At 68.5% G+C, this 55473-nt stretch carries 55 protein-coding genes and 1 pseudogene (1 of these 56 only partly in view); 21 read left to right on the top strand and 35 right to left on the bottom strand.

Going from position 1 to position 55473, the window contains the following annotated elements:
• From MF609_RS18240 to paoA, 3 genes and pseudogenes are all read right to left on the bottom strand, one after another.
• Positions 1-504: pseudogene (locus MF609_RS18240) on the bottom strand (xanthine dehydrogenase family protein molybdopterin-binding subunit); the annotation flags it as partial.
• A gap of 4 nt (positions 505-508) precedes the next feature.
• Positions 509-1459, bottom strand: a complete 951-nt coding sequence (locus tag MF609_RS18245) for an FAD binding domain-containing protein (protein ID WP_242417503.1) — start codon at positions 1457-1459, stop codon at positions 509-511.
• Entirely contained in the window at positions 1456-2097 is a 642-nt protein-coding gene (gene paoA / locus MF609_RS18250; RefSeq protein ID WP_242417504.1) for an aldehyde dehydrogenase iron-sulfur subunit PaoA, read from the bottom strand. The genes MF609_RS18245 and paoA overlap by 4 nt, the downstream gene beginning before the upstream one ends.
• Before the next feature lie 152 nt (positions 2098-2249).
• Here paoA and MF609_RS18255 point away from each other — a divergent pair, with 152 nt between their 5' ends.
• The 4 genes from MF609_RS18255 (at position 2250) to MF609_RS18270 (ending at position 7627) form a co-directional block, all read left to right on the top strand.
• A complete protein-coding gene (locus MF609_RS18255) occupies positions 2250-3587 on the top strand; it encodes a chloride channel protein (protein ID WP_242417505.1) in 1338 nt (445 codons plus the stop codon).
• Between the two features lie 242 nt (positions 3588-3829).
• A complete protein-coding gene (locus MF609_RS18260) occupies positions 3830-4261 on the top strand; it encodes a hypothetical protein (protein ID WP_242417506.1) in 432 nt (143 codons plus the stop codon).
• Positions 4262-4469: 208 nt separating this feature from the next.
• Positions 4470-6488 (top strand): TonB-dependent receptor, encoded by a 2019-nt coding sequence (locus tag MF609_RS18265; RefSeq protein ID WP_242417507.1) that lies wholly within the window; start codon positions 4470-4472, stop codon positions 6486-6488.
• Between the two features lie 2 nt (positions 6489-6490).
• Positions 6491-7627, top strand: a complete 1137-nt coding sequence (locus tag MF609_RS18270; RefSeq protein ID WP_242417508.1) for a PepSY-associated TM helix domain-containing protein — start codon at positions 6491-6493, stop codon at positions 7625-7627.
• On the opposite strand, the gene MF609_RS18275 is transcribed toward MF609_RS18270, so the two are convergent.
• From MF609_RS18275 to MF609_RS18295, 5 genes are read right to left on the bottom strand one after another with little or no spacing between them, the layout of a single operon-like run.
• Entirely contained in the window at positions 7560-8804 is a 1245-nt protein-coding gene (locus MF609_RS18275) for a copper resistance protein B (RefSeq protein ID WP_242417509.1), read from the bottom strand. The two genes, MF609_RS18270 and MF609_RS18275, sit on opposite strands and share 68 nt — an antisense overlap.
• The gene (locus MF609_RS18280) at positions 8801-10597 is read right to left on the bottom strand and encodes a copper resistance system multicopper oxidase (protein WP_242417510.1); all 1797 of its coding nucleotides are present in this window, start codon (positions 10595-10597) and stop codon (positions 8801-8803) included. The genes MF609_RS18275 and MF609_RS18280 overlap by 4 nt, the downstream gene beginning before the upstream one ends.
• 31 nt (positions 10598-10628) lie before the next feature.
• Positions 10629-11222 carry an RNA polymerase sigma factor gene (locus MF609_RS18285; protein WP_242417511.1) on the bottom strand — a complete coding sequence of 198 codons (594 nt, stop codon included), beginning with the start codon at positions 11220-11222 and terminating at the stop codon, positions 10629-10631.
• Complete coding sequence (locus MF609_RS18290; protein ID WP_242417512.1) at positions 11219-11656, bottom strand: periplasmic heavy metal sensor; 438 nt, start codon at positions 11654-11656, stop codon at positions 11219-11221. The genes MF609_RS18285 and MF609_RS18290 overlap by 4 nt, the downstream gene beginning before the upstream one ends.
• Positions 11653-11931 (bottom strand): hypothetical protein, encoded by a 279-nt coding sequence (locus MF609_RS18295; protein WP_242417513.1) that lies wholly within the window; start codon positions 11929-11931, stop codon positions 11653-11655. Before MF609_RS18295 ends, MF609_RS18290 begins: the two co-directional genes overlap by 4 nt.
• A gap of 128 nt (positions 11932-12059) precedes the next feature.
• Between MF609_RS18295 and copC the strand changes: the two genes are divergently transcribed.
• Positions 12060-12413, top strand: coding sequence for a copper homeostasis periplasmic binding protein CopC (copC, locus tag MF609_RS18300; protein WP_242417514.1), 354 nt, complete (start codon positions 12060-12062; stop codon positions 12411-12413).
• A 1-nt stretch (position 12414) separates the two neighbouring features.
• Complete coding sequence (gene copD, locus MF609_RS18305) at positions 12415-13335, top strand: copper homeostasis membrane protein CopD (protein ID WP_242417515.1); 921 nt, start codon at positions 12415-12417, stop codon at positions 13333-13335.
• 44 nt (positions 13336-13379) lie between these two features.
• Here the strand turns inward: copD and MF609_RS18310 are convergent, their stop codons facing one another.
• Both MF609_RS18310 and MF609_RS18315 read right to left on the bottom strand, forming a co-directional pair.
• Entirely contained in the window at positions 13380-13634 is a 255-nt protein-coding gene (locus MF609_RS18310; RefSeq protein ID WP_242417516.1) for a hypothetical protein, read from the bottom strand.
• Between the two features lie 3 nt (positions 13635-13637).
• Positions 13638-14342: an NAD-dependent deacylase gene (locus MF609_RS18315; RefSeq protein WP_242417517.1), complete on the bottom strand. Its 705-nt coding sequence runs from the start codon at positions 14340-14342 to the stop codon at positions 13638-13640.
• A 194-nt stretch (positions 14343-14536) separates the two neighbouring features.
• Here MF609_RS18315 and MF609_RS18320 point away from each other — a divergent pair, with 194 nt between their 5' ends.
• From MF609_RS18320 to katG, 3 genes are all read left to right on the top strand, one after another.
• Positions 14537-15280, top strand: coding sequence for a DUF4198 domain-containing protein (locus MF609_RS18320; protein WP_242417518.1), 744 nt, complete (start codon positions 14537-14539; stop codon positions 15278-15280).
• Positions 15281-15301: 21 nt separating this feature from the next.
• Positions 15302-15670 carry a hypothetical protein gene (locus MF609_RS18325; RefSeq protein ID WP_242417519.1) on the top strand — a complete coding sequence of 123 codons (369 nt, stop codon included), beginning with the start codon at positions 15302-15304 and terminating at the stop codon, positions 15668-15670.
• A 127-nt stretch (positions 15671-15797) separates the two neighbouring features.
• Positions 15798-18032, top strand: coding sequence for a catalase/peroxidase HPI (gene katG, locus MF609_RS18330; RefSeq protein ID WP_242417520.1), 2235 nt, complete (start codon positions 15798-15800; stop codon positions 18030-18032).
• A 192-nt stretch (positions 18033-18224) separates the two neighbouring features.
• Here the strand turns inward: katG and MF609_RS18335 are convergent, their stop codons facing one another.
• On the bottom strand, positions 18225-19589 hold the full coding sequence (locus tag MF609_RS18335; protein ID WP_242417521.1) for an NAD-dependent succinate-semialdehyde dehydrogenase: 1365 nt from the start codon (positions 19587-19589) through the stop codon (positions 18225-18227).
• Positions 19590-19827: 238 nt separating this feature from the next.
• On the opposite strand from MF609_RS18335, the gene MF609_RS18340 reads away from it, so the two are divergent.
• The gene (locus MF609_RS18340; RefSeq protein WP_242417522.1) at positions 19828-20145 is read left to right on the top strand and encodes a hypothetical protein; all 318 of its coding nucleotides are present in this window, start codon (positions 19828-19830) and stop codon (positions 20143-20145) included.
• Between the two features lie 69 nt (positions 20146-20214).
• On the opposite strand, the gene MF609_RS18345 is transcribed toward MF609_RS18340, so the two are convergent.
• The 3 genes from MF609_RS18345 to MF609_RS18355 all read right to left on the bottom strand — a co-directional run bounded on the left by MF609_RS18345 (position 20215) and on the right by MF609_RS18355 (position 21853).
• A complete protein-coding gene (locus MF609_RS18345) occupies positions 20215-20709 on the bottom strand; it encodes a DUF427 domain-containing protein (protein ID WP_242417523.1) in 495 nt (164 codons plus the stop codon).
• The gene (locus tag MF609_RS18350; RefSeq protein ID WP_242417524.1) at positions 20706-21053 is read right to left on the bottom strand and encodes a thiol-disulfide oxidoreductase DCC family protein; all 348 of its coding nucleotides are present in this window, start codon (positions 21051-21053) and stop codon (positions 20706-20708) included. The genes MF609_RS18345 and MF609_RS18350 overlap by 4 nt, the downstream gene beginning before the upstream one ends.
• Before the next feature lie 230 nt (positions 21054-21283).
• Complete coding sequence (locus MF609_RS18355; RefSeq protein ID WP_242417525.1) at positions 21284-21853, bottom strand: LuxR C-terminal-related transcriptional regulator; 570 nt, start codon at positions 21851-21853, stop codon at positions 21284-21286.
• A 118-nt stretch (positions 21854-21971) separates the two neighbouring features.
• Between MF609_RS18355 and MF609_RS19920 the strand changes: the two genes are divergently transcribed.
• The gene (locus MF609_RS19920; RefSeq protein WP_277991349.1) at positions 21972-22100 is read left to right on the top strand and encodes a hypothetical protein; all 129 of its coding nucleotides are present in this window, start codon (positions 21972-21974) and stop codon (positions 22098-22100) included.
• A gap of 5 nt (positions 22101-22105) precedes the next feature.
• On the opposite strand, the gene MF609_RS18360 is transcribed toward MF609_RS19920, so the two are convergent.
• The 9 genes from MF609_RS18360 to MF609_RS18400 all read right to left on the bottom strand — a co-directional run bounded on the left by MF609_RS18360 (position 22106) and on the right by MF609_RS18400 (position 29694).
• Complete coding sequence (locus MF609_RS18360; RefSeq protein ID WP_084401825.1) at positions 22106-22246, bottom strand: entericidin A/B family lipoprotein; 141 nt, start codon at positions 22244-22246, stop codon at positions 22106-22108.
• Positions 22247-22311: 65 nt separating this feature from the next.
• A complete protein-coding gene (locus MF609_RS18365) occupies positions 22312-23223 on the bottom strand; it encodes a hypothetical protein (RefSeq protein ID WP_242417526.1) in 912 nt (303 codons plus the stop codon).
• 39 nt (positions 23224-23262) lie between these two features.
• Positions 23263-23445, bottom strand: coding sequence for a hypothetical protein (locus tag MF609_RS18370; protein WP_242417527.1), 183 nt, complete (start codon positions 23443-23445; stop codon positions 23263-23265).
• Positions 23442-24959 carry a PAS domain S-box protein gene (locus MF609_RS18375; RefSeq protein ID WP_242417528.1) on the bottom strand — a complete coding sequence of 506 codons (1518 nt, stop codon included), beginning with the start codon at positions 24957-24959 and terminating at the stop codon, positions 23442-23444. Before MF609_RS18375 ends, MF609_RS18370 begins: the two co-directional genes overlap by 4 nt.
• 7 nt (positions 24960-24966) lie before the next feature.
• Positions 24967-25332, bottom strand: coding sequence for a CsbD family protein (locus MF609_RS18380; RefSeq protein ID WP_242417529.1), 366 nt, complete (start codon positions 25330-25332; stop codon positions 24967-24969).
• 29 nt (positions 25333-25361) lie between these two features.
• The gene (locus tag MF609_RS18385) at positions 25362-25682 is read right to left on the bottom strand and encodes a hypothetical protein (RefSeq protein WP_242417530.1); all 321 of its coding nucleotides are present in this window, start codon (positions 25680-25682) and stop codon (positions 25362-25364) included.
• 97 nt (positions 25683-25779) lie between these two features.
• Complete coding sequence (locus MF609_RS18390; RefSeq protein ID WP_242417531.1) at positions 25780-25974, bottom strand: hypothetical protein; 195 nt, start codon at positions 25972-25974, stop codon at positions 25780-25782.
• A gap of 271 nt (positions 25975-26245) precedes the next feature.
• The gene (locus MF609_RS18395) at positions 26246-28561 is read right to left on the bottom strand and encodes a 3-hydroxyacyl-CoA dehydrogenase/enoyl-CoA hydratase family protein (RefSeq protein ID WP_242417565.1); all 2316 of its coding nucleotides are present in this window, start codon (positions 28559-28561) and stop codon (positions 26246-26248) included.
• Positions 28561-29694 carry a thiolase family protein gene (locus tag MF609_RS18400; RefSeq protein ID WP_242417532.1) on the bottom strand — a complete coding sequence of 378 codons (1134 nt, stop codon included), beginning with the start codon at positions 29692-29694 and terminating at the stop codon, positions 28561-28563. Before MF609_RS18400 ends, MF609_RS18395 begins: the two co-directional genes overlap by 1 nt.
• Positions 29695-29789: 95 nt before the next feature.
• Between MF609_RS18400 and MF609_RS18405 the strand changes: the two genes are divergently transcribed.
• The gene (locus MF609_RS18405; RefSeq protein ID WP_242417533.1) at positions 29790-30194 is read left to right on the top strand and encodes a MerR family transcriptional regulator; all 405 of its coding nucleotides are present in this window, start codon (positions 29790-29792) and stop codon (positions 30192-30194) included.
• Positions 30195-30394: 200 nt separating this feature from the next.
• On the opposite strand, the gene MF609_RS18410 is transcribed toward MF609_RS18405, so the two are convergent.
• From MF609_RS18410 to MF609_RS18430, 5 genes are all read right to left on the bottom strand, one after another.
• Positions 30395-33094, bottom strand: coding sequence for a TonB-dependent receptor (locus MF609_RS18410; RefSeq protein ID WP_242417534.1), 2700 nt, complete (start codon positions 33092-33094; stop codon positions 30395-30397).
• 176 nt (positions 33095-33270) lie between these two features.
• Positions 33271-33690, bottom strand: a complete 420-nt coding sequence (locus tag MF609_RS18415; RefSeq protein ID WP_242417535.1) for an ASCH domain-containing protein — start codon at positions 33688-33690, stop codon at positions 33271-33273.
• A 56-nt stretch (positions 33691-33746) separates the two neighbouring features.
• Positions 33747-33932, bottom strand: a complete 186-nt coding sequence (locus tag MF609_RS18420; RefSeq protein ID WP_242417536.1) for a hypothetical protein — start codon at positions 33930-33932, stop codon at positions 33747-33749.
• A gap of 552 nt (positions 33933-34484) precedes the next feature.
• Entirely contained in the window at positions 34485-35561 is a 1077-nt protein-coding gene (locus tag MF609_RS18425; protein WP_242417537.1) for an ABC transporter ATP-binding protein, read from the bottom strand.
• Positions 35558-36634: a LacI family DNA-binding transcriptional regulator gene (locus MF609_RS18430; protein WP_242417538.1), complete on the bottom strand. Its 1077-nt coding sequence runs from the start codon at positions 36632-36634 to the stop codon at positions 35558-35560. The genes MF609_RS18425 and MF609_RS18430 overlap by 4 nt, the downstream gene beginning before the upstream one ends.
• Positions 36635-36762: 128 nt before the next feature.
• On the opposite strand from MF609_RS18430, the gene MF609_RS18435 reads away from it, so the two are divergent.
• From MF609_RS18435 to MF609_RS18460, 6 genes are all read left to right on the top strand, one after another.
• Entirely contained in the window at positions 36763-38049 is a 1287-nt protein-coding gene (locus MF609_RS18435) for a hypothetical protein (RefSeq protein WP_242417539.1), read from the top strand.
• A complete protein-coding gene (locus tag MF609_RS18440; RefSeq protein ID WP_242417540.1) occupies positions 38046-39329 on the top strand; it encodes an ABC transporter substrate-binding protein in 1284 nt (427 codons plus the stop codon). The genes MF609_RS18435 and MF609_RS18440 overlap by 4 nt, the downstream gene beginning before the upstream one ends.
• A gap of 208 nt (positions 39330-39537) precedes the next feature.
• Positions 39538-40422: a carbohydrate ABC transporter permease gene (locus MF609_RS18445; protein ID WP_242417541.1), complete on the top strand. Its 885-nt coding sequence runs from the start codon at positions 39538-39540 to the stop codon at positions 40420-40422.
• Positions 40419-41258, top strand: coding sequence for a carbohydrate ABC transporter permease (locus tag MF609_RS18450; RefSeq protein WP_242417542.1), 840 nt, complete (start codon positions 40419-40421; stop codon positions 41256-41258). Before MF609_RS18445 ends, MF609_RS18450 begins: the two co-directional genes overlap by 4 nt.
• Positions 41259-41269: 11 nt before the next feature.
• Positions 41270-42328, top strand: a complete 1059-nt coding sequence (locus MF609_RS18455) for a glycoside hydrolase family 130 protein (RefSeq protein WP_242417543.1) — start codon at positions 41270-41272, stop codon at positions 42326-42328.
• 14 nt (positions 42329-42342) lie between these two features.
• A complete protein-coding gene (locus tag MF609_RS18460) occupies positions 42343-43302 on the top strand; it encodes a DUF1861 family protein (RefSeq protein WP_242417544.1) in 960 nt (319 codons plus the stop codon).
• A 110-nt stretch (positions 43303-43412) separates the two neighbouring features.
• On the opposite strand, the gene MF609_RS18465 is transcribed toward MF609_RS18460, so the two are convergent.
• Genes MF609_RS18465 through MF609_RS18475 form a run of 3 tightly spaced genes read right to left on the bottom strand, consistent with a single transcriptional unit; the run spans position 43413 to position 47591 of the window.
• Complete coding sequence (locus MF609_RS18465) at positions 43413-44840, bottom strand: TolC family protein (RefSeq protein WP_242417545.1); 1428 nt, start codon at positions 44838-44840, stop codon at positions 43413-43415.
• Complete coding sequence (locus MF609_RS18470; protein ID WP_242417546.1) at positions 44837-45913, bottom strand: efflux RND transporter periplasmic adaptor subunit; 1077 nt, start codon at positions 45911-45913, stop codon at positions 44837-44839. Before MF609_RS18470 ends, MF609_RS18465 begins: the two co-directional genes overlap by 4 nt.
• Positions 45897-47591 carry an ATP-binding cassette domain-containing protein gene (locus MF609_RS18475; protein ID WP_242417547.1) on the bottom strand — a complete coding sequence of 565 codons (1695 nt, stop codon included), beginning with the start codon at positions 47589-47591 and terminating at the stop codon, positions 45897-45899. The genes MF609_RS18470 and MF609_RS18475 overlap by 17 nt, the downstream gene beginning before the upstream one ends.
• A gap of 173 nt (positions 47592-47764) precedes the next feature.
• Here MF609_RS18475 and MF609_RS18480 point away from each other — a divergent pair, with 173 nt between their 5' ends.
• Both MF609_RS18480 and MF609_RS18485 read left to right on the top strand, forming a co-directional pair.
• Positions 47765-48679, top strand: a complete 915-nt coding sequence (locus MF609_RS18480) for a LysR family transcriptional regulator (RefSeq protein WP_242417548.1) — start codon at positions 47765-47767, stop codon at positions 48677-48679.
• A gap of 71 nt (positions 48680-48750) precedes the next feature.
• Positions 48751-50133, top strand: a complete 1383-nt coding sequence (locus tag MF609_RS18485) for a M20/M25/M40 family metallo-hydrolase (protein ID WP_242417549.1) — start codon at positions 48751-48753, stop codon at positions 50131-50133.
• 98 nt (positions 50134-50231) lie between these two features.
• Here the strand turns inward: MF609_RS18485 and MF609_RS18490 are convergent, their stop codons facing one another.
• A complete protein-coding gene (locus MF609_RS18490; protein ID WP_242417550.1) occupies positions 50232-50879 on the bottom strand; it encodes a YjbE family putative metal transport protein in 648 nt (215 codons plus the stop codon).
• Between the two features lie 133 nt (positions 50880-51012).
• Here MF609_RS18490 and MF609_RS18495 point away from each other — a divergent pair, with 133 nt between their 5' ends.
• Positions 51013-51711: a hypothetical protein gene (locus MF609_RS18495; RefSeq protein ID WP_242417551.1), complete on the top strand. Its 699-nt coding sequence runs from the start codon at positions 51013-51015 to the stop codon at positions 51709-51711.
• A gap of 231 nt (positions 51712-51942) precedes the next feature.
• Here the strand turns inward: MF609_RS18495 and MF609_RS18500 are convergent, their stop codons facing one another.
• The 3 genes from MF609_RS18500 to MF609_RS18510 all read right to left on the bottom strand — a co-directional run.
• Positions 51943-53580, bottom strand: coding sequence for a M28 family metallopeptidase (locus tag MF609_RS18500; RefSeq protein WP_242417552.1), 1638 nt, complete (start codon positions 53578-53580; stop codon positions 51943-51945).
• A gap of 181 nt (positions 53581-53761) precedes the next feature.
• Positions 53762-55249, bottom strand: a complete 1488-nt coding sequence (locus MF609_RS18505) for an ABC transporter permease (RefSeq protein WP_242417553.1) — start codon at positions 55247-55249, stop codon at positions 53762-53764.
• A protein-coding gene (locus tag MF609_RS18510; RefSeq protein ID WP_242417554.1) for an ABC transporter ATP-binding protein crosses the window boundary here: on the bottom strand, positions 55246-55473 show its final stretch. The gene runs 693 nt beyond the window's last position; the window shows 228 of its 921 coding nt (coding positions 694-921); its start codon lies off the right edge, out of view — the gene reads right to left on this strand; the stop codon is at positions 55246-55248. The genes MF609_RS18505 and MF609_RS18510 overlap by 4 nt, the downstream gene beginning before the upstream one ends.

Genomic DNA, 55473 nt, shown 5'->3' on the forward strand with positions numbered 1-55473 from the left:
TTCGAAATCGCCGACGCGCGCTTCGGGCTTGCCGTCGTCGCCGGGGGCGGGCTTGGCGGATTGCAGACCTTCCTCCAGGTCGAACCGCCCCTTGGCCCGCGCATAATCCACGCGGACGAGGTTGGCGGCGGCGCGCGCCTGTTCGAACGTGTCGGCGACGACCAGCGCCACCGCCTGGTGATAATGGTCGACCGAGGGGCCGGCGAGCAGCTTGACGGTGTTCATCCGCCCCTTGCCCAGCGGCCCCGCGCTGTCGGCGGTGACGACCGCCAGCACGCCCGGCGCGGCGCGCGCGGCGGCGAGGTCGATCGAGCGGATACTGCCCTTGCCGACGCCCGCGCCGACGATCACGCCGTACGCGGCGTCCGGCACGTCGCGGGCATGTTCGAAGGCATAGGGGGCGAGGCCGGCGACCTTTTTCGGGCCGTCGATGCGGGTGCGGGCGCGGCCGACGACCTGTTGCCGGTCGATCGGGTTGGTGCCGGCGGGGGTTTCGAACTTCATGGGGTTACCCCTTCGCCTGCGCGATGACGGAGGCCAGCGCGCGGGTCGCGAGCGGCAGCTTGAATGCATTGTCCTTGGTCGGCGTCGCGCCCTGGAACGCGCGCGCGGTGACGGCGGCGGCCCCCTGCGGCAACAGGGCGTCGGCCGCCTCGACCCGCCACGGGCGGGGGGCGACGCCGCCGAACGCGACGCGGCCGGTGCCGTCGCGCTGGATCACCGCCGCGACCGATACCAGCGCATAGGCATAGGAGGCGCGGTCGCGCACCTTTTCATAGAAATGCTTGCCGCCCAGGGGGCGGGGCAGGGTGACGGCGGTAATCAGCTCGCCGGGCTTCAGCACCGTATCCTGATCGGGGCGGTTGCCCCATAGCCGGTGGAATTCGGCGATCGGGATGCGCCGCGTGGCGCCGCTGCCGTCGACCGTCTCGATGACCGCGTCGAGGACGCGCATCGCAACCGCCATGTCGCCGGGAAAGGTCGCGATACAGTCGCTCGATACGCCGATCACGCCCAGTTGCCGCGAATAGCCGCCGATCGCGGCACAGCCGGTGCCCGGCTTGCGCTTGTTGCACGCCATGTTGGTGTCGTAGAAATAGGGGCAGCGGGTGCGTTGCAGCAGGTTGCCGGCGGTCGTCGCCTTGTTGCGCAGCTGGCCCGAAGCACCGGCGACGATCGCGCGGGTCAGCACGGCATAGTCGCGGCGCACCCGGTCGTCGGCCGCCAGATCGGTGTTGCTGACCAGCGCACCGATGCGCAGGCCCCCGTCCGACGTCTTTTCGATCCGGTCGAGCTTCAGCTCCTGCACGTCGATCAGATGCGCCGGCGTCTCGATCTCCAGCTTCATCAGGTCGAGCAGGTTGGTGCCGCCGGCGATGAACTTGGCCCCCGGCCGGGTGGCGACGATCCGCGCGGCCTCGGCCGGGTCCTTCGCGCGTTGGTAGGTGAAAGCTCTCATGCGCCCGCGACCTCCGCCATGGCATCGGCAATGTTGGAATAGGCACCGCAGCGACAGATATTGCCGCTCATCCGCTCGCGCAGTTCCATGTTGCTGGCCTGCGGCTTCTTGGTCAGGTCGCCCTGCACATGGCTGGGGATGCCGCGCCTGATCTCGTCCAGCACGGCGACCGCCGAACAAATCTGGCCCGGCGTGCAATAGCCGCACTGATAGCCGTCATGCTTGACGAACGCCGCCTGCATCGGGTGCAGCTTGTCGGGCGTGCCCAGCCCCTCGATGGTGGTGATCGCATCGCCTTCGTGCATCACCGCCAGCGTCAGGCAGCTGTTGATCCGCTTGCCGTCGACCATCACCGTGCAGGCCCCGCACTGGCCATGGTCGCAGCCCTTCTTGGTGCCGGTCAGCTTCAGATGTTCGCGCAGCGCGTCGAGCAGGGTGGTGCGCGTGTCGAGCGTCAGCTCGGCCGGGCGGCCATTGACCTGCATCCGCACCGTCATCGTCGGCGGGGCAGGGGCGGGGGTCGCGCCCGCCGTCCCGGCCTGCGCCGCCGCCATCGGGCTGGCCGCCAGCGCCGCGCCCGCCGCCCCGGCGGTCAGCACGCCCCGGCGCGATAGTTCGAAATCGGACGTGTCGCCCATGATATGAATTCCCGTTGGCCCCGAATGCTGCGCAGGATACGTCGCAGCGAAGATCATAACGCGCGCGAACCGGAATTGGATGCGCGGGCGATGGCGTTCGTACGGTAGCGCGCCGGGGTGACGTACCGGGTGAATGCGCCTAGGGACGACGGATGGCAGCCCCTTCCCCCCGGTACGGCGTGGCGCGGCGCTGGACCCCCGCACGGTTCCGCGCGCTGTTGCGCACCAGCGGCCCGCAATCGGTCCAGTTCCGCACTCGCAGCGCGATCCTGGCCGGGGCGATCCTGATCGGCATCGTCGCGACGTTGTTCGCCGAGGCATCCGACCGGGCGGGCGAGCTGTTCCACGATTATGCGTCGGCCAACCGGTGGTGGCCGCTGCTGACGACGCCGCTTGCCTTCATGGCGCTGGTCGTGCTGACGCGGCGATACGCGCCGTTCGCGCGCGGGTCGGGCATTCCGCAGGTGATCGCGGCGCAGGCCGATCCGAACCGCGCGACCGCGACGCTGATCTCGGTCCGCACCGTCGTCGCCAAGGCGGCGCTGACCATCGGCGCGGTGCTGGGCGGGGCTTCGGTCGGGCGCGAGGGGCCGACGGTGCAGCTGGCCGCGGCGGTGATGGGGCTGACCCACCGCTTCCTGCGCGTGCCGCTGCGTGGCGGGGTGCTGATCGCCGGGGGCGCGGCGGGGGTGGCGGCGGCGTTCAACACGCCGCTGGCCGGGTTGTTGTTCGCGATCGAGGAACTGGCCTCGGCCTATGAACAGCGCGTCACGCTGCTGGTACTGGCCGCGATCGTCATCGCCGGCATGGTCGCGCAGTCGGTGCAGGGCGACTATATCTATTTCGGCGCGATCGGCGCGCATATGTCGCTCGGCTCCGCGCTGGTGGTGGTGCCGGTCGCGGGCGTGCTGGGCGGCATGTCGGGCGGGCTGTTCTCGCGCATCCTGCTGGCCATGGCGACCGGGCGGAACCGGGTGACGATGTGGGCGCGGCGATATCCGGTGTGGTTCGCCGGGATCTGCGGCGGGATCGTCGCCGGGCTGGGCGTCGCCACCCAGCTGACCTGGGGCACCGGCTATTCGGCGGCGCGGGCGATGATCGTCGGGGTCGATGCGCCGCTATGGTTCGGGCCGGCCAAGCTTGTCGCGACCGCCGCGACGGCGGTGGCCGGGCTGCCCGGCGGCATCTTCGCCCCGTCGCTGGCGGTGGGGGCGGGGGTGGGCAACCTGCTGCGCGAAGTATTTCCGGGCGAACCGGCCAGCGCGGTCGTGATCCTCGGCATGGTCGCCTATTTCGTCGGCGTGGTCCGCGCGCCGCTGACTGCGGTCATCATCCTGACCGAGACCACCGCGAGCCGGGGGTTGATGCTGCCGATGTTCGCCACCGCCTTCATCGCCGATTTCGCCAGCCAGTGGGTGTGCCGCGAAAAGCTGTACCACGGCCTTGCGCAGGGCTTCGCGCTGCCGCCGGTGGAGAAGGGCGCGGCATAGGGTCAATCGATCTGCAGCGACAGCCGTCGATTTTCGTCATTCCCGCGCAGGCGGGAATCCATAACCGCCGATGTTTCTGCTGGATTCGCAACGCTGGCGCCTATGGACTGCCGCCTGCGCGGGAGTGACGATGGGCGAGAGCATGGTCGTCCAGCGTCCACCGGATTGAATGTCGATCGGTTCTGGCCGGCGGGACAGAATGTCCCAGTGACAGCGCGCGCCCGTATCGCTAGCGACGGGGCGTGCAGCCTTTCCGGCACCTCCTGGCGCAACGCCATCTCGCCGCATTGCTGCTGGCGGCGGCGCTGCTGCTCAAGCTGCTGGTGCCGACCGGTTACATGATCGCGGTCGACCACGGCCGGCTGTCGATCATCGTCTGTCCGGGCATGACGCCGCAGCCCGCGCCGATGGCGATGGCCGGCATGGACCATGGCATGGCCCAGGACATGGCGATGCGGCACGATCCGGGCAAGCCGGCCGACCATGGCAAGGCGGAGATGCCCTGCGCCTTTGCCGGGCTGTCGGCGCAGGTGCTGGGGGCGGTCGATATCGTCCTGCTCGCCATCGCGCTCGCCGTCGTGGCGGCGATGGCGTTGCGGGGGCGGCCGGTCGTCGCGCCGCGCGATGCGCCCCGGCTGCGCCCGCCGTCGCGCGGACCGCCGCTCGCCGCCTGATCCGCCGACCGGGCAACCGGGGGCACGCGTTCGCTTTGCAGGGGCGGTCGATCCGCCCGCGTGCGCTCGTGCCCGTGATTCCGCGCGGCGGCTGATCCTTCCGATCCTTTAGCGTCGCCCCGGCACGAACCGGGGCTTCGTGCGGCTGCCGTTTCGCGCCCGAACCGTGGGGGCGGGCCGCCGCGCACCCTTCTCCACCGGAGATTGCATGACCAACACCTGTTCGATGGTGGCGCTTTCCGCCGCCTGCCTGTTCGCCGCGCCGCCATCGGCCGCGCAGTCCGACCCCGCCCGCGCCGATACCCAGGTCACGATCGGCGGCGACGAGATCGTCGTGACCGCGAAATCAATGGCGCGCGCCACCGCCAATGTCCTGACCTCGGTCGATATCCTGTCGGGCGACGTCGCGCAGCGGCAGAATGTCGACAATGCGTGGGAGCTGTTCGCACGGCTGCCCGGCGTCGTCCTGACCGATTTCAACCAGGGGACGACCTCCGGCCGCTTCTCGATCCGGGGGTTCAACGGCGAGGGGGAGATCAACGCGGTCAAGCTGCTGATCGACGGCGTGCCGGCCAACGACAATGCCGGACGGATGGACTTCATCGACCTCGTCGCGCCGATCGACATCGCCTCGGTCGAGCTGGTGCGCGGCACGTCCGACCCGCGCTGGGGTCTGCACGCGATCGCCGGCAGCGCGGACATCAGGACGCGGATCGGCGGCACCTACCTCGATGCGCGCGCCATCGCCGGTGCGTTCGGCACCTATGACGCCCAGGCGTCGGGCGGCGTCGAGACCGGGCGGCTCAGCCAGAACTACCTGCTCGCCTATCGCCGCACCGGCGGGTTTCGCGACCATGCCGATCTCGACCGGCTGAGCTTCGCGGGCAAATGGTTCTACGACTTCGGCCCCGCCAAACTGGGCCTGATCGCGCGCCACGGCCGAAGCGAAGCGGACGAGCCGGGCTATCTGACCGATGCCGATATCGGCACGAACCGGCGACGGTCCTATGCGGTATCGGCGACCGATGGCGGCCGGCGGGAACTGAGCCAGTACAGCCTGCACCTCGACGCCGATCTGGCGCGCGACCTGTCGCTGACCGCGACCGGCTATGCGACGGCCAATCGCGACAATCGCTATGTCCGCTTCTCCGCCAATGTCGCGCAGCAGCAGCGGCTGACCGGCGAGGACCATCATGGCGTCGTCGCGGGCCTGCACTGGCACGCCGCCGACTGGCTGATGGCGGAGGCGGGCGGCGACATGCAGTGGCAGCATAACCGCAGCCAGCGCTGGACCACCGACCGCCGGATCGCCGTCGCCGCGACCCGCGACCAGGATTTCGACCTGCGCGTCGGCGGGGCCTATGTGCAGGCGATCGTGACGCCGCTGCGCTGGCTGACGGTCACCCCGGCGTGGCGCGTCGACCGGGTGGGGGGCAGCTTCACCAACCGGCTGAACGGGCGCGCCTATCCGGTCAACGACTATGGCACGATCCACCAGCCCAAGCTGTCGGTGGCGGTGACGCCGGTCGCGGGGCTGACCGCCTATGGCAATTTCGGGCGGACGTTTCAGATCGGCGCGGGGTCGGGCGCCTATGTCGTGCCGCCGCGCGTGCGCGACGTCGCGCCGTCGATCAACGAAGGCTATGAGGCCGGGGTGAAGCTGGCGCAGGGCCGCTGGCTGACCGCGCGCGCCGCGCTGTGGCAGCAGACCGCGACCGGCGAGCTGAAGCGGCGGCTGAACGATCCGTCGGGCGAGTTCGACAATCTGGGCGCGACGCGGCGGCGCGGCATCGACCTGGAGGCGAGCGTGCAGCCGCTGCCCGGCCTGTCGCTCTGGGGCAGCTGGTCGCACCAGCGGGCGGTGATCCGCGTGGCCGATCCCGCCGCGCCGACGACGCAGGGGAACGAGATCGACCATGTGCCCCGCAACGTCACCACCGCCGGGATCGAATGGGCACCCAAAAGCCTGCCATGGCGTGCCTCGCTCTGGGGCAATGGCCAGTCGTCCTACGAACTGACCACCGCCAACGATCGGGGGCGCTATGGCGCCTATTTCCAGCTTACCGCCGAGCTGGCATGGGCGGTGACGCCCGCCGTCGAGCTGTCGGCACAGCTGCGCAACCTGACCGACGATCGCTATGCATATGTCTGGTATGACGGGACGCAGCGGCTGCACGCGCCGGCCGATCCGCGCAGCGTGTTCGGTGCGGTCCGGGCGCGGTTCTGACCATGCGGGTCGCGCTGCGGCGGGTGCATCTGTGGCTGGGGCTGACGCTCGGGCTGTTGTTCGCCGTCATCGGGCTGACCGGATCGGCGCTGGTCTTCTATGTCGGTATCGACGAAGGCCTGCATCCGCCGAGCCGCAGCGATGCGGCGGCCCCCGCGCCGGGATGGGGGGCGCCTGTATGGGACCGGGCGCTGGCGACCGGCCGCGCGGCCGGCTTCGACCCGGCGGGCAAATGGTCGTTCGAGGCGACGGGGGAGGGCGGGGCGATCCCGGCGCGCTATTATCCGCCGTCCGCCCCCGGCATCCGCCACCCGCCGCGCCTGATGGTGTGGTTCGCGCCCGATGGCCGCCGCATCGTCCGCGTGACGCCATGGGGCGGCTATCTGATGAGCTGGCTGTACGAACTGCATATGCAGCTGCTGGCCGGGGAGGTCGGCGGGCAGGTCGTCGGTTGGTCGGGGGTCGCGATGCTGGTGCTGCTCGCCACCGGCATGGTCGCGTGGTGGCCGCGCGGTAGCTGGGGCAAGGCGCTGGCCTATAAGCGGAGCGCCGTGCCGATCCGGCGGCTGCACGACCTGCACAAGCTGACCGGGGTGGGGGCGGGGCTGTTGCTGGCGATCGTGACCGCGACCGGGGTGATCCTCGCGCTGCCGGTGGTGAAGGAGGCGCTGTTCGGCCCGGCCCCGGCGCCGCCGGCGCGGGGGCAGGGGGGCAGCGGCCCGCCGGTCCCGCTGGTCCGCGCGCTCGCCGTCGCGCGGGCGGCCGTGCCCGATGCGCGGCTCGTGTTCGTCGATGCGCCGGGGAATGCCAATCAGCCCTATCGCGTCCGGGTGCAGGTGCCGGGCGACCCGCATCGCCGCTTTCCCGGCAGCTATGTCTTCGTCGACCAGCGCAGCGCGCGGGTGGTCGCGGTGCAGGATATGCGCAGCGGCGGCATCAGCAGCGCGATCAACGCCTGGGTCCGCCCGCTGCACGACGGATCGGTCGGCGGAATGCCGGTCCGCATCCTCGCGGTGCTGGTCGGGATCGCCCCGGCGATGCTGTTCGTGACCGGGCTGCTGCGCTGGCGGATCAGAACCAGGCCCGCACGCCCAGCACGACGCTTACGCCGCCGGTCTCGTCGCCCCGCGCCCGGCTGAACCGCGCGGTCTCGCCGAACTGCCGTTCCCACGACACGCCGATATAGGGGGCGAATTCGCGGCGTCCCTCATAGCGCAGGCGCAGTCCCGCCTCCATGTCGGACAGCCCTGCGCCGGTGCCGGTCGCGCGGACGTCCTGTGCCGACAGGTTCGCCTCGATCCGGGGTTGCAGCACGACATAGTTGGTGATGCGCTGGTCGTAATAGCCCTCGACCCGGCCGAGCAGCTCGCCTTTGGTCGACAGGAACAGCGCGCCGCCGACCTCGAAGAACCCTGGTGCCAGCCCCTCGATCCCCAGCGTCGCATAGGTGCGCGTGGGGGTGGGGCGGATATCGTGGCGGATGCCGGCCTGCAGGTTCCAATAGGGGTCGAGCGCGCGCGAATAGAGCGCCTGCGCCTCCGCCTTGCCCAGCGCGCCGCCGAACGCCCCTTCGCCCTCGGACTTCAGCCACAGCCGGTGGATATCGCCGCCGACCCAGCCCTGCCCTTCCCAGCGATAGCCGTCGCGGCCCGCGCGCAGCTGCACCTCGGCAATGTCGGCGAGGAGCATGGCGAAGGTCATGCCGCCATGTTCGCGGCGCAGCACGTCGTCGCGGACGGCGGCCATCGCCCCGGCCCCCCAGAAACGGTCGGCGAGATGGTCGCCGAACGGGGCGGGGGCGGGCTTGTCGCCGGGCGGCAGGTCGGTGCCGACCGGATCGCCGCCCATGCCCGCCATCGCCGCCATGTCGTGCCCCGCATGTGGGTCGGGGGCGGTCATGCCCGCCATGTCGTGGCCGGCATGGGGGTCCGCAGCGGCATCGGGCTGCATCTGCGACATGTCGTGGCCAGCGTGGGGGTCGGCAGCGGCGTCAGGCTGCTGCATCGTGGACATGTCATGGCCGGCGTGCGGATCGGCGGCGGCCGGCTCCGGCGCGGGCATCGCCATGCCCGGCATCGCCGACATGTCGTGGCCCGCATGGGGATCGGGTACCGTCGCCGCCTTCGCGGGGCGCGCCGTCGCGCGCCTGGCGGGGGCGGCGGGTTTCGGCTTCGCGGCGGGCTTGCGCACCGGCTTCGCTACCGGGCGGGCGGGCATCGTCATGCCCGGCATGTGCATATGGGGGTCCATCGCCTGGGCGAGCGCCGGGGCGGGGGCGAGCGCGGCGACGCCGGCGAGCAGCGCGACGCGGATCATGCCGCCGCCTCCACCCGGCGGACCTGCACGACGCGCATCATGCCCGCGTGCATGTGATAGAGCATGTGGCAGTGGAACGCCCAGTCGCCTTCCTCGCCGGTCACGTCCCAGCTGACCGTGCCGCCGGGCTGGACCAGCACGGTATGCTTGCGCGGGGCATGATCGCCCTTGCCGGTCACCAGTTCGAAGAAATGGCCGTGGATATGGATCGGATGGCCCATCATCGTGTCGTTGACGAGCGTCACGCGCACCCGTTCGCCGTGCAGCAGCGTGATCGGATCGGGTCCCTCCGACAGCTTTTCGCCGTCGAAGCCCCACATATAACGTTCCATATTGCCGGTCAGGTGCAGCCGGATCTCGCGTTCCGGCGCGCGAACGTCGGGGTTGCGCTCCAGCGCGACCAGGTCGCGATAGGTCAGCACGCGGTGGCCGACATCGGCAAGGCCCTGTCCCGGCTCCCCGGTACGATCGACCGGCATGGGGGAAATGGTCTGCACGCCGGGACCCTTGCGTACCTCCGGCGCATTGGAAAAGTCGCGCATGTTCATGTCGCCCATCGCCATGCCGGTCATGGGCGAAGCGGTGGGTGCCGCCGGGGCCGCCGCGCCATGGTTCATCGTCGAATGGTCCATGCCGGCCATGTCGCCGCCGCCATGGTCCATCCCCGCCATGCCGCCATGGTCCATCCCCATGTCCTTCATCGTGGCGAGGGGGCGGGGGCGCAGCGGCGGCACGACCGCCGCCATGCCGACGCGCGGGGCGAGGGTCGCGCGGGCCATGCCCGATCGGTCGATGCTCTCGCCGACCACGCTATAGGCACGCAGGTCGTTCGGCACGACGATCGCGTCATAGGTTTCGGCCGGGCCGAACTGGAACTCGTCGATCTCGACCGGGCGCACGTTCAGCCCGTCGGCGGCGACGATCGTCATCGGCAGTCCCGGTATCCGCACGTTGAACGTGGTCATCGCCGAGGCGTTGATGAAGCGCAGCCGCACCCGTTCGCCCGGCGTGAACAGCGCGGTCCAGTTGTCCTGTGGCCCATGGCCGTTGACCAGATAGGTATAGGTGGAGCCGGTCACGTCGGCGACGTCGGCCGGGTCCATCCGCATCGCGCCCCACATCGCGCGTTCCTTCGCCGACTGGTCGCGCCCGGCGAGCAGCCCGGCCAGCGTCTGGCGCTGGCGGTTGAAATAGCCCGGCTCCTTCTTCAGCCGGTCGAACAGCATGTGCGGATGGCGGAAACTGTGGTCGGACAGGACGATCACATGCTCGCGGTCGAACGCCACCGGATCGGCGTCCTTCGGATCGATCACGATCGGGCCGTACAGCCCCTCCTGCTCCTGCAACCCCGAATGGCTGTGATACCAATAGGTGCCGCTCTGGATCACCGGGAATTCATAGGTGAAGCGACCGCGCGCCGGGATGCCGGGAAAGGACACGCCCGGCACGCCGTCCATCTGGAACGGCAGCAACAGCCCGTGCCAGTGGATCGAGGTCGGCTCGTCCAGCGTGTTGACGACCGTGATCCGCGCCTTCTGCCCCTCGCGCAGGCGGACCAGCGGGGCGGGGGAGGTGCCGTCGATGCCGATCGCATGGGCCATGCGCCCGTCGATATGGCGCATATGGTGGCCGACGGTCAGGGTGATGTCGTCGCCCGACACGGTCGGCAGCGGCGCGGCGAGGCCCCCCGATCCGCTCCGCGCCCAGGCCGGCCATGCCCCGGCCAGCGCGACCGCGCCGCCGCCCAGCGTGGCACCGCGCAACAACTGGCGGCGATCGAGAACAGGCGACATGCACACTCCTGAAACGTGACGATATCCTGCCTTACGCGCCCGGTCCGCCGCCCCCTTGGCCGCCGCGCAGTTTTTCGGTCAGCGCGACGCGGGCGCGGTAGATGCGGGTCTCGACCGCCTTGGCCGAAATGCCGAGCGTCGCGGCGACCTCCGCCTGCGGCAGGCCGTCGATGGTGTGGAGGATCAACGGGGTCTTGAGCGTGTCGGGCAGCGTCGCGATCGCACGCGTCACCTGGTCCAGTTCCTGCCGGTCGGCGGCTTCGTCGTCGATCGCCACCGCGTCGTGCGCGACCGTCTCCGCCTGCGTCGCATGGTCGAACCCGAACGACAGGAACCGCCGCACCGCCCGCCGCCGTGCCCAGTCGCGGCATTTGTTGAGCGCGATGGTCGACAGCCATGCCTGCATCGCGCGCGTGCCGTCATAGCGCCCGAGCGCCCGGTGCGCGGCGACGAAGGTTTCCTGCACGATGTCCAGCGCCTCGTCCGCCTCGCCGGTCCACGCCCGCGCCACGCGGAACACCGGCGCGCGATAGCGGCGCAATATCTCGGCAAAGGCCGGCTGCCGCCCGGCGAGGCTCAGCGCCGCCAGATCGCCGTCGGACAGGGTGGACCAGTCGACGCTCACTCCCGACCGTCGGTCAGCGCCTTGACCACCGCCGCGTCGAACCGGGCCGCCTGGTCGGGGCGCAGCAGCCGGCGCATGGCGAACAGATGTTCCAGCGTCGCCTTTTGCAGCGCGCCCATCGCCATGTGGCTCCGGTCGACGGCGGCGGTCACGCGCGGGCCGGCGGCATGTTCGGCGGCGATCGCTTCGGCGAGCCGCGCATTGGCGGCGCGCAGGTCGAGGTCCAGCGCGCGACGGCGCGCGGCGAACTGCGTCTCCAGCGCCTCGATCCGGCGTTCCTGTTCGGCGTCGAGCGACAATTGATGGTGCAGCACATCGTGCAGCGCCGCGCCCCCGGCATCGTGTTTCGGCAACAGCGCCCGCCCGACGAACACCCCGCCGACCGCCGCGACGAACGACAGCACGATGCACAGCGCCAGGCGCAGGTTCCTCATTCGCCGACCAGCAGCGTGGAGGGGGCGAGCGGCGATCCGCCCGACAGCGGCGCCAGCAACGCCGCCGGCTGCGCGGTCGCGGGCAGCTCGCCGCCGACCATGCCGAGCGTCAGTGCGGCGGCGGCCACCGCGACGAACGCCACGCCGCCGCGCGCGGCGACCGGGCGCGTGCCGATCCGCGCCAGCACCTGCGCATCGATCGCGTCCAGCGCATCGGGGGGGGCGGCCCCGGCCAGCCTTGCCAGCGTCCTGTCCAGATCGTCCATGCCGTTCATCCAATAGCTCCTGCCACGCGATACGCGCCGCGACCCCATTCCCCTCATGCCGAAAAAGCGGCGCCGGGGTGAGGGGTGGCCACGCGCCCCGCGTACCCGTCAGCGAACCATATCAGGGAGCGACCGACATGAAACGCATTCTGGCCCCGGCCTTCGTCCTGTTCGCGCTGGCCGGCACGGCACAGGCCCATCCGAAGCTGGTCGCCGCCAGCCCCGCCGCCAATGCGGTCGTCGCCACGCCGCAGCGGATCGAGCTGCAGTTCAGCGAGGCGCTGGTCGCGCAGTTTTCGGGCGCGGACCTCGTCATGCCCGAACATGGCGGGATGAAGGTGCCGGTGACCGCCAGCGTCGCGAAGGACGGCCGCACGCTCGTCCTGACCCCGCGCACGCCGCTGACCGCCGGGCGCTACAGCGTCGCATGGCATGTCGTATCGGCCGACACCCATCGCATCGCCGGCACCACCGCCTTCACGGTCAAATAAGGTGGAGGCCGACGGGTCGCTGATCGCCGTCCGCTTCGCGCTCTATGCGACGCTCAGCGGCCTGTTCGGCCTGTCGGCGTTCGGCCTCCACGCGCTGCGCGGTGTCGCGCGGGGCCGGGCGTTGGCGTGGCGGTGGTGGCTGACCGGCCTTGCGCTGGCCGCGCTGGCGCTGTCGGCGGTGGCGATCGCGCTGCTGGCGGCGGCGATGGCCGGCACCGCGCCATGGCCGGTCGATCTCGCGACGATCGCTATGCTGCTGACCGGATCGGCGACCGGGACGGCGTGGATCGTGCGGATGGCCGCGCTCGGCATCGCCCTGGCGGCGGCGCTCACGTCGCGCGGCGGCGGGCGATCGCTGGCTAGGGTCGCCGCCGCCGGGGCGGTCGCGCTGGCGACGCTGGCATGGACCGGGCACGGCGCGATGGACGAAGGGGCCGCCGGGTGGGTCCATCTGGTCGCCGATATCCTGCACATGCTCGCAGGGGGGGCATGGATCGGCGCGCTGCTCGGCCTGATCCTGATGGTCGTGCGCCCGGGCGATGCGGCGCATCTGCGCGCGACGCATGGCGCGCTGCACGGCTTTGCGGCGACCGGCACGATATTGGTCGCGTGCGTCGTGGCGACGGGGCTGGTCAACGGCGCGCTGCTGGTCGGGGTCGCGGGCCTGCCGCGGCTGTTCACCACGCTCTACGGGCAGCTGCTGCTGGCGAAGGTCGCGCTGTTCGGCGTGATGCTGCTGCTGGCGGCGCTCAACCGCTTCCGCCTGACCCCGGCGTTCGACCGCGCGATCATGCGGGGCTATACGGCGCGCGCGCGGGGCGCGTTGCGGCGCAGCCTGGTGCTGGAGACCGGCTGCGCCGTCGCGATCCTCGCGCTGGTGGCATGGCTCGGCACGCTGGAGCCGCCCGCATCGCTCGCCTGAGCCGCGGCGGCTCGACACCGATAACAAAGATTATGTAAAACCGGTCAGCTCTCGACCAGCTCCACCACCTCGAAATCATAACGCTGCCATCCCCGCTGCCGGGCGGCGTCGCGGGTCGCGGCCTGTTTGCCGGTCGCTTCCTTCAGCGACGCGGCATGGCCCCAGAATACTTCGGTCTTCCCGTTTTCCAGCACCGCGACGATCCGCCAGAAATGGGTGAAGGGCGCGTTGGTCGGGCCGATCGTCTTGACCCAGCCATCGGCCATGGTCGCGGTCAGCAGGCGCTTGCGGCGGGCCATGGGTCAGCGCGCGGCCAGCAGCGCATCGACCCAGGCCGGCACCAGCTCGCCCGCCGGCCCCAGGCGGCTTTCGTCGAACATCGCCGATCCGGCCGAGCGTTCGAGGTTCAGTTCCAGCGTCGCCGCCCCCCGCTCGCGCGCCCATTGGACGAAGCCGGCGGCGGGATAGACCGCGCCCGACGTGCCGATCGACACGAACAGGTCGCACGCGCCGATCGCGTCGACGATCCGGTCCATCCGGTACGGGATTTCGCCGAAGAACACGATGTCGGGCCGCAGCGCCGCCGCGCCGCAAGCCGCGCACGCGCTGCCCGGCGGCAAGGCCCCCCGGTGCGGGGTCCGCGTACCGCATGCCGCGCACAGCGCCGAACACAGCTCGCCATGCATGTGCAGCAGCCGCGTCGCCCCGGCGCGTTCGTGCAGGTCGTCGACATTCTGCGTCACGATCAGCAGCTCGCCGGTCCATGCCCGGTCGAGCCGCGCCAGCGCGTGGTGCGCCGCATTGGGTTCCACCCCGCCGAGCGCCGCACGGCGCAGGTCGTAGAAGCGGTGGACCAGCGCGGGATCGCTCCGCAGCGCCTCGGGCGTGCAGACATCCTCGACCCGGTGCCCTTCCCACAGCCCGCCGGGGCCGCGAAAGGTGGCGATGCCCGATTCGGCGGAAACGCCGGCACCGGTCAGGACGACGATGTTGCGGATCGCGTGCATGGCCGCTGCTGTAGGGCAGCGCCGACGCGGCGGAAAGGGTCGCGCGCGATACGACAGATTCTCCCGCCATAACCAATATGCACGGCATGGTGCGCCTGCCGGCCGAGCGAAATCGGGAATTAACGCCGGTCGCGCGCCATCATGCTGCTGCGCATACCGGGTCGCCCGCCGGCGATCCGCGAAGGGGGAACGACATGACGAGGATCAGGCTGTTCTGGACCGCCGCCGCCGTGACGGCCGGCATCATCGCACCCACGCTGGCCGGGGCGCACGGCATCTGGTTCGCGCAGCGCGCCAAGCAGATCGCGATCATCTACGGCATCGGCGCCGACGACCTCGAAGCGGTCAAGCGCCAGCCCGCGATGGAACAGGTACAGGCATGGGATGCCGACCTGAACCCGATCGGAGCGACGCTGCGCACCAACGGCGCGCTGGTGGTGGTCGATACCGACGCCCCGCCGGCCCTGGTCAGCGCGGTGCTGCAGAACGGCACCTGGTCGAAGCTACCCGACGGCGAATTCGTCAAGAAGCCGAAGGACGAGGTGCCGAACGCGGTCAAGAGCGAGACGACGATCAAATACGCCACCTCGATCCAGGGGCCGCTGGCGAAGCCCGTGCCGCTGATCCCGGCACAGCTGCTGCAGATCGTGCCGGTCGGCGCATTGCCGACGAAGCTCGGCACGCCGATGACCTATCGCGTCTATTTCAAGGGGCAGCCGGTGGCGGGCGCGACCGTCATCAACGACATGGTCAACGACCCCGACGCCGCCGAAGTCGCGACCAAGGCCGACGGCACGGTGACCCTGCCCGTTCGCAACCAGGGGCTAAACGTCCTGCGCGCCGTCTATGTCTCGCCCAGCGACCGGCCGACCAAGATCGACCATTACGAACATACCGCGACGCTGGCGTTCACCCTGCCCCACGCCCCCGAACAATGACCCCCTAGCCGGAGAATTGCCATGAAGCACATGCTGTTCGCGCTCGCCCTCACGCTGGTCGCCACCCCCGCCCTCGCCCATGGCGACGACAAGCCGCGCCATGGCGGGCAGGTCGTCGAAGTCGGCGAAACCGTCTTCGAACTGGTCCGGGCCAAGGCCGGCGTCTCGCTCTATGTCATGGAGGATGGCGACGAGGTGGCCGCCGCCGGGCAGATGGCCAAGCTGATCGTGACGACCGGCGCGAAGCGGCAGGAGCTCGCGCTGACGCCCGCCGCCGGCAACCAGTTCGTGGCGAAGGGGGCGAGCATCCCCGCCGGGTCGAAGGTCGGCGTATTGCTGATCGACCGCGCGACGCAGGCGCGGCAGACCGCGACCTTCACCGTCGAATGAGGGCGGCGCCCGTTCGGGACGAACCGTGCGGCAATCGAGTTTTCCGCCAAGTGTGAACGAGACAATCGCTTATCGTCCCCGCGCTTAAGGGGTTAGGCTGCGCGCCATTCTGATGGAGAGCCAAGACATGGACGCGAAGACCGGAGAGATGAGTGGCTGCCCGATCCACAAGCCGAACACGGTTCGGTCGCTGCTGGGCCGGACCAACCGCGACTGGTGGCCCGATGCGCTGCCGCTGGAAGTGCTCAACCAGGGCGGCACCTCGCCCGACCCGATGGGCCACGAATTCGACTATGCCGAGGCGTTCAAGCAGCTCGACTATCACGGGCTGAAGGCCGACCTGACCGCGCTGATGACCGACAGCCAGCCTTGGTGGCCGGCCGATTACGGCAATTATGGCGGCCTGTTCATCCGCATGGCGTGGCACGCCGCCGGCACCTATCGCACCGCCGACGGGCGCGGCGGCGCGAATAGCGGGCAGCAGCGCTTCGCCCCGCTCAACAGCTGGCCGGACAATGGCAATCTCGACAAGGCGCGTCGCCTGTTGTGGCCGATCAAGCAGAAATACGGCAAGAATATCAGCTGGGCCGACCTGTTCATCCTGGCCGGCAACGTCGCGATCGAGAATATGGGCGGGCCGGTGTTCGGCTTCGGCGGCGGTCGTGCCGATGTGTTCGAACCGGAAAAGGACATCTACTGGGGGTCGGAAGAGCAGTTCGTCGGTCACCCCGACAACAAGACCCGCATCCTGCCCGAGGAAGAGCTGGAACTGGAACAGCCGCTCGCCGCGATCCAGATGGGCCTGATCTACGTCAATCCGGAAGGTCCGGGCGGCGTGCCCGATGCGATGCAGTCGGCGCGCGACATCAAGGAAACCTTCGCCCGGATGGCGATGAACGTCGAGGAAACGGTCGCGCTGACCGCCGGCGGGCATACCTTCGGCAAGGCGCATGGCGCCGGCGATCCGACCTTGGTCGGGGAATCGCCCGAGGGTGCCGATATCTCGCTGATGGGCCTGGGCTGGACCAACAGCTTCGAAAGCGGGATGGGCGAGCATACCACCACCAGCGGCATCGAAGGCGCATGGGTGAACACCCCCACCGAATGGTCGGGCAATTATTTCCGCCTGCTGCTCGATTACGAATATGAACTGGTGCGCAGCCCGGCCGGTGCCAAGCAGTGGCAGCCGATCAACCAGAAAGAAGAGGACATGGCCCCGGCGGCGCATGATCCGAACCTGCGCGTGCCGACGATGATGACCACCGCCGACATGGCGCTGAAGGTCGACCCCGAGATGCGCGCCATTTCGGAGAAGTTCCGGAACGACCATGAAGCGTTCAAGGACGCCTTTGCCCGCGCCTGGTTCAAGCTGACCCACCGCGACATGGGGCCGAAGGTCCGTTACCTCGGGCCGGAAGTGCCGGAAGAGACGCTGATCTGGCAGGACCCGGTTCCCGCCGGCACCACCCCGTCCGATGCGGATGTGGCGGCGTTCAAGGCGAAGATCCTCGATGCCGGCTTCTCGGTCGGGCAGCTGGTCAAGACCGCCTGGGCATCGGCATCGACCTATCGCCGGTCGGACCATCGCGGCGGTGCCAATGGCGCGCGCATTGCCCTCGAGCCGCAGCGCGGGTGGAAGGTGAACGAGCCGGAGGAACTGGCCGCGATCCTCGCGAAGATCGGCGAGCTGAAGGGCAGCCTGTCGCTGGCCGACGCGATCGTGCTGGCGGGCAATGCGGCGGTCGAGAAGGCGGCGAGCGATGCCGGCTTCGCGGTCGACGTGCCCTTCACCGGCGGGCGCGGCGATGCGACGCAGGAATGGACCGATGCCGACAGCTTCGCGGTGATGGAGCCGGTCGCCGATGGCTTCCGCAACTTCCTGAAGACCAAGCACACGGTGAAGACCGAGGAACTGCTGCTCGACCGCGCGTCGCTGCTCGGCCTGTCGGTGCCCGAACTGACCGTGCTGGTCGGCGGGCTGCGCGTGCTGGGTGCGAACTATCAGGACGCACCGGAGGGCGTGTTCACCGACCGCAAGGGGCAGCTGACCAACGATTTCTTCGTCAACCTGCTGAACAACGACACCTTCTGGAAGGTGGTCGACACCAGCGCCGACGAAGAGTTCATCGGCTATGACCGCGCCGGGCAGCACGAGCGCTGGCGCGCGACGCGCACCGACCTGATCTTCGGGTCGAACAGCCAGCTGCGCGCGGTGGCCGAAGTCTATGCCGAAAACGGCCATGAAGAGAAGTTCGTCCGCGATTTCGTCGCGGCCTGGACCAAGGTGATGAACGCCGACCGCTTCGACGTCGTGCAGAAGTCCGACAGCGTACAGCCGATCGGGGTCGCCGAACCGGCCTGATCCTTCGCGCGTATCGGTAATGGCGGCGGCGCGGGAGCGATCCCGCGCCGTCTGCTTTTGGGGGTAAGGTTTCCTAGCAAAACCCGTCACCCCGGACTTGATCCGGGGTCCCGCTTCTTGTCCACCGTGGGCAGTAGAAGCGGGACCCCGGGTCAAGCCCGGGGTGACGATAGTGTAGGCCAGGTGCCCGCTCTACCCCCGGAACACCGTCTTCAGGTTCATGAACTCGTGCAGCCCGAACGGCCCCAGCTCGCGGCCATGGCCCGATCGCTTGATGCCGCCGAACGGTGCTTCGGGCGAGGAGGCCAGCATCTGGTTGATGGCGGTCATCCCCGCCGCGATATCGCGGACGAAGCGGTCCTGTTCGCCGGCATCCTGCGTCCATACCGCCGATCCCAGCCCGAACGGGATGGCATTGGCGATGCGGATCGCGTCGTCGATATCGGCGGCGCGGAAGACCATCGCGATGGGGCCGAAGATTTCTTCCGCCATCAGCGGGCTGTCGAGCGGCACGTCGGTCAGGATGCCGGCGGTCAGATAGGCACCGGGCAGGTCGGGTTTTTCCCCACCGAACAACAGGGTCGCGCCCTGCCGCTGTGCCTCGGCCAGCTGTGCCACCACCGTGTCGCGCTGTTCGAAACTCGACAGCGGCCCCATGTCGCTCGCCGGATCGGTCGGGTCGCCCGCCTTCACCGCGCGCATCGCCGCCGAGAAACGGTCGAGGAACGCGTCGTAGATGTCGGCATGGACGATCATCCGCTTGGCGCAGATGCACGACTGGCCGCTATTCTGGATACGCCCGGTCACCGCCGCCTTTACCGCCGCGTCGAGATCGGCCGAGGGCATCACGACGAACGGGTCCGACCCGCCCAGTTCCAGCACGACCTTTTTCAGATTCCGCCCGGCCTGTTCGGCGACGGCGATCCCCGCCCCCTCGCTGCCGGTCAGCGTCACCGCGACGATGCGGTCGTCGGCGATCAGGTCGGGGATGGCCGACGACTTGATCGCGAGGTTCTGGAACAGTCCGTCGGGCGCGCCGGCGTCGCGCGTCATCTCCTCCATCAGCGCCGCGACGCCCTGCACGATGCTGGCGTGTTTCAGCAGCGCGACATTGCCGGCGAGGATGGTCGGAGCGAGGAAGCGGACCGCCTGCCAATAGGGGAAGTTCCATGGCATGATCGCCAGCACCGGCCCCTGCGGCAGCCACGTCACCTCGGCCGTGCCGCCGCTGCTCAACGGGGTGCGTTGCGGCGCCAGCATCGCCGGGCCGTGATCGGCATAATGGCGGAAGGCGGCGGCGCATTTGTCGACCTCCGCCAGCGCGGATTTCAGCGTCTTGCCCATTTCGTCGGTCGCCATGCGGGCGAGCCGGTCGCGGTTCGCGTCATAGGCGTCGGCGATACGGCGCAAAAGGGCCACACGCTCGTCGATCGGGGTCACGCGCCAGCGGTCGAACGCGGTGGCGGCCAGCGCGACCTTCTGCTCGATCTGCTCGGCGGTCAGTTCGGCATGGGTCGCGATCTGCTCCCCGGTGGCGGGGTTGGTGCTGTGGAACAAGGGGCCTCCGGGGGGCGGACAAGGGGGAATGGGGGCTAAACGTCGCTTGGCGGGACCGGTTGCGACGCGCGGTCGCCAAGACTTGGGGAAATTCGCTGTCGATTGGCGGGGAATCCCACAGCTACAATTGTAGTCATGTGCTAGGTTATTGATATTGCTATATTCTAAAAACTGGCACGGCGGGTGCAATGTAGTCGGCATCACCGGAAACCAACCGGAAAATCAGGGAGCCACCATCATGACCGTCATCCGCACCATCGCTTCGATCGTCCTCGGCCTGGCCGCGACCACCTCGGCCTTCGCCGCCGAACCGAACGCCGCCCCGGCCCCTGCCCCGTCGCCCGTCGCGGTCGCCGCCGGCGCTTCGGTCGGGACCAGCATCACGCTCGCCGCCGGTGCCGCCGCCGTCGCCGCCGCGAAGAAGGCCTCGCCCAACGCCCGCTATTGCTTCCGCACCGAAACGACCGGCAGCCGCATCCTGGTCCCGGTGTGCAAGACCCGCGGCGAATGGGAAGCCCGCGGCGTCGATCTCGACCGGGCGCTCGCCGGCCGCTGATAGCGCCGCTACCCCCTGCCCCGCGCCTCGGCCGCCCCTGCTGCACCCGCAGCGGGGGCGGTGTCGCGTCTACCAGCCCATGGTACCCGGCGGTCCCTTGAATGGACCGGCAAGGTCGGGGGTGATCCATCCGCCATAGAAACCGCCCGGCTGCGGCGTGACCGGGACGCCGTCGACGGTGCAGCGGTCGAACGGCCCGGCATAGAAGGCGATGTGGTCGCGCAACGATCGGAACGCCGGGGTCGGATCGGCATAGCTCCACCCGACCCGCGGCAGGACGATGCCGTCGACCACCACGTCCCAATAGCGCGCCTGCCCCTTCCACTCGCACAGCGACCGGCCGGGCGCGGGACGCAGCAGGTCCATCGCGATATCGTCCGGGGGAAGATAATAGCTGGGCGGGTGGCTGGTCTCCAGCGTGCGGACCGCGCGGGTCGTATCGGCGATCATGACGCCGCGATGCTCGATCCGAATGCGCCGGTCGCACGGTTCGGCGATGGCGGGGCGCGGGAAATCCCACACGCTGACCTGCCCCGGCGCGACCGGATCGGGCCGCACCCTCATCGCACCCAGCGTTGCAGCATCGGGCGGACGTGAAGGAAACGCAGGTACAACGCCTCCAGCCAGCGCAGCACCACCCGGTTGCGCGCGGCAAGGCCGAACGGACGCAACAGCGGGATCGCCCGCCACATCGCCGCGAACGCCGCCGCGCCCGACAGCAGCTGGCCGTCCTCGCGCGCATGGAACCGCGCCAGCAACAGCCTGCGGTCGATGGGGCATGCCGCTTCGGACGAACCGACATCGATGAAGACGATCCGCCCCCGCCGGTCGAGCCGACGCATCACCGCGATCTCGCGCGCGCACAACGGGCAGCTGCCGTCGAACCAGACGGTCAGCGGCTCAGCCATGGTTGAGCCGATAGAACAGGAGCAAGGCAAGGATCGCCATCAGCAGTACGACGCCCAGATAGGTCATCAGCATCTTGGCAGGGCGGGGCATGTTAGCGCAACCTTTTCCGATATCGGGGTTGCAAGATGGGGGCGGTCGCCGCCGATGCATCTGTACCTTGGGACAGGTGGCGCCGGGATATGGTCCGGCATCGCGTTCGCCCGACGCGTCGCCTGCGTGACCCGACCCCCTACAGCCCCTGTTCCACCGCCATGCGGATCGCTTCGGCCACGGTGCGGCATCCCAGCGCCTGCAGCATTTCCGACCGGTGCAGCTTCACCGTCCGTTCGCTGATGCCCAGTTCCCACGCGATCTGCTTGTTGAGCAGCCCGCGCATCACCCGGTCGAGCACGTCGCGCTGGCGCGGGGTCAGCGCCGCGATGCGCGCGGCGGCGTCGCGGTTCGATGGCGTCCCCACCTCGATCTGCGACCCCAGCATATAGCGCAGCGCGCCGTCCTCGCCGAACAGCGGGGCGAGCATCACCGCGTTGCGGAACGGGGTGCCGTCCTTTTTGTAGTTCAGTACCTCGACCAACGTCGCGCGGCGTTCGCGCACGGCGGCGCGCAGTTCCTCGGTCGCGGCTTCCTCGGTATCGGCGCCGCGCAGGAAACGGCAGTTGCGGCCGAGGATTTCCGCCTCGCTATAGCCGGTCAGGTCGATGAACGCCTGGTTGCACGCGATGATCGGCGTGTCGGGCAGGTTGGGGTCGCTGATCACCGCGGCGATCGCGCTTCCGGTAATCATCTCGCTCGGTACCATGGCCCTGCCGCCTGCGGTTGCCGACCCGGGCGGGCGGCTTCGTCATCGCCTTTGCACCGCTAAACGCCGGTCGGCAATATCGTGTCCCTGCCGCGCGTTACGACAGCGTTACGACATCATGACGCCGGTCATCGTCGTCACCGCGACCACGTCGGCCGGCTCCGACGGCAACGGCGCGACGGTTGCCCGCCGCGCCGTCCGTACCTGCAACGCTCCCGCTCCGCCCGGCAAGGGGCGGCGCGGGTAGTCACTTTACTTCTTGTCCTGGCCCGAGGCGCCCGACACGGCCGATCCGGCCGAACGCAGGTCCTTGCCCGCGCCGTTGACGGTGTTGCACGCGCCAAGCGTGACCGATGCGGCCAGTACCAGCCCGAGGGCGATCTTCTTCGTCATCTCGCTATCTCCCATGCGATGGATTGGATGCGGCGGGCCAGATACGCCGGCCCGCCGCGACACACTCAGCGCAGCCGGCGGCGGGTGGCCGCCGTTGCACCGAACCCGGCCGCCGCCGCGCCGACCAGCAGCGCGAGGACGAGGATGAACGAGGTGCCGGCAGCGGCCCCGGCCGCCTTGTCGGTCGCCGACTTGGCGGTGGCGACGGCCTCGTTCTTGGTCTGGACGAACTGCGCCTTGGCGCGCGTCACCTGCGCCTGCGCCTCGCCGCGGCTGATCTTGCGCTGCGCGGCGACCACGTCGACGATGCGGCTTTCGGCCTGCTGGCCTTCGGCACCGCCACGCGCCAGCGCGGGCAGCTGCTTCGCGATCTCGGCCTGCGCCTGTTCCGGGGTCATCTGCGCCGGATCATTGGGCGCGTCCGACAGATAGGCGGCGGCTTCGCTGCGCACGTCGCGCGCGGCATCCTTCACGTCGCCGGCATCGACCCCGGCCGCCGATGCGGCGACGGGGGCGACCGATGCGGCGGCACCGACCGCGCTGCCCGCCGTGCCCGCGACCGCACCGACCGTGCGGAATGCGCCGCCGATGATGCCGCCGACCGCCGAGGTCAGCAGGTACAGCGTCAGGATCAGCGTGACGCCCCACACGACCAGGCCATGGACCAGTGCGTCGAAACGCTCATGCACGCCCGCAACCCGCGCCGCCGCATAGCCACCCGCACCCAGCGCGATGACGGTGGTGATGAGCCAGTAGAGGCCCGCACCGATGCCGAACCCGGCCGCCCCCGGCGTGGTACCCTCGACCGGATCGACCATCGTCAGCCCGATGCCGGCACCCAGAATGCCCAGCACCAGCTGGATTGCGATGGCCAGCACGACGCCGGCAAAGATCGCCCCCCATGACAGCCGGGTCGCGGTCTTGCCCAGACGCGTCTCATCGATCGGCGCAAGGCCGTTGGTAACATTGGTAGCCATGATGTCTCCTGTTGAACTCCTGCGGTTCGGGGCGCCGGATCAGCGCTCGCCCGTCCCGTCCTCTGCTGCGTCCGGCTTCGTGGCGTCCGGCGCTTGTTTCTGTCTGGCTCCGTCGCGGCGGGCGGTGTCGTCGCCGATCAGCGTGCCGATCGCCTCCAGCACCGATGCCTTCGCTTTCGCCTTGGCCCGTTCGTCGGACGAACCGTTTTTCCCGTCCGTCATGGTGCGGCCTCCTGTTCGCATGGCCGGTCGCGCGCGTCGCCGTCGAAGCCGCGCGCCCGTGCCCAAGCGACGGCCGCGATCCGGCGGTTGACGCCAATCTTGGCATAGATGCGCGCGACATGGTTGCGGACGGTGTTGCCCGCGACATCCAGCGTCCGCGCGATGGTCTTGTCGTCACATCCCCGGCAGATCAGCGCCAGCACCTCTCGTTCGCGCGGGGTCAGGTCGTCGAGTCCGGGGCCGTCATTCGCCGCCTGCGGCGTGCGCAGCCGCGCCAGCTTTTCCATGATCGACCGGCTGAACCAGCTGGTGTCCTTCATCACCGCCTCGATCGCCTCGACCAGTTCCAGCTCGGTGGCCTTGCGCTGGGTGATGTCCTGGAACGCCCACAGCACGCACGCATCGTCGCCGATGCGGATCGCCTCGGTCGAGATCAGGCAGTCGATGACCGCCCCGTCGCGCGCATGGATGCGTACCTCGTGCCCGCGCAGGTCGTGGCCGGCATCGATCGCCCGTTCAATCGTGCGGCGAACCTCGCTGCTCTCCCACAGCTCGACCTCGCCCAGCGGACGGCCGATGATTTCGTCCGCGCCATAGCCGGTCATCGCGGTGAAGCTCGCATTCACCTCGCACAGCAGATGCCCGTCGCGCGCACCGATCGCCAGCGGCACCGGGGCCAGCTGGAACATCCGGGTGAAGCGATCCTCGCTGTGGCGCAGCGCAGCCTGCGCGGTGCGCCGCGGTTCGAGGTCGGCGAAGGTGAACAACATGCATGGCTGTTCGCCCATGTCGATCGGCTGTCCGGCGACGATGACCAGCTTGGTCACGCCGCCGGGCAGTTCCAGTTCCGCCTCCATCTGCGGAATGGTGCGCCCCTCGCCCAGACGTTCCTTCGCAAGGTCGCGCCGCTCGGCCAAGCGCAGCACGTCGATGTCGTACACCGTCCGGGCCAGCACCTGGTCGCGGTCGAACCCGGTCATGTCGAGGAACCCCTGATTGACCTTCACGAACTTCAGGTCGCTCAGGCGGCAGATGACGGCGGGCGCGGGGTTGGCGTTGAACGATTGTTCGAACCGGTCCTCCGCCTCGTACCGCGCCGACACGTCCTGGATGATGAGCACCAGACAGGCAGGTTCGCCGTCGTCGCTGTCGTTCAGCACGAGGCTGCGCACCTGATGGACCCAGCGCGGCTCGTCCTCGCCCGCGACGGTCACCTCGACCACCACTTCGGAAAAACGGTCGCCCGCCACCACCCGCTCCAGCGGATAATCGTCCGCTTCGAGCCGGTGGTTGTTGCGATAGCGCAGCTGGAAGCGCGAGCGATATTCCTCGACCGTCGCGCCCAGCTCGGCGATGTCGCCGACCCCGTGCATCGCCAGCGCGGCATCGTTCGCCCAGAGCAGGCTCTGGTCGGGATCGATCAGGATCACCCCCTCGTCGAGGCCCGCGACGATCTGGCGCAGATGGCGCAGGTCGGCGGTCTCGCGCAGGGACTTGAACGCAGCCTCGTCCATGGCTGGATCAGCCGCGACGCCCGTGCAGCAGCCAGGCGAGGCCGTAGCCGATGATCGCGGCACCCGCGGCCCACAGCAGCGGGCGGTCCTCGACGGTGCGCGCGGCGACCTGTCCGCCCTGCTGCGCGCGGTCGGCGACCTGGCGGCCGGCGGTCTTCAGCTTCGCGCGGGCTTCGTCGGCGAGTGCGGGGGCGCTGTCGATCGCATCCTCGACGATCGCGCGGACGCGGCCATAGCTGTGCTGCACGCCGCCCGCGACCTGGTCGACGATGCCGTCGGTCTGCAGGCCGCGATGGTCGACGACATCGCCGACGGTCTTTTCGACCTTGCCGGTGGCGTAGCGGACGCCGCCTTCGAATTCATCCTTGTTCATGATGCTGGTCCTTTTCCAATGGGTTGGGGTCAGGGCAGGACGTTGCAGCCCGCGGCCGCCTTGCCGACCGCCAGCGCGATCGCCGGGTCCCTGATCTCGCCCGCCACGCGAACGAGGTCGCCAACGGTCAACGTACCGGGGTTGGGATCGTCCTTCTTATAGGCGGCGGCGGCACGGCCGAGCTGTTGCAGCTGGCCGAGCGACAGGTCGCCCTGCAGCCGGGTGCCGACGCAATCGGCGCGCTGGGCGTCCAGCCCGTAACGCTGAAGCCCGGTCGAGATACGGGTCGCGGGCGCGGCACAGGCACCGAGCGCCAGCGTGCCGAGCAGGGTAAACGCAACTGCCTTCATGGACCGGTCTCCCACGACACGACCGCAGGAGCGCGGCCGGTCAGGGCGCATCAACCGACCGGCAGGACCGGTGTTCCTGGTATCTTTGCGGGATCCGTTAGTCGGGAAGTACCAAGACGATCAGCGCCGCCTGTTCCGCGTACAGCCGCGACATGCGCAAATGAATCGCGCGTATTTCTATTTCGGCGGTATTTTCAGCTAGTTGCCGATGTACTTCCGCCCGGCCGAGCAGATAGGCCCGCTCTTCGGTAGCGGACAGGATCGGGCTTGCGGGTTGGGCGATCTGCGACATGGCGCGATGCTATCGGTACGGTACCGTTCCGGCCATGATGCAGAACTACCGGCCGATATGGTTGTTCGATACCTGATCGAGCCAATTCGTCACTCCCGCGAAGGCGGGAGTCCATACACGCTGTCGTCGCGCTTCTATCCGAACCGTCAGCGGCAATGGATTCCCGCCTTCGCGGGAATGACGATGGTTCGGCGGGAGGCGCGCCGCCCACCCCAAACACCACGTCACCCCGGGTCAAGCCCGGGGTGACGAGAAGGGTCGCGGAACTACGTCAATTCCGCAGCGGCTTCCCCGTCTGCAGCACATGCGTCACCCGGTCCTGCGTCCGCGTGTCGCGCATCGCGTCGAGGAACACGCGGCGCTCTAGCGTCAGCAGCTGGTCCTCGGTCACGACGTCGATGATATCGGTATCGCCGCCGGTCAGCACCTCGGCTACGCGGCCCGACACGACCTCGTCATAGGGCGTCGCCAGCCCCTTCGCCCGGAAGCCGCGCACGACGTCCGCAATCGCGATCCGGCCGCTTTCGCCGGGCAGGCGATAGACCGGCGGCTCGGGCGGCGCATAGCCGTCGACCAGCGCCAGCGCCCTGGCCTTGGCATCGGCCAGCAACCGGTCGCGGTTCATGGTGATGCCGTCCGACGCCCGCAGGAAGTGCAGCTCGCGCGCCTCCGCCGCCGACTTGGACACCTTGGCGGTCGAGATCGTCTCAAACGCGACGCCGACCGCCGGCATCGGCCCGCGCGGCGTGCCCTTGGCCTTGGCGATCCGGTCGAGCAGTTCGCCATGCCCGCCCCATCCGGGGACGAGGCCCGCGCCGGCTTCGACCAGCCCCATATAGGTTTCGGCATGGGCCTGGATCGCGTCGGCGTGCAGCGAAATCTCACACCCGCCGCCCAGCGCCATGCCCGCCGGCGCGGCGACCACCGGGAAGGGGGCGTATTTCAGCGCCTTGAACGTCGCCTGCCCGCCGCCGATCATCTGTTCGATCTGCTCCCACGCGCCCGACTTCACCGCCCACAGCGCAAGGAACAGATTCGCCCCGACCGAGAAATTCGCCGCGTCGGTGTAGATCACCAGCGCCTTGAACCGGTCGCGCACGACCGCGATCGTCTCGTTCAGCAGCGCGACCACCTTGTCGTCGAGCGCGTTGCTCTTGCCGGTGAATTCGAAGCAGACGACTCCGTCGCCGACATCCCACAAGGCAGCCGATTCGTTGCGCAGCACCGGTTCCGACCGAAGCTTGACATCTTCGAGCAGCAGCACGCCCTCGCCGCGCACCACATCGGCGTAAGCGCCGTCGAGCGTCAGATATTGCCGCTGGCCGCCCTCGACCCGATAGAAACTCCGGTCGCCCACGGTGTCGAGGATCGCCGGAACGTCGCGCCCCTCGGCCCGCAACCGCGCCGCGAGCGTCGCCGCGCCGATCCGGTCGATCAGCTCGAACGGACCATATTTCCAGTTATAGCCGAGCTTCATCGCGTCATCGATCGCGACGATATCGTCGGCCGCCTCGCCCACCAGCATCGCGGCATAGGGCAGCACGCGCCCGAGGATCGCCCAGGCATAATCGCCCGCCGGCCCCTCCAGCGCGATCAGCTTGCCCACATCCTTCGCCGCATCGGCGGGCAGGTCGGCGGGCGTCTGCTGTTCGCGATAGTCGCCGGTCTTCAGGTCGAGCGCGAACTTGGTCCGCGTCGCCTTGTCGAAGCGATAGAAGCCGCCCTTGCCCTTGCGGCCGGTGAACCCCTCGGCAATCATCCGGTCGACCAAAGGCATCGGCCGCACCGTGTCGAAATAGGGATCGCCCTCGGGCAGCGTCGCGGTCAGGCTCTTGGACAGCAGCGGCATCAGGTCGATACCCACCAGATCGACCAGCCCGAAGATGCCGGTCTTGGGCACGCCCATCGGCCGCCCGCCGATCTGGTCGGCCTGTTCGACGGTCAGGCCCAAATCCATCGCCGCATTGATCGCGACCGCCAGCCAATAGGTGCCGATGCGGTTGGCGATGAAGCCCGGCGTATCCTTCGCCCGGACGATCCGCTTGCCGAGATTACGGTCGACGAAATCCTCGACCTTGCCCGCCACCGCCGGGTCGGTGTCGCGACCCCGCACGATCTCGATCAGCCGCATATAGCGCGGCGGATTGAAGAAATGGGTGATGAGGAAATCGCGCCGGAACCCCTCGCTGCGCCCGGCGACCAGATGGTCGAGCGGGATGGTCGAGGTGTTGGACGAAACGGCGGTGCCGGGACGCTTCAGCGCCTCGATCCGGGCATAGAGCGATTGCTTGATGTCCAACCGCTCGACAATCGCCTCGACGATCCAGTCGCATTCGGCGATGCGGTCGAGATGGTCGTCGATATTGCCGGTTTCGACCAGCTTCGCCGCCGATTTCGACATGAACGGCGCGGGATCGGTCTTCAGCATCCGCGCCACCGCGCCCTTGGCGACGGCGTCACGGTCGGGGCCGTCCTTGGCGATGTCGAGCAGCAGCACCGGCACCCCGGCATTGGCGACATGCGCGGCGATGCCCGCCCCCATCACCCCTGCGCCGATGACGCAGACCTTGCGGATCGCCATGTCCATCATGCGCGCTCCAGCACGGTGGCGATGCCCTGCCCGCCGCCGATGCACTGCGTCGCCAGCGCATAGCGCTTGCCCTCGCGCGCCAGCAAAGCCGCCGCCTTGCCGACGATCCGCGCGCCGGTCGCGCCCAGTGGATGGCCGATCGCGATCGCCCCGCCATCGAGGTTGATCGCCTCGTCCTTGATGCCGAGGTCGCGGATGCAGGCGATCGCCTGCGCCGCGAACGCCTCGTTGATCTCGACCACATCGATATCGTCGATGGTGAGACCGGCGCGCTCCAGCGCCTTTTTCGACGCGCCGATCGGACCCAGACCCATCGTTTCCGGCGCGCAGCCCGAAATGCCGATCGACTTGATCCGGGCGAGGATCGTCAGGCCATGCTTGGTCGCGAATTCCTCCGACGTCACCAGCACCGCGCTCGCCCCATCGGTCAGCGGCGACGAGGTGCCGGCGGTGACCGATCCGTCCTGGCGGAAGGCGGGCTTCAGGCCGGACAAGCCTTCCGTCGTCGTGTCGGGGCGGATCGTGCCGTCCTCGCTCACCACGCCGCCTTTGGTCTGGATCGGCACGATTTCTTGCGCCAGCTTGCCCGCGCTGCGCGCGTCGGCCGCCTTGCGCTGGCTGGCGACGGCGAAGGCGTCCTGTTCGTCGCGGGTGATCTGGTATTTCGTCGCGACATTCTCGGCGGTGTCGCCCATGCCCATATAGGCCCCGGCGCTCTTGGCGGCCAATGCGGGGTTGGGCAGCGGGTTGTAGCCGCCCATCGGCACCCGGCTCATCGATTCGAGGCCGGCGCAGATGAACGCCTCGCCCGCGCCGACCTCGATCTGGCCGGCGGCGATGTGGATCGCGCTCATCGACGACCCGCAGAAGCGGTTGACCGTCATGCCGCCCACCGACAGCGGCAGATCGCCCAGCAAAGCCACCATCCGCGCGACGTTGAAGCCCTGCTCCCCTTCCGGAAACGCGCAACCCATCACCACATCCTCGATCTCGGCCGCATCGACGCCGGTCCGCTCGATCAGCGCGCGCACGACCTGCGCCGCCAGATCCTCCGGCCGGACCCGCGCCAGCGCGCCCTTGCCCGCCAGATGAAAGGGAGAACGAACATAGCCTGCGATTACGGCCTTCATCGACGCGATCCTTCCCAAATGTCCGTCCATGTCTGCCATGGACATATGCCCTATACGATAGCTATGTTACCTATAGGGTAGATGGACGCGATGCAATGGCCGGCGAGGACAGGGTGATGGATCAGGAACTGCACGGCATCCACGCCGTCGCCGACACGCTGGGCATCACTCCGCGCACGCTCCGCCTGTACGAGGACAAGGGGCTGATCCACCCGGTCCGCGTCGGCAACAACCGCGCCTACAGCCACCGCGACATCGTGCGGATGCGCTTGATCCTGCGGGGAAAACGCCTGGGGTTCACCCTGCGCGAGATTCAGGAATTCCTCGACCTGTACAGCAGCGACGCCGGCAACGACGAACAGATGCACGCGCTGGCGACACGCTGCCGCACCCGCATCGACGCGCTGAACCTGCAACGCCAGGCGCTGGAACAGACGGTCGCCGAACTGGAGGAACTGGAACAAACCGCGCGGGCGAATCTGTGCCGGACGGGGCGGTAGGGCGCCCTCCCCCCGCCAACCGTATCCCCGCGCAGGCGGGGACCCAGGGTAACGAACGATACCGCCTGTAACCCTGGACCCCCGCCTGCGCGGGGGTACGGTCGGGGCAGCGGACGACATACGCCAAACCTACCAACGTCACCCCGGGCCTGACCCGGGGTCCCGCTTCTTCTTCGACAGCTCCCCCCTTCGGCCACCCGTCAGAAATTCAACCGGACGCCCAGCGCATAACGCGGTCCATAGGTTTCGAACGAGATCACCCGTTCCTTATACACCGAATAGAGAAACGTCTTTTCGTTGAACAGGTTGAGCCCCTGCGCGAACAGGGTCACCTTGTCGTTCAGCGCATAGTTGATGCTCGCGTCCCAGATGCCATAGGCGTCGACATTCACCGGCTGCCCGCGATTGCCCTGCTGCGTCTGTTCATAGGCATTGCGCCAGTTATAGGCGATCCGCGCCTGCAACGGCCCCTTTTCGTAAAAGGCCACCGCATTGTACGTCGTCGCATCGGGATCGACGAGGCTGATATTGGCCTGCACGCCCAGCCCGTCGAGCGGCTCCGGCAGCCCGGTAAAGGTGTACTGCCCCGAAAACTCGATGCCCTTGTAACTGCGGCTGCCGACATTTTCCGGCCGCGTCCGCCGGAAATCCAGTCCCTGCACCTGGATCGTCGTCGTCACCGATTCGGAGATGTTGCTCAAATCCTTGGCGAACAGCGCGACGCTCAGGAAGCTCGACCGGTCGAGATACCAGGTCAGCGCGGCGTCGTAGTTCCACCCGATCATCGGTTCGAGGCCGGGATTGCCGTCGGTGATCGCCCGTTCGCGCGGGCGCGGGTTGATGTTGCGGATGAGCAGCAGGTCACTGAGCGTCGCGCGGGTCAGCGTCTTGGCCACCGCCGCCTGGAACACGACGTCCTGGAACACGTCGAGCTTGAAGTTCGCGCTCGGCAGCAGCTGGCTGTACGATCCCGTCGCGGTGATCGGCTGCGGGTTCGACAGGTTGACGGTCGGATCGCCGCCGCCCGCCGGCGTGGTGAAGCCGAGGATTTCCTGCCCGAAGCCGCGCGAAATGACGTTGGTGCGGGTATAGCGCAGCCCGATATTGCCGCTCCACGGCCGCGACCCGAAATCGCCGCCGAACGACGCCTCGACATAGCCGCCGATGGTGCGCTCCTGCGCCGAACCGCTATTGCCCGGCACCGGGATCACCGCAAAGCCGCCGCCATTGGCCGCCAGTGCCGCGCGCGCCGCCGCCGGGTTCGCCAGTTGGTTGATCGCCGCATCGCTCAGCAGATATCTGGCGAGATCGGCGGCCGAATAGGTCGGGTAAGCGCTCTCGAACATGCCGGTGCCGAGGAAGTTGGTCGCATCCGCCGTGCCGGTGAACACGCTCGACGGGATCGACACCCCCGCCCCGCAATACAGGCATTGCAGCGCATCGGGCGTCTTGAACGAGAAGCGCGACTTCTTTCGGTCCGAAAAGTTGAAGCCTCCCGAAATCCGCCGGAGGATGCCGCTGTCGACATTCCATTTCAGGCTCGTATTGCCCTGATAGATTTCGTCCTCGACGCTGACGCCCTCATAGGTCAGGAACCCGGCCCTGGCGTTCGACGTGTCGAGGATGTTGCCCAGACCGGTATAGACCGGCATCCCCGTCGGCCCGATCGCGAACTTCACGGCGGCCGGCGAATAGCTGGGCGTGGCGAGGTTGCTTTCGAACCACGCCTGGTTGCCGCCGGTATCGTCGGTCGCCTTCGACCAGGAGAAATCGACCGTGCCGGTCAACCGGTCGGACGGAGTCCACGCCAGGTTCGCGCCCGCCTGCCAGGTCGTGGCGAGGCGCGGGCGGATCTGGTTGGTGAACATCGGCCCCGACGCGATGCCGGTATAGCTGGTGACGGTATTGTTCTGGTCGACCGTCGCGGCGGTCACGTCGCCCGGACCGCCATAGACGAAGAACACCTTGTTATCGTCGTTCACGTCCAGCTTCGAATAGAGGCCGTCCAGCGTGAACAGCAGCGTGTCGCTCGCCCGCCACTGCGCGGTCAGCAGGCCCGACATCCGCTTGCGACTGGTGCGGTTGGTGCCCCATTCGACATAGGTCGGGATCGACACGCCGCGGAATTCGGGCGTGCCGTCCTTGTTCAGGTCGAGATTCTGGTTCGCTTCCCACCCATCGGTGAAGATGCGCTTCCCCTCGATCTTGCGGTCGATATACGAAAAGGCGCCGAGAATGCCGAAGTCGCCGTCGCCGAACGTCTTGCTGAGCAGGCCGGAGAATTGCGGCGAGAATTGCCCGCGCAATTTGTCGTAATTGGCCTGTGCCGACAGCGCGACCTTGCCCTCTTTGAAATCGAACGGGCGCGCGGTGTACATGTCGACCGTCGCGGCGATCCCGCCCTCGATCTGCGACGCGGTCGGCGTCTTCGACACATCGACCCGGTTGATGAGTTCGGCGGGCAGGATGTCGAAACTGAACTCGCGCCCCTGATTCTCGGTCGCGAGGATTCGGCCATTGTACAGCGCGGTGCTGAACGCCGGGCCGAGGCCGCGCACGGTGATGAACTGCCCCTCGCCATTGTCGCGGGAGATGGTGACGCCGGGAATGCGCTGGATCGCCTCGGCGATATTCTGGTCGGGCAGCTTGCCGATATCGTCGGCGACGATCGAATCGACGATATTGTCGGCGTTGCGCTTGATATCGGTCGCCCGCCGCAAACTTTCGCGCAGGCCGGTGACGATGATCTCGCCATCCTCGGCCGCGACCGACGCATCCTGCACCGCGCCATCCGGGGCGGTCGGTGGCGGTGGCGGCGTCTGCGCCAATGCCGGGGTGACGGTCAGAAACATGGCCGAGCCGGCCAGGCTGAGCAAGCGGAACCGCTTCACGGGGGTCATGCCGTATCCTCTCCCTATCGCTCCCGCTTCGCAGCCGTTCGTGCGGCCATCATCCGGAAGTATGGGATAGGTTTAACGATCAACCTTCCGCACGGCAAGCGGTCTTGTGCGGTGGCGTACCGTAAAGGTCGGACAGGTAGAAAGCCGAACCGAACCGGATCGACGCGCCGGGGAGGCTATCCGCCTGCGGGAAACACGTGGACGACCTCGAACTCCTCGCACCAGAGGTCCATCGTGTCGGAATAGAGGCCAAGCCCCTCGAAAAAGCGCCGATGCGCCTGTCGCCAATAGCACAGGCTCAGGTCCCCTTCGCCCTCCTTGCGGGCGAAATCCTCGGAAACGGCGTTGAACGGGATTCTACGAAGGCTGACCGTTTCGACGATGGCCCGCGGCCGTCCGCTCCCGTCGCAGACGACGGACCGGCGTCCGGGTTCGGTCTGCTGCCCATCGGCGGCGGCCCAGCACGTCGCCGTCTTCCTGCCGCACAGTACGAGCGCCAGCAGGGCATCGGCAAGCGCGGGCGTATCGCCGAAGGAAAATCGCTCGAAGCTCTGCCAGTCGTCGGGAGGGAAGTCCTGCAACGTGATGTCGGGCACTCCCTCGACCGCACCGGCGCGTGGAACGGCACCCGTGATGCCGATCCGCTATATCCTCAGGCCAGTTGCCACACCGCATAACCGGTCAGCAGCACCGCCGCCGCCACCGACATGCCGAACAGTACATAGCCGATATAGTTCATGATCGCGGGGTTCGGGCGCTGGGCGCGCTGGTTGTGCGAGGCGGCCGACAGCACGAAGCTTGCCAGCAACCCGTAAGTGAACACCGCCGTCTCGACCATCGCGCGCCAGATCCTTGTGCCTGCATCGTGCGGCTGCCCCCCGGCTCGCCGCCTGCGTGGCTAAATCATAGCCGGTCGCAACTATCAATTGGTTAAGACGGAACCGATCGCCCGGCAAAGGCGTTTCAGCTTGTTTTTCCTGTACCCGCCCTTCGGGCGCGGCCTGCAACGGGCGATGCCCTGTCTCGGCACCGCCTGCGCCTGACCGAAGGTGCCGGGGGCGTTCGCGTACGTGCGGGGTGTAACGAGCGGGTCGGACAGCCGCTTCGGTTGCCGGGTTCACGCGAAGGCGCGGAGACGCGAAGAAGAAGATAGATTTCGCGCAGAGGCGCAGAGGGGGTTGCGCTTGATGCCCCGGCGCACTCGATCGGCAGACGACTGCACCCGCTTTCGGCAAGGACGAGGCCGCTGGCGCGGGTAAGGTGGCCCCGGACGCACCCTCTCCGCGCCTCTGCGCCTCTGCGCGAAATCTAACCTTCTTCTACCCTCATGCCGACGAAGATGCGAAAGGCCGCGCGCCTTCGCGTGAATCAACCCCGACCGACCACCGCCTCAATCGACCGCGATGCCGTCCGCGCCGAACACCAGCATCCGCGCCGGATCGACATGGAGCGTGATCGCGTGCGCAACCGCATGATGCCCGTCCAGCTTCGCACGGAACGCATCGCCCGAGGGCAGCGCGCCATAGAGATAGGTCGAATGGCCCAGCGCCTCGACCGCCTCGATCGCCATCGGTAGCGCGATGCTGTCACCGCCGCCCACCAGCGTCACATGTTCGGGCCGCAGCCCCAGCGTCGCGCGCCCGCCGACCGCCAGCGCCGCGCCGCGCGTCGAGGCGACCCGCACTCCGCCCGCCATGTCGAACAGGGTCACACCCCCATCGCGCCCGGCGACCGTCGCGTCGAACAGATTGATCCGCGGGCTGCCGATGAAGCCGGCGGTAAAGACATTGGCCGGCCGGTCATACACCTCCAGCGGGGTGCCGACCTGCGCGATCCGGCCCTGATCGAGGATAACCAGACGGTCGGCCAGCGTCATCGCCTCGACCTGATCGTGCGTCACATAGATCATCGTCGCGCCCAGACGCCGATGCAGCGCGGCCAGTTCGTGCCGCATCCGCACGCGCAGATCGGCGTCGAGGTTCGACAGCGGCTCGTCGAACAGGAAGATGTCGGGGTTGCGCACGATCGCGCGGCCGATCGCCACCCGCTGCCGCTGTCCGCCCGACAGCTGGCTGGGCATCCGGTCGAGCAGCGCGTCCAGTTCCAGCACCTGCGCGGCATGGGCGACCTGTTCGGCGATCGCCGCCTTGGGCGTCCGCAGGTTCTTCAAACCGAAGCTCAAATTCTCGCGCACGGTCATGTGCGGATAGAGGGCATAGGACTGGAACACCATCGCCACGCCCCGGTCCGACGCCGGCACCCGCGTCACGTCGCGCCCGCCGATGCGGATATGACCGCCGCTCACCGTTTCCAGTCCCGCGATCATCCGCAGCACGGTCGACTTGCCACACCCCGACGACCCGACCAGCACGACGAACTCCCCGGCGGCGACGTTCAGGTCGATGCCGCGGATCGTGTCGACCCCGTCATAGGATTTGGTCAGCGCTTCCAGTTGCAAGCCACTCATTCGGTTTCCAGCTCCCATGCCGCCGCGCTGCTGTCGCCGGCCACGAATTCGGCAGCGATGCGGATCGGCGATCCCGCCTTGCCCGGTTCGCACAGCAGCGCTTCGGCGGCGCGGCGGCCCTTTTCGAACGCGTTCTGGCGAACGGTGGTCAGCCGCACCCCGTCGCGCGGACGGCCCGGCGGGTCGATCCCGTCATAGCCGGTCACCGACATGCGGCGCGGCACCGACAGGCCCAGCGCATCGCACCGCGCCATCACGCCATACGCCAACCGGTCGGAGAAACAGACCATCGCGGTCAGGTCATGCTGTCGCCGCAGCAGCCGGTCGACCGCGCGCGCGCCGCCCTCCTCGTCATTGGGCGTTTCGCAGACGAGGATGCCGTCGGCGGCCACGCCCGCCGCATCGAACGCGTCGCGACATCCCAGCACGCGCTCATGCACCACGTGATTTTCGTCCGACACGTCGCGGTCGAGCGCGAACAACTCGCCATGGTCCTGCGACCAGGGGAAGGTGACGATGGCGATGTTGCGATGGCCGAGCGCCAGCAGGTGCGCGACGACGCTGCGCATCATCTCGCGGTCGTTGGTCAGCACGCTCGGCAATTGCGGCGCGTCGAAGTCCACGACCACGGTCGGCAGCCCGCGCGCCAGCGCCTTGCGGATCGTCGGATGGCTCTTGTACGGCGCGTTCAATATATATCCGTCGACGATCGCGGTCAGGCTGTCCAACCGCTCCGGATGCTTGTTGTTGAGCGGAATCAGGACGATGTTCGCCCCTTCCTCCTCGCACACCGACGATATGCCGCGCAGGAACGCGATGTCGTGCGCATCGGTGAAGGCATAGCTGAGCTGGTCGTTGAAGATCACGCCGATCGCGCCGCACCGCCCGGTGCGCAGCGATCGTGCGGCGGGGTTGGGACCTTCATAGTGAACTTTCGCGGCATGGGCGAGGATGCGGTCGCGCAGTTCCTTCGACACCTTCGCCGGGTTGTTATAGGCGTTGGACACGGAGGTATGCGTCACGCCCAGATCGGCCGCGATCGATTTCAGCGTGGCGCGTTTCGCGCGGGCCATGGCATCCTCTCCGGGTGGTTGCTCCACCGTCCTGCCCCCTGACTACCCCGCCGCCTTGACAGCCGCAACAGCGAATGTTTAACGATAAACATGCCACCCGGCAAACGGGGGCAGACGGAGAGGAGCGAGTGGCACCGATGGCCGCCAAGCCGAATATCCCGCGCATCCGCTCCGCCGCGCTGCTGGCGCTGGCGCTGCTCGCCGCGCCGACCCCCATGCTTGCCCGCGCGCAGACCCGGCCGGCGGCCGAACAGGTCGCGCCGCGCGTCAACCTCGCTCATTTCGACCATCTCTATGCCGAACGCGACCTGGGCGGCGAACGGGTGGGCATCCTGCATATCTATAGCGAGGCGCCCGACTATCGCTTCGCCATCGAACCGCGCGAGGGATACACCTGCGTCGACGATGTGGCGCGCGGGATCGTCCTGCTCTCGGCCGGCCATCCCGATGCGAAGCGGCGGCATCAGATCGAGATGCTGACCCGCTTCGTCCTGCAGATGCAGGCGGACAATGGCTATTTCCACAATTTCCTGTGGGGCGACGGGCGGATCAACCGCGAATACCGCACGTCGCTCGCCGAACTGAACTGGTGGTCGCTGCGGGCCTTGTGGGGGCTGGAGGCGGCGCTGCCCCACCTTTCCCCCGACACTGCCAGGCGCACCCGCGCCGCCGCCGACCGGTTGGTGGCGAAGCTGAAACGCGACCTGCCGACCGCCGCCGCCGGCACGACGATGGTCGAGGGGCTGGCGATCCCGACCTGGCTGCCGCTCGAATCCGGGGCCGATGCCGGGTCGACCGCGCTGCTGGGGCTGCTGCCGCATTGGCAGCGCACCGGCGATCCGGCGACGCGCGCGCTGATCGGGCGGATCGGCGACGGGCTGGTCGCGATGCAGGCCGGCGACGCGCGCCGCTTTCCCCATGGCGCGCATCTCAGCTGGCGCAACAGCTGGCACGCCTGGGGCAATGCGCAGGCCTATGTGCTGCTGCGCGCGGGCAAGGCGCTGAACCGGCGCGACTTCATCGACAGCGCCCTGCGCGAGGTCGATCATTTCTACCCTTATCTCTTGCGCACCGGCATGCGCGCGTCCTTCACCCTGTCGCGGACGGACAAGGGATATGTTGCGCTCGACCAGCAGCGTTTTTCGCAGATCGCCTATGGCCTCGCCCCGATGATCCTTGCCGCGACCGAAGCCTATCGCCAGACCGGCAACCCGCGCTATCGCACCACCGCGCAAGGGCTGGGCCGCTGGTTCACCGGCAGCAACGATGCGCGCCGGGCGGTCTACGACCCCGCGACCGGGCGGACCTATGACGGCATCGTCGCCCCCGGACGGGTCAACCCGAATTCGGGGGCGGAATCGACGATCGAGGGGCTGTTCGCCCTCACCGCGCTGGCCGGCACAAGGCTGCCATGACGACACGGCGCGACGCGCTCCTGATGACGCTGGGCGGCGCGGCGCTGCTGGCCGGTTGCGGGCGGCAGGCGGCGGAGCGACGCACCGACCGCATCCTGCTGTGGATCGCGCCCAATGCGGCGGAGGAGAGCTTCTGGAAGGTTGCCGTCGCCCGGTGGAACGCGCAGCGGATCGGCCTGCCGGTCGACTTCACCACCATTCCCACCGCCGGCAATTCGGAGGATACCGTGCTGTCCGCGCTGGTCGCCGGTACCGAGCCCGATCTGTGCACCAACGTCTTTTCCGGCTTTGCGGTGCAGCTGGCCGCGCTGGGGCAGGTCGCCGATCTCGCCGCGATGCCGGGCTATGACACGCTAGTCGAGCGCCGCCACATGCGCACGATCATGGCCGGGTGGACGCAGGGGAAACAGGTCGCGGCGCTGCCGATCTATTCCAGCCCGACGCTATTGTGGTGGCGCGCCGACCTGCTCGAACGACATGGGCTGGGCGAGCCGCCCGCGACCTATGCCGATGTCTATCGCTTCTGCGAACGCTATGCCGTGCGCCAGTCGCGCTACGGTATGCAGATGATTGCCGGGCGCGCGTGGCAGGATCGCTGGTTCGACTATATCTCCTATTATTACGCCGCCAGCGGGGGTCAGCCCTATCTGGCGGGTACCCATGCGCTGTACGACAATGCGGCGGGGCTGCAGGCTGCCGGCTTCGTCGACCGCATGTATCGGCAAGGCTGGACCGCGCTCGACTTCGATGCCGAGGAGCCGCTGGTGTCGGGCCTTGCCGCCGGTGCGGTGCGGGGGCCGTGGGATGTCGAACGCTTCGCCAATATCTATCCCGACACCCTCGCGCGGATCGCGGTGGGACCGATGATCGCCCCCACGGTCGGCCCCCTGCCCGCCTCGACCTTTTCCGACAGCAAGGGCGCGGTGATCTTTCGCAGCAGCCGGGTCCAGCGCGACGCCTTCGCCTTCCTGTCCTGGGCGCTGGGCGAAGAAGCGCTGAACCTGTTGTGGTTGCAGCGCACCGGCCTGTCCCCGGCGCGCGACGACCTGCTGACCAACCCTGCCTTCGCCGATTATTATCGCGGCAACGCCATCGCTCGCGCCTATGCCGCCAATGTCGCGACCGCGCGGCCCCCGGCGCTGTCCGAACATACCATCGATATCCAGAAGATCATGAGCGCGCGCCTCGTCGAACCGCTGATGCTGGGCAGCGCCAAGCCCGCCGCCGCATTAGCCGATGCGGTGGCGCGGACGGACCGGATGCTGGAGGTACAGGCATGAGGACCCGCGAACCGCTTTTGTGCGAGACCTTTGCGAAAGTCGCGCGCATTGCTGCAAACCAGACGTACCCCGGCGAAGGCCGGGGTCCAGTTGGGAAGGCTTTTCCGTACCATACCGACGTCCCCCAACTGGGCCCCGGCCTTCGCCGGGGTACGCGAGGAGCGTTTCACAGAGGTCTCGCGAAGGCCGGGGTAGGAGACGCTTCTTGTTGAGGAAGCAACCATCGTCATGGTCGCGTGAGGCCGTCATCGGCCTGTCGCTCGCCGGGGCCTATCTGCTCTTCACCGCGATCTTCTGGGCCTATCCCTTCTTCTGGTTGGCGAAGCTGTCGGTCACCCAGTGGCGCTTCTTCGACGACCCCGTCTTCACCGGCGCGCGGAACCTGCTGATGACGGTGCAGGACCCGCAATTCCTGCAATCGCTGTGGAATGTGGTGCGGTTCCTCGGCTTCTATCTGCCGATCGCGTTCGGCGGCGCGCTGGTCGTCGCGTTCGGGTTGCAACATGTCGGGCGGGGCAAGGGCTTCGTGGCCTTGTGCTTCCTGCTGTCGAACGTGTCGTCGGGGGTCGCGCTGTCTTTGGTGTTCGCCAAGGTATTCAGCTCGACCGGGCCGTTCAATACGATGCTGTTCGACAGCTTCGGCGTGCGGGTGCCGTGGACCAACGATCCGACGCTGGCGATGCTGGCGATCGCGCTGGTCGTCGCGTGGAAGTTCGTCGGCTATTACGGGCTGATCCTCTATTCGGGGCTGCTGGCGATCCCGAAGGAAATCTACGACGCCGCGCGCCTCGACCATGCCGGGCCGCTGACCCGCCTGCTGCGCATCACCCTGCCGATGATGAACCCGCAGCTGATGATGGTGCTGACCTTCGCCATCCTGGTGTCGTTCGGGCTGTTCACCGAACCGTTCATCATCACCGGCGGCGGGCCGAGCGACAGCACGGCGACGCCGCAGATGATGATCTACGAAACCGCGTTCCGCCGCCTGCAACCCAGCCACGCCGCGATGATGAGCATCCTCGTCGCGCTCGTCACTTACGCACTGGTGCAGCTCGCCCGGCGGCTGTTCGAACGAAAGGTCGTGCTGGCATGAAGGCGTTGCTGGCCAAACGCAGCGTCGGCGGGTGGATCGCGACCATCGCCATCTATGCGCTGGCGCTGACCTGGCTCTATCCCTTTGCCTGGATGGTCGCCGCGTCGCTGAAACCCGCCGCGCAAATCTATAACACCGGCCTGTTCGAAGGGGACTTCACCTTCGACAATTTCGCGTTCCTGCTGGAAACGGCGGACAAGCTCGACCGGCCGTTCGTGGGGGCGCTCGGCATTTCGGCGCTGGTGACGCTGACCGTCACGGCGTCGGTGCTGCTGACCTCGGGCTTCATCGCCTTTGCGCTGGCGCGGATGCGGTTTCCGGGGCGCAAGCTGTTCGGCGATTTCCTGCTGCTGCAGATGGTCATCCCGACCAGCATGTTCATCCTGCCGCTGTTCGTGCTCGTCAAGGAAATGGGGCTGCTCAACAGCCTGTGGGCGCTGATCCTGCCGTCGATGATGTCGGGCTGGGGCATCTGGATGATGGCGCAGTCGTTCCGCACGATGCCGGAGGAATATTTCGACGCCGCCCGGCTCGACCGCGCCAGCCTGTGGCAGACGGTGACGAAGATCGTCGTGCCGCTCAACAAATCGATCATCGCCATCGTCGCGCTGTTCACCTTCACCGGCACCTGGGACAATTTCCTGTGGCCGCTGATCGCGATTTCGGACACCGACCGGATGCCGCTGTCGGTGCTGCTGGCGACGTTCAGCAAGCAATATGGCGGCTATGCCGGACCGGTGATGGCCGGCGCGGTGTTGCAGACCTTGCCGCTCGTCCTCCTCTTCCTCCTGTTCCGGCGGCATTTCCTGCAGGGCATGTCGCTGTCGCTCAAATAAGAAGGCCCCCCATGCTGAAGCGCCATCCGCGCAATCCCATCGTCGCCCCCGAAAGCGTCACCCCAAGCCGTCCGGGCTGGCGGATCGACGGCACGTTCAACGCCGGCGTCACCCGGTTCGGTGCCGAAACCATCCTGCTGGTCCGCATCGCCGAAAGCGTGGTGGCCGACGATCCCGACACGGTGATCGTGCCGCTGCTGGAGGAAGTCGGCGGCCAATGGCACTGCACCACGCGCAGTTTCCGCCGCGACGATCCGGCCTATGATTTCAGCGACCCGCGCATGGTGCGATCGCGCGCCGACCCGCGCGAGGTGTTCCTGACCTCGCTGTCGCACCTCCGCCTCGCGCGTAGCAGCGACGGGGCGGCGTTCGCGGTCGACGAGAAGCCCTTTCTGTTCCCCGCGAACCGGACCGAGCGGTTCGGGTGCGAGGATGCGCGGATCACGCAGATCGAGGGGCGCTGGTACATCAACTATACCGCCGTGTCCGACCTCGGCATCGCGACGGCGCTGGCGGTGACCGACGATTTCGTGACCGCCGAGCGTCTGGGCATCATCCATGCCCCCGACAATCGCGACGTTTGCCTGTTTCCGCGCCGGATCGGCGGCCATTACTGGTGCCTGCACCGGCCCGCCCCGCTGCACCTCGGCACGCCGGAAATCTGGATCGCCAAGTCGCCCGACCTGCTCCATTGGGGCGATCACCACCATCTGGCCGGGCGCAGCGGCGACGGGTGGGAGGCGATGAAGATCGGCGGCGGCGCGCAGATGATCGAGACCGATCGCGGATGGCTGCAAATCTATCACGGCGTCGATGCGGACCAGCGCTACAGCCTCGGCGCGCTGCTGCTCGACCGCGACGACCCGCGCGTGATCGTCGCCCGCCTGGCGCAGCCGCTGGCCGAGCCGGTCGAACCCTATGAGGTTTCCGGCTTCTTCGATCGGGTCGTGTTCAGCTGCGGAGCCTTGGTCGAGGGCGACGAACTGCGCGTCTATTATGGCGGGGCCGACCGGGTGATGGCGCTCGGCACGGTTTCCCTGGGGAAACTCTGGCAGGCGATGGGCCTGTAATGCACGGAGGAACGATGCACGAAACCGACATTCCGCGCGTCCGCACCCGCCATGATGCGTTTGCGAGCGGCGCGGCCCCGGCACGAACCGAACGGCTGATCTTCGCCGGGTTCGACGGGCAGGACGTCTACAACATCTCCGCGCCGTTCGTGTCGGCCGGGCGGCGGGTGATCGCCGGGCGGGTCGAACCGCGCGACAGCGAACATTCGACGGCGATCTTCTTCGAGGAAGTGGACGGGGTGTGGCACCCGATCCCCGACGCCCCGCGCTTCGCCTTGCAGGACCCGTTCGTCACCTTCATCGGCGGCGAGCTGGTGTTCGGCGGCGTCGCGGTGCAGTTCGGCGAAGGGCTGCCCGTCTGGTGGACCGAATTCTATCGCGGGGCGGATATCTTCTCGCTGGAACGCTGTTTCGCCGGACCGATCGGCATGAAGGATATCCGCCTGTGCGAGCTGGCCGACGGGCGCGTCGCGGTGTTTACCCGCCCGCGGGGGGCCAGGGGCGGACGCGGCACGATCGGTTATACCGAGGTGCCCGCGCTCGATGCGCTGACCGTCGAGGCGATCGACGCCGCGCCGATGCTGACGGGCATGTTCCACCCGCTCGACTGGGGCGGGGTCAACGAGGCGCATCTGCTGGCGAACGGCGAAATCGGCCTGATCGCGCACGCCGCCTATTTCGAGGACGATACGATGTATAGCGCGCGGCATTATTATGCCGTGGCCTTCACGTTCGATCCGGCCGAGCGTCGCTGGCGCGACCTCAAGGTCATTGCCGGGCGGGCGCAGTTCGGCCTGGGTGCGGCGAAGCGGCCCGATCTGGTCGATGTGGTGTTCTCGTCGGGGATCGAACAGGTCGGGGGCGTGACGCGGCTCTATGCCGGGACGTCGGATGCCGAGGCGCATTGGGTGGAGATACCCTATCCGTTCGACGTGCCGTTGGCGGCGCGGGGTGAGGCGGCGCTGACCCCCTGATCGTCACCCCCGCGCGGGCGGGGGTCCATAGCCGCTGACGTCAAGGATCGAGCCGCAACGTCGGCGTCCATGGATTCCCGCCTTCGCGGGAATGACGAAAGAAGCGTCCCCTACTCCAGCCCCAGCGCCGCCCGGTCCGCCGTCGCCGCCGCAAGTTCGGCGCGCGCCGCCGCGATCCGCGCCTGTGCGTCGATCAGCCGGACGCGGGCGTCGTTCGCCGTTTCCTCGCGCTGGTTGACGAGGAAGAAGTCGCTCGACCCCAGTTCGAACCGCCGCCGTTCGGCCGCCGCGAGCCGTTCGGCCAGGGCGCGCTCCTGTTCGGCGATGATGACGAGCCGTTCGGCGGCGCCGACGCCGATCATGATCCCCTCCACCTCGACCGTGATCTGGTCGCGCAGGAAGCGGCTGCGCGCGTTCAGCGCGTCGATCTCCGCCTGCGCCTCGCCCACCTTGCCGCGCGCGGCACGGTTCTGCAGCGGGACCGAGAAGCGAAAGCCGACCGCCGCCTCCAGCGGGGTGCGCGAACTGCCGCCCAGGCCCACCGGACCGACGTCCTTGCCCATCTCGCCGCGCAGGTCGAGCCGGGGGCGCAGCTCGTTCTCGGCCAGCGCCAGTCGGGCCAGCCCCTGATCGATCCGCGCCAGCACCATCTGCAGATCGGGGCGATTGTCGACCAGGTTCGCACGCGGCCCCGCCACCTGCGGCCCGGCCAGCGCCGTGGCGTCGGCGGGCAGCCGGTCCGCGCCGACCAGCAGCGGATTGCCCGCCGCGTCGCGATAATAGAGCGACAGCGCATTGGCCGCCGCCGCGAAATCCCCCTCGGCCCGGACCACAAGTCCGCGCCGGCGGACGAGGTTCTGGTCGTTCTCGGTCAGGAGGATATCGGGCCGCGCGCCCAGTTCGATCTGCCGCGACAGGCCGCCGCGCCGCCGTTCCGACAGGTCGAGCAGGTCGCGATAGGCGCGCAGCCGCTGCCCGGCGGCGACCCAGTTCTGATAGGCATCGACCGCACGGCGCTGCACGCCGATCGCCACGGCCTGCCGTTCGAACCGGGCGATATCGATGTCGCCGCCGGCCAAGGTCCGACGGGTGCGGCGTTCGTCGACCAGGCGGTCGCGCATCAGCGAATAGAGCGCGCCGACCTTCACCTCGCCCAAGCGGTTGGTGTAATTCTCGTCCTCGTACACCGGGAAATCGCCGCGCGTGACGCGGTAATTGCCATAGAGATAGCCGCCATTGTCGGTCAGCGGCCGCGTCGCCCGCCCGCTGACGACGGTGCCGTCATAATAGCCAAGCGCGCGCGATTTCCCCTCCGCCTCGAACACCGTGTCGAACGCGCCCTCGGCGGTGAGCGCGCGCCCTTCGGCGGAGCGGATCTTCGCCAGCGCCTCGATAATCTGCGGCGCGGCGACGGCCGAGGAACGCAACACCTCGTCCAGCGTCAGCGGCGCGGGCGCGGGCGCGGGGCTTGCCGGCCCGACCTGCGCCAGCGCGGGTGGAGCGGCGAGCAGCGACAGGAGCAATGCGGCGCGGATCATTTCGGCTTCCCCGCCTTGGCTGCGATCTTGGCGCTGTCCTCTTCCTTCGCGCCGCCGCCCGGCGTGACGGTGTTGCCGAATTCCAGCGGGAAGTCGTTCAGCTGCCGCCACAATTCATAGCCGACCGTGACCGTCTCCCCCTGTACCCAGCCCTGGACCTTGCCGCCCAGACGGACATAACGGCCGTCGGGCCAGGCGGGCTTGCCGGGTGCCGGTTCGACGATGATGCGGAACAGCCCCTGCAGATTGGCATTGGGGTCGATCGTCCGCACCCGCCCGTCGAAATAGCCATAGGCGATCGAGGGCCATCCGCTGAACTGGATCGCGGGCCAGCCTTCGAACTCGAGGCGCACCGGGCGGCCGGGTTTGAGCAGCGGCACGTCGCGCCCGTCGATCAGCAGCTCGACCGCGCGCTCGACCCGTTCGGGGGCGATGGTGGCGAGCGCGGTGCCCGCCGACACCAGCGCGCCGCTGGCCGCCGCGTTCAGATTCTGGATGCGGCCGTCGCGCGGGGCACGGACCAGCTGCGCCGACTGGCGATTGAGCTGTACGTTGATGCGGTTGAGCTTCGCGCGCGATTCGGCGAGCTTGGCGGTCGATTCCGCGACCTTGATCTGCGCCAGTTCGAAATCGCGCCGCGACCCCAGCCCCTCGGCCAGCAGCTGCCGGGTGCGACCGACATCGAGGCCGGCGACGGCGCGCGCCTGTTCGACCGCGGCGATTTCCGCCTCGACCTGCGCACGTTCGGCGGACAGGCGCGATAGCAGGTCGGGGTCGAGGTCGACGACCCGCGCGATCGGCGCGCCGCGGTCGACATGCTGCCCGTCCTGCACATACCATTGCACGACCCGGCCCGGCACCAGCGCGGTCACGTCCTGCGCCCGGTCCTGCGGGTCGAGCGCGACGACGGTGCCCCGCCCCTGCGCGGTCTGCAGCCAGGGGACGAGGAACATCACCGCGACCGTGACGGCGATGCCGATGGTGACCATCCAGGCGACGACGACGCCGACCCGCGGCGGGCGCAGCGTGGCGAGGGTGCGGAAATGGCTGAGACGATCAGGCCGATGCGACATCGCCACCCTCCTGTTCGAAAACGCCGCGCAGATCGGCGAGCGCGGCGAAGCGCCGCTGTTGCGTCATTCCCAGATACAGATAGCCGTCGAGCGCCAGATCCTCCGGCCGGCCGCTGAACAGCAGCACCGTCGTCCCGTGGCGCTTGAGTTCGGCGAGCGCGGCGCGCAGCCGTTCGGGCGGCAACAGGTCGAACAACTGCCCGAGCAGCAGCAATTTGGGCCGCACCAGCAGCGCGTTGGCAAGCTTCAGCGCCATCGTCTCGCCGATGGTCAGCGGATAGCCCGACGCGCCGAGCAGCGTGTCCAGCCCCTGCGGCAGACTGGCGAGGCGACGTTCCAGCCCGACCGTCGCCAGCGCCTCCCCCGCTTCCAGCGCGCGTTCGCCCTGCCCCCCGGCGGCGAGCGCCAGATATTCGCGGATCGTCACGTCGACGATGGTCGCGCGGTCAAGCACCGTCACGTCGGAGCGCAGCTGATACATGTCGAGCGCGCCCAGATCGGCCCCGCCGACCCGGATCAGCCCGCGTTCGGGATGGGCGTGGCGCTTGAGCAGCAGCGCGAGCCGCCGCTCGCCCCCCGGATCGGCGACCACCACCAGCTGCTCGCCCGCCGCGAGGCTCAGGTCATATTGCGCGCCGTCGAGGACGAGGCCGGTCATCTTCACCGCGCCGTCGCGCGGCCCCCCCTGCCCCTGCGCGTCGCTTTCCTGCGGGATGGCGAACAGCAGCGACAATTCCTCCGAACTGGCGGCCAGGTCGTAGAAGGTGTCGAGATACCAGCCCAGCTGCGATATGCCGTAGAACACGCCCGACAGGATCAGCTCGGCCGCGACCAGCTGTCCCAGCGACAATTGCCCGCGCAGGATCAGCGTACCGCCGAGCAGCAGCAGCGCGGCACTGGCAAAGGCATAGACCAGCAGGAAGGCGATGGTCTGGGTGAACTGGTAGCGGAAATATTTGCGGTGCGCGCCGACATAGGTCGCGGTCACCGCCTCCGACCGGTCCATCGCGAAGTCGAGGTGGCGCGACGATTTGTAGAAGCCGTTCGACCCGCCGACGCTTTCCAGCCAGCGCGCGGTATTGTGCTTGGCGTGGCTCAGCGCCACCGCGCCGGTGATCGCCCCCCCCTGCCACAACAGCCAGATCAGCACGACCGTGCCGACCAGCACCACGTTGAAGGCGAGGAAGAAGGGGTGGTAGAAGCTGGTGATGGTCAGCCCGACCGCCCCCTGTAACACGATGGTGAACGCGCCGATCACCAGGCTGGGGATCGCCTTCTGCACCACCACCAGGTCGAAGAAGCGGTTGAACAGGTCGCCGCGATTGGCATCGTTGAAGAACGGATCCTGCGCATGGACCGCGCGCAGCGTCACCTCCGCCACGACACGCGCGAACACGCGCCGTTCGAACGCGGCCATGATCCAGACGCGGAGCGCGCTCAGCATCGCGACGATCAGCAGCAGCAGCAGCAGCACGCCCGACAAGGCCCAGAGCGGCGCGGGCATCGCGGTGTTGGCGACGCTGTTGATGAGCAGCTGGACCGAGATCGGCGTGGCCAGCGCCAGCAGGCTGATCGCGACGGTATAGACCAGTCCTAATCGCACATAGGCCGAATCCGGGCCGATAATCTGGACGAGCCACCCCGCCGCGTCCCTGAAACCCAGTCGCTTCGCTGCCACCCTGTGGTCCTTTTCGTTCCCCGCTCCCCACTTACGGTATACGAACGCGTCGGCCAAGCGCCACCCAATCGCCTGGCCGGACGATGATAGGGTGATAGTGTTACAGGAATTGCTGCACTGCGGCCAATCGGAAACCTTGCCTCGGGGCGATAGTCTGCGACTATAGGGCGGCCATGCCCACGCTGCGTCAGCTCGAATATCTGGTGACGATCGCGGATACCGGTTCGTTCGCGCTTGCCGCGCGCGCCGCGCATGTGTCGCAACCGACGATGAGCCAGCAGGTCCGCGCGCTGGAGGCGCGGCTGAACGTGCAGCTGTTCGAACGCAGCGCCACGGGCGCGGTGCTGACCCCGGTCGGGCGCAGCATCGTCGCGACCGCGCGGCGGATGCTGGCCGATGCGCGCGATATCGTCACGCTGGCGGCGGGCGCGGCGCAGGGGCTGTCGGGCACGGTGCGGCTCGGCACCACGCCGACGCTCGGCCCCTATCTGCTGTCGCCGATCATCGCCGACCTGCACCGCCTGGCCCCCAGTCTGCGGCTGCATGTCCGCGAGGGGATACCGGAGGAACAGCTGCGCGAGCTGTCGCGCGGCGAGCTGGACGTGCTGCTCGGCCCCTTGCCGATGGCGGGCGACGAGCTGACCGTCGAGCCGCTGTTCCGCGAGCCGCTGCAGCTGGTCGCCGCGCTGGACCATGACCTTGCCGCCATCGCCGAGCCGGCGCCGCACGACCTGTCGGGCCATGCGCTGCTGACGCTCGACCCGCGCCACCATCTGGCGCGGCAGGCCGCCGCCATCGCCGACCGGCACGGCATGACCATCGCGCCGGACTATTACGGTACCAGCCTCGGCAGCCTGCACCAGATGGTCGCGAGCGGCCTCGGCCTGACGCTGCTGCCCGGCCTGTATCTGCGCAGCGATGCCGGCGGCGCGGCGGGGTTGAAACCGCTGCCGGTGCGGGGCTGGGCCGAGCATCGCTCGATCGCCATCGCGTGGCGGCGGCAATCGCCGATGCACGCCGCCTTCATGCTGATCGCCGAGCATGTGCAGGGCTGCGCGCGGCGGTTGCTGGCGGATGCGGCGGGCTGATCGCCCGACGACGCCCTTGCGCGATCCCGCCGGACCGCGCACCCTCCGGTCCACTGGGTTGGGAGAATGCCATGCGACTGCTGCTTGCGACGATCGGAGCCACGATGCTGGGCGCGGGGGCGGCGGCGGCGCAGGATGCGCCCGCGACCCCGGCGGGCAAGGAAGCGGTGGCGCTGCTGGTCGACGGGGTGAAGTTCCAGACGGTCGCCGGGCGCAGGCAGGTGCCGGCCTATGCCGACTATCTGAAGGCGAAACTGCTCTCCGCCGGCTTCGCGCCTGCCGAGGTGACCTTCGTACCGATGGGCGAGACCGGCTATCTGACCGCGCGCTATCCCGGCCGCGATCGCAAGGCGAAGCCGGTCGTCGTGCTGGCGCATATGGACGTGGTCGCGGCCGATCCGAAGGACTGGACCCGCGATCCTTTCGTGCCGGTCGTCGAGAATGGCTATGTCTTCGGGCGCGGGAGTCTGGACAACAAGGCCGGGCTGTCGATGGCGGTCGCGACGCTGATGAAGCTCCGGCGCGACAAATGGGTGCCGCAGCGCGACGTGGTGCTGGTGCTGACCGGCGACGAGGAAACCACGATGCGCACGACCAAGGCAGCGGCGGAGGCGTACAGGAACGCCGCGCTGGTGCTGAACGCCGATGCCGGCGGCGGGCAGCTGGGCGATGATGGCAAGCCGATGGTGTACGCCCTGCAGGCGGCGGAAAAGGTCTATGGCGACTGGCACCTCACCATCACCGATCCGGGCGGGCACAGCAGCCGGCCGGGGCCGGACAATGCCATCGTCCATCTGGCGGCGGCGGTCGGGCGGATCGCCGCCTATCGCTTCCCGCCGCAACAGAACGAGATCACGAAGGCGTCGCTGGCCGGCACCGCGACGATGACGCCGGGGCCGCTGGGCGCGGCGATGAAGGCGTTCGCCGCCGATCCCACCGACACCGCGGCCGCCGATATCCTGTCGGCCGACAAACGCTATATCGGGCAGGTCCGCACGACCTGCGTCCCCACCATGTTCGACGGCGGCCATGCACCCAACGCGCTGCCGCAGCGCGCGGTCGCCAATATCAACTGCCGCATCTTTCCCGGCACGCCACGCGCCGCGATCGCGGCCAAGCTCACCGAGTTGACCGCCGACCCGAAGATCGCCGTGACCTTCAACGACAATGGCACGATCGAGGCCGGCGCCTCCCCGCTCGACCCGAAGGTCGTGGCGGCGGTGAAGGCGGCGGTCGCGCAGCGTTCGCCGGGACTGCTGGTCGTGCCGATGCAGGAAGCGGGCGCGACCGATTCGATGCATTTCCGCGCGCACGGCATCCCCAGCTTCGGGGTCGGCGGCGTGTTCATGAAGCCGAGCGACAGCTTCGCCCACGGCCTGAACGAACGGGTGCCGGTGGCGACGTTCGATCCGGGCGTGGTGTGGTGGGAGACGCTGCTGAAAACGCTCGGATAGCGGGCGCTCCCCCTTGCCCCGCCGGCAGGCGTATCCGGGGAAACTCCCCTATTTCCAACGTCACCCCGGACTTGATCCGGGGTGACGAGCATCATCGATCAACCGAACAGCGCGAGCACCCCGCGCGACGGATCGACCAGCCCTTCATAGATCATCTTGCACGCGACATAGACGATGACGGCAAGGCCGACATAGGCGACCCAGCGATAGCGCTCGATCACGCGGGCCAGCACGTTGGCGGCGACACCCATCAGCGCGACCGACAGGATCAGCCCGATGGCGAGGATGCCGGGATGCTCGCGCGCCGCGCCCGCGACCGCCAGCACATTGTCGAGGCTCATCGACACGTCGGCGACCGCGACGGCCCAGGCGGCGCTGGCAAAGGTGCGCGGCGGGGCCTGCGTCACCGCATCCTCGCCGCCCGCCTCGCCGCGCAGTTCGCGCCACATCTTCCACGCGACCCACACCAGCAGCAGCCCGCCGGCAAAGACGAGGCCGGTGATCTGGAGCAGCTGCGTCACCAGCAGCGCAAAGGCGACGCGCAGCACCAAAGCCGCGCCGACGCCGATCAGGATCACCTTGCGGCGCATATCGGCGGGCAGGCCGGCGGCCAGCGCACCGACGACGATGGCGTTGTCGGCCGCCAGCATGATGTCGATCAGCACGACCTGTCCGAAGGCGGCGAGCGCGGACGGGCTGCCGATATTGGCGAAATCGGCGACGATATGGTTCCAGAGTTCGTTCATCGGGGCAGCCTATAGCGCGAAAGCGGCAGACGACCAGAGCGCGCGGACGCCCGGTCGATCGACAAGCCGAACCAGCGGCATGGGGCTGCGGTTCCGGCCTTTCGCACGGCGGCGATGCGTGTCAGGATCGGGCATGATCCGCCTCGCCCCGCTCACCGCGATCCTGGTCGCCGTCGCCACCCCCGCCATGGCGCAGGACGCGCCGGGCTATGATTTCCGCGAACGAACGCGGGTGCTGGCGTTCGATCCGGGGCGGTTCTTTGCCGGAAGGTTCGAACCGATGATCGCGATCCGCTATATGGGCGACGATTATGACTACCCGGTCTATGCCCTTGCGCTGCAGGCCGGGTGCAACCCTGCCGAACAGCCCGAACAGCGCCTGGATTGCGGCCGGCGGCTGATCGCCCGCATGGTACGCTCCCCCTATGATGGGACACCGCCCCGCCCCCGGGCGCGCGGCCAGCGACTGTTCGGCACACTGACCACGGCACGGCCGGACAGCGACGATGCCCTGCGCCGCGCGCTCGATGCGGCGGCGCTGGAATGGGTCGAGGCCGATGTGCGGCAATGCGCCCCGGCGATGGCGCATCTGGCGACGTTGCGCGACGTGCGGTTCACCCTGCCGGTCGATCTCGACAAACCGCTGTTCGAAATGGTGCTGCACGCCGACAAGGTCCGTGTCGATACCGGCGACTATCTGACCCGCTCGCACTACGAAGGCTGGGCCAAGCCCGGCACCGCCGGGGCATGGGCCGATGCCTTCGCAAAAAGCCTGGAAGGCTGCTGGAAACCCGCCAGCGCCCCCGTGCCGTGGCGCGCGGCGGCGAAGTAGCGCGGCACGGTCGCCTTTTAGGCTTTGGTCCACCTTGCCGGAAGCGTCGCCCCAGCGAAGGCTGGGGCCTCAAGCGGCTCCTGCATCGCGCTATCACCGGGAGATCCCAGCCTTCGCCGGGATGACGTCTGGTTCAGGCGTCTCCCCCGCCCGTGCGAGAGTACGTCGCGGGGAGAACGCATAAGCAGCGTCACCCCGGATCAAGTCGGGGCGACGTGGTGGCCGGGGCGATTACTTCCCCCGCGCCGCCGCCGTCCTGTCCCGTGCCGCGCGGAATTCGCTGTCGCCCGCCCAGTTCGGCCATGCGCGCCCGTCCGCGAGGCGACGTCCGAGCGTGTAGAGGATCGTCAGGTCGCTCTGCACGCTGCCGGTATCCCAGTTGGGGTCATATTCGTCGGCGGGCTGATGATATTTGTCGCGGGTATAGGCGTCGGCCAGTTCCTTGGCGCGCGCCGTGCCGCCGACCACCAGGTCGCGCCCGCCGCTATAGGACAGTGCCGGCACGCCGCGCTTGGCGAAGGGGAAATGGTCGGAGCGGTAGAAGCTGCCCGCCTCCGGCTTGGGATCGGTCGAATAGCGCCGCCCCTGCGTGCCGGCGACCTCGGTCAACATGGTCAGCAGGTCGAGCTTCGCCGACCCCGAAATGCTGAAATCGCGCGAGGCGGACGGTGCGAACGGTCCGTCCATGTTGATGACCCCGGCGGTCGTCGCCAGCGGGCGCAAGGGGTTGGCGGCATAATATTCGGTGCCGAGCAGCCCCTTCTCCTCCGCCGTCACCGCGAGGAACAGGACCGAGCGATCCGGCTTCGGCCCCGCGCCATAGGCCCGCGCCAGTTCGAGCAGCGCGGCGATGCCCGACGCATTGTCGAGCGCACCGTTATAGATGCGGTCGCCCTTCGCATCGGGCGCGCCGATGCCGAGATGGTCCCAATGCGCCGAATAGATCACGGTTTCTTGCGGGTGCTTCGTGCCCGGCAGCACGCCCGCGACATTGTGCGAGGTGATGACCTCGGGCTTCACCGTATAGCGTGCGTCGAGCGTGGCCTTCAGCGGCATGGCACGGAAATTCGCCTTGCGCGCCGCCGCCTTGGCCGCTTCGAAATCCAGTCCCGACTGTTTGAACAGTTCGACCGCCAGGTCGCGCTGGATCCAGCCTTCCATCGGCGTGTGCGACGCGGCCGGGGTCTGCCGCACGATATCGAACATCGTATTGGTGTTCGAATTCTTGACCGTCGCCCAGCCATAGGAGGCGGGCGCGCTTTCATGGACGATCAGGATGCCGGCCGCGCCCTGTCGCGCCGCCTCTTCATATTTGTACGTCCAGCGCCCGTAATAGGTCATCGCCTTGCCGCCGAAATCGCCCTCGCCCCCTTCGAAATCGGGGTCGTTGACCAGCACGACCATGATCTTGCCCTTCAGGTCGACGCCCTTGAAATCGTCCCATTTCCGTTCGGGCGCGTGGACGCCGTAGCCGACGAAGACCAGGGGCGCGTCGGCGATGGCGACCGATTGCTGCCCGGTCAGCGCGGCGCGGACCGCGATCTCGTTCCCCTGCGTCAGCGTGCGCTTCGTACCGCCCGCGGTGATCGAAAGCTGCGGCGTGCCGACGATATCGGACTTCAGCAGCGGCACGTCCTGATACCAGCTGCCCTTGTCCCCGGCGGGTTGCAGGCCGGCGGCCTTCATCTGTTCGGCGATATAGGCGATGCTCTTCGCCTCGGCCGGGGTCGCCGGCGCGCGGCCCTCGAACGCGTCGCTCGACAGCGTCTGGATATCGCGCGAGATGCGCTTGGTATCGAAGGTCGGCGCAGTCTGCGCATGGGCAGCGGTCGACAGCAGCAGGGCGGGCAGGATCAGACGCTTGAGCACAGGCGAACTCCGAAACGGATGGATGGGGGGAGTGTGGCGGAGCAGTCCATGGCGGGCAATGGGCGGAACGGACGCTACGATAGCCAATTCGTCACCCCGGGCCTGACCCGGGGTCCCGCTTCTTCTGCTACCGTGGACAAGAAAGCAGGACCCCGGATCAAGTCCGGGGTGACGGGCAGTTTCACGCCGGCCGCCGCATCAGCCCCACCAGCGCGCCCAGATTCGGCCGCCCGCCACCGGCCAGCAGGCTCGCGCGGAAAATGCGGCCGAGCAGGATCACCTCCACCACGATGAACGCGGCGGTGATCGCGCCCGCGGTCCATACCTGCCACAACGGCATGCCGGTGCCGAGCCGCGCCAGCACCGCGAACGGCGTCCAGATCGGAATCCACGTCAGCAGTTCGACCGCCGGGCCGCTCGCCCCGCGCAGCACCGCCTGCACCAGCACCGTGACCGGGATCATGATGACCATCAGCACCGGGGTCAGATAGCCCTGCGCATCGCGCATCGAATCCGACACCGACCCGATCACGAGGAAGATCATCGCGACGACGATATACCCCGCCACGAAGAAATACAGGATCGTCGCGATCGCGCCGAACGACGATACCGGTTCCAGCGCGGGGCGGATCATCTCGGCGATCGCGCCATGCGTGGCGAAGGCGGCGACGATGCCGCACACCGCCCAGGTCGCGACCATCGACAGCCCGATGCCGACCGTGCCGATCAGCTTGCCGTACATCAGTTCGTTGGGACTGACGCAGGCCAGCACCGTCTCGATCAGCTTGTTGCTGCGTTCCTCGACCGACCCCTGCAACATCCAGCTGCCCGACAGGATCAGCGACATCAGCAGGATATAGGCGCAGGCGAGCGGCAGGATCGAGCGGATCAGCACCCGTTCGCGCCCGCTGCCGCGCGGCGGCACGACGACCGCGATGTTGGGCGCGATCTGGGTCGAGGCAGCAGCGACCGGCGCGGCGACGCCGTTCATCTGCAGATAGCGCACCTTCAGCTCCTGTGCGAGCAGCCCCTGCACCATCGTCACGAAGCTGCTCGACGGCGCGCCATTGGCCCACAGCTTGACCTCCGGCGAGCGGCCGAAATCGGCGGGGATGTAGACGGCATAGTCGAGCGCCTTCTCCTTGCTGCCCTCGGCCGGGCGCAGCAGCGGGTCGAGCGCGGTTCCGACCCGTTCGGGCGGGGCGGCGGCGACCGCTGCCGGCACGGGCACGATGCTGTAGAGCGGATCGGGCGCGTCGAACGCTGGCACCTCCCCGCCCTTCGCCCGGATTTTGGCCAGCGCACCCTCGACGCCGCCGGCCGCGACGAACGCCGCGACATCGGCATCGCTGTACCAGCGGTCATGCCGCGCCCAGGGGGCGGCCGGATCGGCGGCGTCGAGCCTGTTCGCCTCGACGAAGCGCGACAGTTGCGTCAGCACCCGGCGCTGTTCGTCCAGCTCGATCCGCGCCGCGATGGCCCGCGCGGTCGTGCCGCCGCTGCGGTCGATCAGCATCACCCGCTGCGTGTCGGACTTGTCGAGGAAGCGCGACGCGACGGGGCCGATGGCGAAGGCCAGCGGCAGGATCAGCAGCGTGACCCAGAAGCTGCGCGTGGCGGCGATCTGGCGGAACTCGCGGGCCGCCACCAACAGGATATGGTTCATCATGCGCGTGGCTCCGCCTGTCCGACGATATGGAGAAAGACATCGTGCAAGCCGGGTCGATGCTGTTCGAACCGGCGCAGCGGAATGCCCGCCGTCGTGCAATGTTGCAGCAGGTCGGCCGGATCGCGCCCCGGCGTCAGCGCCACGTCCCACGCGGTCCAGCCATCGCCCACCTCGCCCTTCGCGACGGCACGCTCGACACCGTCCAGCCCGGCGGGCGACTGGCG

Origin of the sequence: Sphingomonas panni, assembly GCF_022664435.1 — a bacterium.
GTDB lineage: Bacteria > Pseudomonadota > Alphaproteobacteria > Sphingomonadales > Sphingomonadaceae > Sphingomonas > Sphingomonas panni.

Coding starts and splice junctions, on each gene's coding strand:
- MF609_RS18505 (WP_242417553.1), bottom strand. CDS start 55,249: ATGATGAACCATATCCTGTTGGTGGCGGCCCGCGAGTTCCGCCAGATC.
- MF609_RS18350 (WP_242417524.1), bottom strand. CDS start 21,053: ATGGCTGAGCCGCTGACCGTCTGGTTCGACGGCAGCTGCCCGTTGTGC.
- MF609_RS18370 (WP_242417527.1), bottom strand. CDS start 23,445: ATGACGGACGGGAAAAACGGTTCGTCCGACGAACGGGCCAAGGCGAAA.
- MF609_RS18275 (WP_242417509.1), bottom strand. CDS start 8,804: ATGATCCGCGTCGCGCTGCTCGCCGGCGTCGCCGCGCTCGCCCCCGCC.
- MF609_RS18270 (WP_242417508.1), top strand. CDS start 6,491: ATGCGGGTCGCGCTGCGGCGGGTGCATCTGTGGCTGGGGCTGACGCTC.
- MF609_RS18265 (WP_242417507.1), top strand. CDS start 4,470: ATGACCAACACCTGTTCGATGGTGGCGCTTTCCGCCGCCTGCCTGTTC.
- MF609_RS18495 (WP_242417551.1), top strand. CDS start 51,013: ATGATCCGCCTCGCCCCGCTCACCGCGATCCTGGTCGCCGTCGCCACC.
- MF609_RS18390 (WP_242417531.1), bottom strand. CDS start 25,974: ATGTCGCAGATCGCCCAACCCGCAAGCCCGATCCTGTCCGCTACCGAA.
- MF609_RS18310 (WP_242417516.1), bottom strand. CDS start 13,634: ATGGCCCGCCGCAAGCGCCTGCTGACCGCGACCATGGCCGATGGCTGG.
- MF609_RS18365 (WP_242417526.1), bottom strand. CDS start 23,223: ATGGCTACCAATGTTACCAACGGCCTTGCGCCGATCGATGAGACGCGT.
- MF609_RS18405 (WP_242417533.1), top strand. CDS start 29,790: ATGGCCGGCGAGGACAGGGTGATGGATCAGGAACTGCACGGCATCCAC.
- MF609_RS18255 (WP_242417505.1), top strand. CDS start 2,250: ATGGCAGCCCCTTCCCCCCGGTACGGCGTGGCGCGGCGCTGGACCCCC.
- MF609_RS18470 (WP_242417546.1), bottom strand. CDS start 45,913: ATGTCGCATCGGCCTGATCGTCTCAGCCATTTCCGCACCCTCGCCACG.
- MF609_RS18345 (WP_242417523.1), bottom strand. CDS start 20,709: ATGAGGGTGCGGCCCGATCCGGTCGCGCCGGGGCAGGTCAGCGTGTGG.
- MF609_RS18340 (WP_242417522.1), top strand. CDS start 19,828: ATGACCGTCATCCGCACCATCGCTTCGATCGTCCTCGGCCTGGCCGCG.
- MF609_RS18400 (WP_242417532.1), bottom strand. CDS start 29,694: ATGAAGGCCGTAATCGCAGGCTATGTTCGTTCTCCCTTTCATCTGGCG.
- MF609_RS18385 (WP_242417530.1), bottom strand. CDS start 25,682: ATGAAGGCAGTTGCGTTTACCCTGCTCGGCACGCTGGCGCTCGGTGCC.
- MF609_RS18480 (WP_242417548.1), top strand. CDS start 47,765: ATGCCCACGCTGCGTCAGCTCGAATATCTGGTGACGATCGCGGATACC.
- MF609_RS18395 (WP_242417565.1), bottom strand. CDS start 28,561: ATGGACATGGCGATCCGCAAGGTCTGCGTCATCGGCGCAGGGGTGATG.
- MF609_RS18290 (WP_242417512.1), bottom strand. CDS start 11,656: ATGAGGAACCTGCGCCTGGCGCTGTGCATCGTGCTGTCGTTCGTCGCG.
- MF609_RS18410 (WP_242417534.1), bottom strand. CDS start 33,094: ATGACCCCCGTGAAGCGGTTCCGCTTGCTCAGCCTGGCCGGCTCGGCC.
- MF609_RS18460 (WP_242417544.1), top strand. CDS start 42,343: ATGCACGAAACCGACATTCCGCGCGTCCGCACCCGCCATGATGCGTTT.
- MF609_RS18450 (WP_242417542.1), top strand. CDS start 40,419: ATGAAGGCGTTGCTGGCCAAACGCAGCGTCGGCGGGTGGATCGCGACC.
- MF609_RS18465 (WP_242417545.1), bottom strand. CDS start 44,840: ATGATCCGCGCCGCATTGCTCCTGTCGCTGCTCGCCGCTCCACCCGCG.
- MF609_RS18295 (WP_242417513.1), bottom strand. CDS start 11,931: ATGAACGGCATGGACGATCTGGACAGGACGCTGGCAAGGCTGGCCGGG.
- paoA (WP_242417504.1), bottom strand. CDS start 2,097: ATGGGCGACACGTCCGATTTCGAACTATCGCGCCGGGGCGTGCTGACC.
- MF609_RS18420 (WP_242417536.1), bottom strand. CDS start 33,932: ATGGTCGAGACGGCGGTGTTCACTTACGGGTTGCTGGCAAGCTTCGTG.
- MF609_RS18320 (WP_242417518.1), top strand. CDS start 14,537: ATGACGAGGATCAGGCTGTTCTGGACCGCCGCCGCCGTGACGGCCGGC.
- MF609_RS18380 (WP_242417529.1), bottom strand. CDS start 25,332: ATGAACAAGGATGAATTCGAAGGCGGCGTCCGCTACGCCACCGGCAAG.
- MF609_RS18360 (WP_084401825.1), bottom strand. CDS start 22,246: ATGACGAAGAAGATCGCCCTCGGGCTGGTACTGGCCGCATCGGTCACG.
- MF609_RS18375 (WP_242417528.1), bottom strand. CDS start 24,959: ATGGACGAGGCTGCGTTCAAGTCCCTGCGCGAGACCGCCGACCTGCGC.
- katG (WP_242417520.1), top strand. CDS start 15,798: ATGGACGCGAAGACCGGAGAGATGAGTGGCTGCCCGATCCACAAGCCG.
- MF609_RS18355 (WP_242417525.1), bottom strand. CDS start 21,853: ATGGTACCGAGCGAGATGATTACCGGAAGCGCGATCGCCGCGGTGATC.
- MF609_RS18430 (WP_242417538.1), bottom strand. CDS start 36,634: ATGGCCCGCGCGAAACGCGCCACGCTGAAATCGATCGCGGCCGATCTG.
- copC (WP_242417514.1), top strand. CDS start 12,060: ATGAAACGCATTCTGGCCCCGGCCTTCGTCCTGTTCGCGCTGGCCGGC.
- MF609_RS18485 (WP_242417549.1), top strand. CDS start 48,751: ATGCGACTGCTGCTTGCGACGATCGGAGCCACGATGCTGGGCGCGGGG.
- MF609_RS18440 (WP_242417540.1), top strand. CDS start 38,046: ATGACGACACGGCGCGACGCGCTCCTGATGACGCTGGGCGGCGCGGCG.
- MF609_RS18325 (WP_242417519.1), top strand. CDS start 15,302: ATGAAGCACATGCTGTTCGCGCTCGCCCTCACGCTGGTCGCCACCCCC.
- MF609_RS18245 (WP_242417503.1), bottom strand. CDS start 1,459: ATGAGAGCTTTCACCTACCAACGCGCGAAGGACCCGGCCGAGGCCGCG.
- MF609_RS18455 (WP_242417543.1), top strand. CDS start 41,270: ATGCTGAAGCGCCATCCGCGCAATCCCATCGTCGCCCCCGAAAGCGTC.
- MF609_RS18315 (WP_242417517.1), bottom strand. CDS start 14,342: ATGCACGCGATCCGCAACATCGTCGTCCTGACCGGTGCCGGCGTTTCC.
- MF609_RS18425 (WP_242417537.1), bottom strand. CDS start 35,561: ATGAGTGGCTTGCAACTGGAAGCGCTGACCAAATCCTATGACGGGGTC.
- MF609_RS18490 (WP_242417550.1), bottom strand. CDS start 50,879: ATGAACGAACTCTGGAACCATATCGTCGCCGATTTCGCCAATATCGGC.
- MF609_RS18280 (WP_242417510.1), bottom strand. CDS start 10,597: ATGTCGCCTGTTCTCGATCGCCGCCAGTTGTTGCGCGGTGCCACGCTG.
- MF609_RS19920 (WP_277991349.1), top strand. CDS start 21,972: ATGACGCCGGTCATCGTCGTCACCGCGACCACGTCGGCCGGCTCCGAC.